This window comes from Elusimicrobiota bacterium (genome assembly GCA_016182905.1).
Taxonomy (GTDB): domain Bacteria; phylum Elusimicrobiota; class Elusimicrobia; order UBA1565; family UBA9628; genus GWA2-66-18.
Map to the genome: position 1 here is coordinate 1 of JACPFR010000059.1, position 56,090 is coordinate 56,090.

The 56,090-nt window shown below is 69.6% G+C and carries 52 protein-coding genes (1 of these 52 running past the window's edge); 23 read left to right on the forward strand and 29 right to left on the reverse strand.

The window, feature by feature from the left end; all coding sequences use genetic code 11:
* Positions 1-1,140, reverse strand: a 1,140-nt coding sequence (locus HYV14_17480) for a HAMP domain-containing protein (protein ID MBI2387780.1), incomplete at its 3' end; no start/stop codon positions are given.
* 279 nt (positions 1,141-1,419) lie between these two features.
* Between HYV14_17480 and HYV14_17485 the strand changes: the two genes are divergently transcribed.
* Positions 1,420-1,953, forward strand: a complete 534-nt coding sequence (locus HYV14_17485; protein ID MBI2387781.1) for a hypothetical protein — start codon at positions 1,420-1,422, stop codon at positions 1,951-1,953.
* A gap of 17 nt (positions 1,954-1,970) precedes the next feature.
* Positions 1,971-3,038 (forward strand): DUF2891 domain-containing protein, encoded by a 1,068-nt coding sequence (locus HYV14_17490; GenBank protein MBI2387782.1) that lies wholly within the window; start codon positions 1,971-1,973, stop codon positions 3,036-3,038.
* Here HYV14_17490 and HYV14_17495 read toward each other — a convergent pair.
* The 4 genes from HYV14_17495 to HYV14_17510 all read right to left on the reverse strand — a co-directional run bounded on the left by HYV14_17495 (position 3,035) and on the right by HYV14_17510 (position 7,493).
* Positions 3,035-4,171, reverse strand: coding sequence for a hypothetical protein (locus HYV14_17495; protein MBI2387783.1), 1,137 nt, complete (start codon positions 4,169-4,171; stop codon positions 3,035-3,037). The two genes, HYV14_17490 and HYV14_17495, sit on opposite strands and share 4 nt — an antisense overlap.
* A 201-nt stretch (positions 4,172-4,372) precedes the next feature.
* Positions 4,373-6,244, reverse strand: coding sequence for a hypothetical protein (locus tag HYV14_17500; GenBank protein ID MBI2387784.1), 1,872 nt, complete (start codon positions 6,242-6,244; stop codon positions 4,373-4,375).
* Positions 6,241-7,125, reverse strand: coding sequence for an ABC transporter ATP-binding protein (locus HYV14_17505; protein MBI2387785.1), 885 nt, complete (start codon positions 7,123-7,125; stop codon positions 6,241-6,243). The genes HYV14_17500 and HYV14_17505 overlap by 4 nt, the downstream gene beginning before the upstream one ends.
* Positions 7,122-7,493, reverse strand: a complete 372-nt coding sequence (locus HYV14_17510) for a GntR family transcriptional regulator (protein ID MBI2387786.1) — start codon at positions 7,491-7,493, stop codon at positions 7,122-7,124. Before HYV14_17510 ends, HYV14_17505 begins: the two co-directional genes overlap by 4 nt.
* Before the next feature lie 140 nt (positions 7,494-7,633).
* Between HYV14_17510 and HYV14_17515 the strand changes: the two genes are divergently transcribed.
* Positions 7,634-7,873, forward strand: coding sequence for a hypothetical protein (locus tag HYV14_17515; GenBank protein ID MBI2387787.1), 240 nt, complete (start codon positions 7,634-7,636; stop codon positions 7,871-7,873).
* 57 nt (positions 7,874-7,930) lie between these two features.
* Entirely contained in the window at positions 7,931-8,068 is a 138-nt protein-coding gene (locus HYV14_17520; protein MBI2387788.1) for a hypothetical protein, read from the forward strand.
* 17 nt (positions 8,069-8,085) lie between these two features.
* Here HYV14_17520 and mutM read toward each other — a convergent pair whose 3' ends face one another.
* The 9 genes from mutM to HYV14_17565 form a co-directional block, all read right to left on the reverse strand.
* Positions 8,086-8,868 carry a bifunctional DNA-formamidopyrimidine glycosylase/DNA-(apurinic or apyrimidinic site) lyase gene (gene mutM / locus HYV14_17525; GenBank protein MBI2387789.1) on the reverse strand — a complete coding sequence of 261 codons (783 nt, stop codon included), beginning with the start codon at positions 8,866-8,868 and terminating at the stop codon, positions 8,086-8,088.
* Complete coding sequence (locus HYV14_17530) at positions 8,868-9,428, reverse strand: rhodanese-like domain-containing protein (protein ID MBI2387790.1); 561 nt, start codon at positions 9,426-9,428, stop codon at positions 8,868-8,870. The genes mutM and HYV14_17530 overlap by 1 nt, the downstream gene beginning before the upstream one ends.
* A 1-nt stretch (position 9,429) precedes the next feature.
* Positions 9,430-10,848 (reverse strand): molybdopterin-synthase adenylyltransferase MoeB, encoded by a 1,419-nt coding sequence (moeB, locus tag HYV14_17535; GenBank protein MBI2387791.1) that lies wholly within the window; start codon positions 10,846-10,848, stop codon positions 9,430-9,432.
* A 2-nt stretch (positions 10,849-10,850) separates the two neighbouring features.
* Complete coding sequence (locus HYV14_17540) at positions 10,851-11,297, reverse strand: M67 family metallopeptidase (protein ID MBI2387792.1); 447 nt, start codon at positions 11,295-11,297, stop codon at positions 10,851-10,853.
* Positions 11,294-12,223, reverse strand: a complete 930-nt coding sequence (locus HYV14_17545) for a cysteine synthase family protein (protein ID MBI2387793.1) — start codon at positions 12,221-12,223, stop codon at positions 11,294-11,296. The genes HYV14_17540 and HYV14_17545 overlap by 4 nt, the downstream gene beginning before the upstream one ends.
* 45 nt (positions 12,224-12,268) lie before the next feature.
* Positions 12,269-13,399, reverse strand: a complete 1,131-nt coding sequence (locus tag HYV14_17550; protein ID MBI2387794.1) for a hypothetical protein — start codon at positions 13,397-13,399, stop codon at positions 12,269-12,271.
* Entirely contained in the window at positions 13,399-15,486 is a 2,088-nt protein-coding gene (locus HYV14_17555) for a hypothetical protein (protein MBI2387795.1), read from the reverse strand. The genes HYV14_17550 and HYV14_17555 overlap by 1 nt, the downstream gene beginning before the upstream one ends.
* A gap of 245 nt (positions 15,487-15,731) precedes the next feature.
* A complete protein-coding gene (locus HYV14_17560) occupies positions 15,732-16,730 on the reverse strand; it encodes a ribonucleotide-diphosphate reductase subunit beta (GenBank protein MBI2387796.1) in 999 nt (332 codons plus the stop codon).
* An 85-nt stretch (positions 16,731-16,815) separates the two neighbouring features.
* A complete protein-coding gene (locus tag HYV14_17565) occupies positions 16,816-19,155 on the reverse strand; it encodes a ribonucleoside-diphosphate reductase subunit alpha (protein ID MBI2387797.1) in 2,340 nt (779 codons plus the stop codon).
* Between the two features lie 221 nt (positions 19,156-19,376).
* On the opposite strand from HYV14_17565, the gene HYV14_17570 reads away from it, so the two are divergent.
* Positions 19,377-19,934 carry an SCO family protein gene (locus HYV14_17570; GenBank protein MBI2387798.1) on the forward strand — a complete coding sequence of 186 codons (558 nt, stop codon included), beginning with the start codon at positions 19,377-19,379 and terminating at the stop codon, positions 19,932-19,934.
* 132 nt (positions 19,935-20,066) lie between these two features.
* Here HYV14_17570 and HYV14_17575 read toward each other — a convergent pair whose 3' ends face one another.
* A complete protein-coding gene (locus tag HYV14_17575; protein MBI2387799.1) occupies positions 20,067-20,522 on the reverse strand; it encodes a bacterioferritin in 456 nt (151 codons plus the stop codon).
* A gap of 172 nt (positions 20,523-20,694) precedes the next feature.
* On the opposite strand from HYV14_17575, the gene HYV14_17580 reads away from it, so the two are divergent.
* Genes HYV14_17580 through HYV14_17600 form a run of 5 tightly spaced genes read left to right on the forward strand, consistent with a single transcriptional unit; the run spans position 20,695 to position 29,194 of the window.
* Positions 20,695-20,919 (forward strand): hypothetical protein, encoded by a 225-nt coding sequence (locus HYV14_17580; protein MBI2387800.1) that lies wholly within the window; start codon positions 20,695-20,697, stop codon positions 20,917-20,919.
* Complete coding sequence (locus tag HYV14_17585) at positions 20,907-22,676, forward strand: hypothetical protein (protein MBI2387801.1); 1,770 nt, start codon at positions 20,907-20,909, stop codon at positions 22,674-22,676. Before HYV14_17580 ends, HYV14_17585 begins: the two co-directional genes overlap by 13 nt.
* Complete coding sequence (locus HYV14_17590) at positions 22,666-23,814, forward strand: MFS transporter (GenBank protein MBI2387802.1); 1,149 nt, start codon at positions 22,666-22,668, stop codon at positions 23,812-23,814. Before HYV14_17585 ends, HYV14_17590 begins: the two co-directional genes overlap by 11 nt.
* Positions 23,784-28,217 (forward strand): PepSY domain-containing protein, encoded by a 4,434-nt coding sequence (locus tag HYV14_17595; protein MBI2387803.1) that lies wholly within the window; start codon positions 23,784-23,786, stop codon positions 28,215-28,217. The genes HYV14_17590 and HYV14_17595 overlap by 31 nt, the downstream gene beginning before the upstream one ends.
* Positions 28,214-29,194, forward strand: a complete 981-nt coding sequence (locus HYV14_17600; protein ID MBI2387804.1) for a hypothetical protein — start codon at positions 28,214-28,216, stop codon at positions 29,192-29,194. The genes HYV14_17595 and HYV14_17600 overlap by 4 nt, the downstream gene beginning before the upstream one ends.
* Here the strand turns inward: HYV14_17600 and HYV14_17605 are convergent.
* The gene (locus HYV14_17605; protein ID MBI2387805.1) at positions 29,191-29,646 is read right to left on the reverse strand and encodes a bacterioferritin; all 456 of its coding nucleotides are present in this window, start codon (positions 29,644-29,646) and stop codon (positions 29,191-29,193) included. The two genes, HYV14_17600 and HYV14_17605, sit on opposite strands and share 4 nt — an antisense overlap.
* Positions 29,647-29,823: 177 nt before the next feature.
* Here HYV14_17605 and HYV14_17610 point away from each other — a divergent pair, with 177 nt between their 5' ends.
* The 7 genes from HYV14_17610 to HYV14_17640 are packed head-to-tail and all read left to right on the forward strand — an operon-like array spanning position 29,824 to position 37,437.
* The gene (locus HYV14_17610; protein ID MBI2387806.1) at positions 29,824-31,488 is read left to right on the forward strand and encodes an alginate export family protein; all 1,665 of its coding nucleotides are present in this window, start codon (positions 29,824-29,826) and stop codon (positions 31,486-31,488) included.
* Positions 31,485-32,384, forward strand: coding sequence for a hypothetical protein (locus tag HYV14_17615; GenBank protein ID MBI2387807.1), 900 nt, complete (start codon positions 31,485-31,487; stop codon positions 32,382-32,384). Before HYV14_17610 ends, HYV14_17615 begins: the two co-directional genes overlap by 4 nt.
* Positions 32,381-32,911, forward strand: coding sequence for an iron transporter (locus HYV14_17620; GenBank protein MBI2387808.1), 531 nt, complete (start codon positions 32,381-32,383; stop codon positions 32,909-32,911). The genes HYV14_17615 and HYV14_17620 overlap by 4 nt, the downstream gene beginning before the upstream one ends.
* A gap of 9 nt (positions 32,912-32,920) precedes the next feature.
* The gene (locus HYV14_17625) at positions 32,921-34,333 is read left to right on the forward strand and encodes a DUF2318 domain-containing protein (protein MBI2387809.1); all 1,413 of its coding nucleotides are present in this window, start codon (positions 32,921-32,923) and stop codon (positions 34,331-34,333) included.
* A 2-nt stretch (positions 34,334-34,335) separates the two neighbouring features.
* Positions 34,336-35,622 carry an ABC transporter permease gene (locus HYV14_17630; protein ID MBI2387810.1) on the forward strand — a complete coding sequence of 429 codons (1,287 nt, stop codon included), beginning with the start codon at positions 34,336-34,338 and terminating at the stop codon, positions 35,620-35,622.
* Positions 35,609-36,775, forward strand: a complete 1,167-nt coding sequence (locus tag HYV14_17635) for an ABC transporter permease (GenBank protein ID MBI2387811.1) — start codon at positions 35,609-35,611, stop codon at positions 36,773-36,775. Before HYV14_17630 ends, HYV14_17635 begins: the two co-directional genes overlap by 14 nt.
* Before the next feature lie 8 nt (positions 36,776-36,783).
* A complete protein-coding gene (locus tag HYV14_17640; protein MBI2387812.1) occupies positions 36,784-37,437 on the forward strand; it encodes an ABC transporter ATP-binding protein in 654 nt (217 codons plus the stop codon).
* Between the two features lie 96 nt (positions 37,438-37,533).
* Here HYV14_17640 and HYV14_17645 read toward each other — a convergent pair whose 3' ends face one another.
* From HYV14_17645 to HYV14_17675, 7 genes are all read right to left on the reverse strand, one after another.
* The gene (locus HYV14_17645) at positions 37,534-38,031 is read right to left on the reverse strand and encodes a hypothetical protein (GenBank protein MBI2387813.1); all 498 of its coding nucleotides are present in this window, start codon (positions 38,029-38,031) and stop codon (positions 37,534-37,536) included.
* Between the two features lie 13 nt (positions 38,032-38,044).
* Complete coding sequence (locus HYV14_17650; GenBank protein ID MBI2387814.1) at positions 38,045-38,497, reverse strand: FMN-binding protein; 453 nt, start codon at positions 38,495-38,497, stop codon at positions 38,045-38,047.
* Between the two features lie 65 nt (positions 38,498-38,562).
* Positions 38,563-39,864 (reverse strand): hypothetical protein, encoded by a 1,302-nt coding sequence (locus tag HYV14_17655; GenBank protein ID MBI2387815.1) that lies wholly within the window; start codon positions 39,862-39,864, stop codon positions 38,563-38,565.
* Positions 39,861-40,676, reverse strand: coding sequence for an FAD:protein FMN transferase (locus HYV14_17660; GenBank protein MBI2387816.1), 816 nt, complete (start codon positions 40,674-40,676; stop codon positions 39,861-39,863). The genes HYV14_17655 and HYV14_17660 overlap by 4 nt, the downstream gene beginning before the upstream one ends.
* Before the next feature lie 121 nt (positions 40,677-40,797).
* On the reverse strand, positions 40,798-41,577 hold the full coding sequence (locus HYV14_17665; protein ID MBI2387817.1) for a thioredoxin domain-containing protein: 780 nt from the start codon (positions 41,575-41,577) through the stop codon (positions 40,798-40,800).
* Between the two features lie 10 nt (positions 41,578-41,587).
* On the reverse strand, positions 41,588-42,061 hold the full coding sequence (locus tag HYV14_17670; GenBank protein MBI2387818.1) for a TlpA family protein disulfide reductase: 474 nt from the start codon (positions 42,059-42,061) through the stop codon (positions 41,588-41,590).
* A 122-nt stretch (positions 42,062-42,183) separates the two neighbouring features.
* Entirely contained in the window at positions 42,184-42,780 is a 597-nt protein-coding gene (locus HYV14_17675) for a TetR/AcrR family transcriptional regulator (GenBank protein ID MBI2387819.1), read from the reverse strand.
* A gap of 170 nt (positions 42,781-42,950) precedes the next feature.
* Here HYV14_17675 and HYV14_17680 point away from each other — a divergent pair, with 170 nt between their 5' ends.
* Complete coding sequence (locus tag HYV14_17680) at positions 42,951-43,181, forward strand: YtxH domain-containing protein (protein MBI2387820.1); 231 nt, start codon at positions 42,951-42,953, stop codon at positions 43,179-43,181.
* A gap of 24 nt (positions 43,182-43,205) precedes the next feature.
* Here HYV14_17680 and HYV14_17685 read toward each other — a convergent pair whose 3' ends face one another.
* Genes HYV14_17685 through HYV14_17695 form a run of 3 tightly spaced genes read right to left on the reverse strand, consistent with a single transcriptional unit; the run spans position 43,206 to position 46,215 of the window.
* Positions 43,206-44,312, reverse strand: coding sequence for a dipeptide epimerase (locus HYV14_17685; GenBank protein MBI2387821.1), 1,107 nt, complete (start codon positions 44,310-44,312; stop codon positions 43,206-43,208).
* Positions 44,309-45,361, reverse strand: a complete 1,053-nt coding sequence (locus HYV14_17690; protein MBI2387822.1) for a redoxin family protein — start codon at positions 45,359-45,361, stop codon at positions 44,309-44,311. The genes HYV14_17685 and HYV14_17690 overlap by 4 nt, the downstream gene beginning before the upstream one ends.
* The gene (locus HYV14_17695) at positions 45,358-46,215 is read right to left on the reverse strand and encodes a hypothetical protein (protein MBI2387823.1); all 858 of its coding nucleotides are present in this window, start codon (positions 46,213-46,215) and stop codon (positions 45,358-45,360) included. Before HYV14_17695 ends, HYV14_17690 begins: the two co-directional genes overlap by 4 nt.
* 90 nt (positions 46,216-46,305) lie before the next feature.
* Between HYV14_17695 and HYV14_17700 the strand changes: the two genes are divergently transcribed.
* Positions 46,306-48,027 carry an NTP transferase domain-containing protein gene (locus tag HYV14_17700; GenBank protein MBI2387824.1) on the forward strand — a complete coding sequence of 574 codons (1,722 nt, stop codon included), beginning with the start codon at positions 46,306-46,308 and terminating at the stop codon, positions 48,025-48,027.
* Between the two features lie 107 nt (positions 48,028-48,134).
* Here HYV14_17700 and HYV14_17705 read toward each other — a convergent pair whose 3' ends face one another.
* Together HYV14_17705 and hisS are read right to left on the reverse strand one after the other, a co-directional pair.
* Positions 48,135-48,635, reverse strand: a complete 501-nt coding sequence (locus HYV14_17705) for a GreA/GreB family elongation factor (GenBank protein MBI2387825.1) — start codon at positions 48,633-48,635, stop codon at positions 48,135-48,137.
* Between the two features lie 61 nt (positions 48,636-48,696).
* Positions 48,697-49,974 (reverse strand): histidine--tRNA ligase, encoded by a 1,278-nt coding sequence (hisS, locus tag HYV14_17710; GenBank protein ID MBI2387826.1) that lies wholly within the window; start codon positions 49,972-49,974, stop codon positions 48,697-48,699.
* A gap of 35 nt (positions 49,975-50,009) precedes the next feature.
* Here hisS and HYV14_17715 point away from each other — a divergent pair, with 35 nt between their 5' ends.
* Both HYV14_17715 and HYV14_17720 read left to right on the forward strand, forming a co-directional pair.
* Positions 50,010-53,120: a PD-(D/E)XK nuclease family protein gene (locus HYV14_17715; GenBank protein ID MBI2387827.1), complete on the forward strand. Its 3,111-nt coding sequence runs from the start codon at positions 50,010-50,012 to the stop codon at positions 53,118-53,120.
* Positions 53,121-53,152: 32 nt separating this feature from the next.
* On the forward strand, positions 53,153-53,488 hold the full coding sequence (locus tag HYV14_17720) for a zf-TFIIB domain-containing protein (protein ID MBI2387828.1): 336 nt from the start codon (positions 53,153-53,155) through the stop codon (positions 53,486-53,488).
* On the opposite strand, the gene HYV14_17725 is transcribed toward HYV14_17720, so the two are convergent.
* Positions 53,466-54,968, reverse strand: a complete 1,503-nt coding sequence (locus tag HYV14_17725) for a HAMP domain-containing histidine kinase (GenBank protein MBI2387829.1) — start codon at positions 54,966-54,968, stop codon at positions 53,466-53,468. The two genes, HYV14_17720 and HYV14_17725, sit on opposite strands and share 23 nt — an antisense overlap.
* A gap of 123 nt (positions 54,969-55,091) precedes the next feature.
* On the opposite strand from HYV14_17725, the gene HYV14_17730 reads away from it, so the two are divergent.
* Complete coding sequence (locus tag HYV14_17730; GenBank protein MBI2387830.1) at positions 55,092-56,012, forward strand: hypothetical protein; 921 nt, start codon at positions 55,092-55,094, stop codon at positions 56,010-56,012.
* An 18-nt stretch (positions 56,013-56,030) separates the two neighbouring features.
* Positions 56,031-56,090 carry part of the coding region annotated (locus HYV14_17735; GenBank protein MBI2387831.1) for a UvrD-helicase domain-containing protein on the forward strand (this coding region is incomplete at its 3' end). 2,609 nt of the annotated region lie beyond the right edge of the window, so 60 of the 2,669 annotated nt are shown.

Below are 56,090 nucleotides of genomic sequence, written 5' to 3' on the forward strand. Positions count from 1 at the left end.
GCCGCGCACCTCGGCCTGCCCGCCGAGGCGCCCCTCGGTTCCTACCTCCCGCGCTACCCGAGTCACCTCGGAAGCGAAGGAGGAAAGCTGGTCCACCATCGTGTTGATGGTGTTCTTCAGCTCCAGGATCTCGCCCTTCACGTCCACCGTGATCTTCTTCGAGAGGTCGCCCGCCGCCACCGCCTTCGTCACGTCGGCGATGTTCCTCACCTGCGCGGTAAGGTTGCCGGCCATCGAGTTCACCGAGTCGGTGAGGTCGCGCCAGGTGCCCGCCACGCCCTGCACGTCGGCCTGGCCGCCGAGCTTGCCTTCGGTGCCGACCTCGCGGGCGACGCGGGTCACCTCGGAGGCGAAGGAGCCGAGCTGGTCGACCATGGTGTTGATCGTGTTCTTGAGCTCGAGGATCTCGCCCTTCACGTCGACGGTGATCTTCTTCGACAGGTCACCCTTGGCGACGGCGGTCGTGACGTCGGCGATGTTGCGGACCTGGCTCGTGAGGTTGGCGGCCATCGAGTTGACGTTGTCCGTCAGATTCTTCCAGGTGCCGGCGACGCCTTTGACGTGCGCCTGTCCGCCGAGCTTGCCTTCGGTGCCGACCTCGCGGGCGACGCGGGTGACCTCGGAGGCGAAGGAGCCGAGCTGGTCGACCATCGTGTTGACGACCTTCGCGATGCGCAGGAACTCGCCCTTGACGGGGCGGCCGTCGACCTCGAGGGCCATAGTCTGCGACAGGTCGCCGCGCGCGACGGCGCCGATGACGCGCGCGACCTCGTTCGTGGGCTGCACGAGGTCGCCGATCAGGGAGTTGATCGACGCCACCTTGGTCTTCCAGGACCCGCTGACCTCGCCGATGGAGGCGCGCTGGGTGATCTTCCCTTCTTTTCCGACGACGATGGAGATGCGGCGGAACTCTCCGGCCATGCGCTCGTTGAGGTCGGCGATCTCGTTGAGGTCGGCGGCGACCCTGCGGGCGGAGCCCGAGCGGTCGGCGGGCATGCGGGCCGAGAAGTCGCCCTTCTTGATCGCGGTCAGGACCTCGCCCAGCCGCCGCATGTCCTCGTCGAGCTGCGCGTGGGAGTCGAGGAGCTCGTTGAACGCGTCCGCGACCCGGCCCGCGACGCCGAATTTATTGAGCGTCATCCGCGCGTCTCGCTTGCCTTTCTTGAAGCCTTGGAGAAGGGTGAGTATCTCGATGAGCGCGGCGTCGCCGGAGGCGATCGAGTCTTGGCCGTTGAGGGGGATCGTGGAATGGTTCATGGTCGGTGTCTCCCGGGTGAGCGAGGCCACGTATTATATTTGACGCCCCCGTGACGGCCGATGGCCGAACTGTTGCACCTTTGTGAACTTTTCTTGACGCGTGGGCCTTGACGCTCGACGGGGGCGGGGCTACACTGGAAAACGACGTCCTCGCCCATACCGATGATCAAGACGAGCCGTTCCCGCTTCGAGATCCGGCAGGACCCAGACACGACCGCGGCCGTGGCCGGACTGGCGCTGGCCTGCTTCGGCGCGGTGGAGATGATCGTCACGCTCGGCTCGACGCTCGCCGCGTACGCTTTCCGCAATCCCGTCCCGCTCCTCGTGCCCTGCGTGCGCTTCACGTTGGGCGCCGCCTTCATGGCGTCCGGCTGGCTGTTCCTGCGCGGGCGCTCGCGGGTCGTCATCGACCGGGAGCACCGGATGGTCGCGCGCTACCTCGGCGTCGGCGGGCACTCCTCCGGCGGCAACGCGACGTGGGATCTCGAGGAGTTCCGCGCCGTCATCCTGATCAGCCGCGAGCGCCGGCGCCTGCTGCTGGGCGCGGTCACCCGCTCCTACGTGGTGTGCCTGCGCCGTCACGACGGGGGGGACCTGGACCTGTACTGGGCCCGCGACGTGGAGGACGGAGCGCGCGCGGGCGCCAACGCCGCGGAATTCGCCGGGCTTCCTTACTACGGGCGCGAGCCGGCCTGAACGAACGATGTGATAAGATGGGCGCCATGACCGCGCTCTGTCTTCTCGCCCTGCTCGCCGCCGTTCCCGCCCCGGCCTCGCCTTCGCCCCGGACCGCCGGCCTGGCCGGCCTCGCCCTGAAATGCGCCGGCGCCGAGTTCCCGAACAAGGCGGATCACGTCGCGGCCGGAATGCACGACCTCGCCCGTCCGCGCGACGCCCACCCGTCCTTCTACGGGTGCTTCGACTGGCACTCGAGCGTCCACGGCCACTGGCTCATGGTCCGCGCCCTGAGGACCGAGGCCGCGCTTCCCGACGCGGCGAGGCTCCGCGCCGCGCTCGACGCGCATCTCTCCTCGGCCGCGGTCCGGGGGGAGCTCGCCTATCTCGCCCAGCCCGGCCGCAAGACGTTCGAGCGCACCTACGGCTGGGCCTGGCTGCTCAAGCTGGCGGAGGAGTTGCGCTCGTGGGACGACCCGGACGCGAAGCGCTGGTCCTCGAACCTCGAGCCTCTCGCCGCCGCCTTCGTCGCGCGGTACGAGGATTTCCTGCCCAAGCTCACCTACCCGATCCGCGTCGGGACGCATCCGAACACGGCGTTCGGGCTGGCCTTCGCGCTCGACTACGCCCGCGCCGCGGGCGACAAGGAGCTCGAGGCCCTGCTCGTCGGGCGCGCGAAGGCCTACTTCGCCGCCGACAAGGACTATCCCGCGGCGTGGGAGCCGGGCGGCGAGGACTTCTTCTCGCCGGCGCTGCTCGAGGCGGACCTCATGCGCCGGGTCCTTTCCCGGGAGGAGTTCTCCCGCTGGCTGACCGCCTTCCTTCCCGAGCTCGGCCGCGGCGGCCCCCGGTCGCTGATGACGCCGGCGATCGTGACGGACCGCGCCGACCCCAAGATCGTCCATCTCGACGGCCTGAACCTGAGCCGCGCCTGGTGCCTCAAGGGCGTCGCGGCCGCCCTGCCGCCCGCGGATCCGCGCCGGACCGTCATCCTCGCGGCGGCGGGGCGGCACCTGGACGCCTCCCTGCCGCACGTCGCCAGCGGCGACTACGCGGGCGAGCATTGGCTGGCGAGCTTCGCGCTGTACGCCTTGTCCGTGGACTAGCGCGGGCGCAGAGGGGACGGCTTGCCGTCCTTCATCGCGAAGTGGCCGCGCAGCGCGCGCGCGGTCGGCGGGGCGGCGGGCTTATTGACCGCCACCTTGAGCTCCGCGCCGATGCGGCACACGCCGTCGAAGCGCGCGTCGTGCATGATGCGGAACAGCTCGCAGCCCGCGTCGAGCGCCTTGTTGCCCAGCTCGCTGACCAGGTCGAGGACCATGTCGGTCGCGCAGAAGCACCACGGGCAGGAGCGGTTGGCGACGGACAGGTGCCCGCACTTGGGGCAGGCCCGGCCGATCTTCGCGTAGCCGTCGCGCACGAGCACCCGCGCCGCGGCGCCCTCCTGGATCGCCGTCGTCACGGCCTCGAGGCCGATCACGGCGCCTCCGACGCGCGCGGCGTCGAGCAGGCGGTGCACCAGCACGCTCTCGCGCACCGATCGGGCTTGGCGCTCGTTGTGGAGGACGCGCTCGAGCACGGCCTCGACGGGCCGCTCCGGCCCCAGCACCGGCTCGAGGATGACGTCCTTCTGCAGGGAGGCGTCGAGAAGGGGGAGGAACGACGACGCGAGCGCGTCCGGGGCGCCCAGGATGAGCCGGTCGAACCGGCGCTCGCGGGCGAGGGTGGCGGCGTGCTGCGACACGGCCCCGAGACCGTCCAGCGTCTCGAAATCGCCGCTCATCGCCTCGAGCTCGAACGCCAGGCCCATGTGCAGCTCGACGAAGCGCGCCTTGGCCGGACCGAGGAGCAAAGTCATGAAGCGGTTGTACTGGCCCGCGAGCGCGTTGAGCGGGCGGAGATCGAGGGTCTCCGCGGCGCTCAAGGTGCTCTTGAACGGCTGAGGCAGGGCGAAGGTCTCGAACAATCCCCGCTTGGCGCAGGAGTACACCGCGGCCAGGCGGTGCGGCCCCGGGACGAACTCCGATTTGACGAACGTCTCGATGCGGTCGATGTCGCGGCCGAGCAGCTTCATGCGCGGGTCGCGGCGGGCGTCGGCGGCGAGCTGGTGGAAGGTCGACGGATACAGGCCGCCGCCGTCCACGGCGAGGTGCAGGGTGACGGCGTCGGGCTCCAGGGAACGGAAAGCCGCGAGGGCTTCGATCCTCGCGGCGCTCAGGAAAAGGGGCGTGGGTGACATGGTCGATCCGTTGCCCTAAGGATAACCCGCGGACCGCGATCCGTCAAGGAAACACGGGGTTAAGACGGCGGGTCATGCGCGCTTCATAAACTCTTTGCCCTCCCTCCATTGGAGTCCGCGGGCGGGCGTGTTATCCTGAGTTCGTCGGACGGCGAGCGGCTCTCTGAGGGGGGAACCGCTCGCCTCGTTTCAGGGGACGGTTCAGCGCGGATTCTCCACGCGGCGCAGGTTCCCCTCCCAATCCGAGAAGTAAGCGGAGCGCCCGGTCGCGATCAGGAAGCCGTCCTTGAGAGGGACCGCCTCCTCGATGTCTTCGCGCAAGGGACGCGACAGGACCGTGCGCCCGGCGGCGTCGAGGACCGTGAGCTTCCCGCCCCAGACGAGCCAGGCCTTGCCCTCCGCGCGGCGCATCAGCGCGGGGCGGGAGGAGCGGGGCATGGAGAGCTCCCGCGCGAGGCGCGCGTAGGCGAGCGGCCGCGCGGGCTCGCCTCCGGAGTCGACGGCCCACAGCGTGGAGCCCGGTCCGAAGGAGAACAGAGTCCCGTCGGGCAGGCCTTGGTAGGTCGAGCCGTGCAGGGGCCAGGCGATCGCGGCCGTTCCGTCCGCGCGGCACAGCGCGACCTGCTCGCCCTCGGCGGTCCGCACCGGGACCAGGTACGCCCGGCGGCCGGCGGCCTCGTCGGGATACACGGGGTCCGGGTCCAGCGCGACGCCCGGCAAAGTCCACCGTTTCCCGCCCGCCTCGAGGCATTTGCCCGCGCAAGCGACGCGTCCGACCGAGGCTTCGCCCCGGCGATGGGACAGGAAGCCCGTGTAGCCTTCGAACCAGGCCGCCTTGTCGCCGCGGACGAAATAGTCGGCGGCCGGGGCCAAGAGCACGCGCTTGGCGTCGGGGTAGCGGTGCTTCAGCGGAACGCCGCCGATCATCGAGAGCGAGCCGTGGTCCGTCATCCGACGGCTCTCGGCCTTGCCGCCTTCGACGCGCCACAGCTCGGTGTTGGGGCTGACGTAGCGCTCGATCCACAGGACGCCTTTCTCGTCGCGCCAGGCGCCGTGGAGCCAGACCTTGTACGGCTCGAGGAGCAGCTCGGACAGGCCGGAGTTCTGCTCGGGGACGAGGGCGCGGACGCCCGAGGCGTCCGCGATCAACAGCCCGCCGCGCACGGTCTTGAGCACGGCGCCCTCTCCGGCCGCGGCGAGTGCCCGGCTCCCGCGAGGATAGCGGCCGTCGAACGACTGGTAGCGATAGACCGCGGCGGCTTCGAGGGGGAGGACGCGGGCGTCGAGCATCCTGAGCTCCATGCCCGCCCGTCCCCAGATCGCGAGCCCGGGCAGGAGCAGCAGGACCAGGGCGGAGGCCAGGACGCGCGGGCCGGCGCGGCGTTCGGCCCAGCTCGCCGCGAGGGCGCCGGCCCCGAGCTTGGCGAGCGCCCCCCCGGCGGCGAGCGCCAGAGCCGTCCTCAGGCAGGAGGCGCCCCAGGCGTGATGCTCGATCTGGAGCCCGAAGCAGACGGCGACGGCCGCGCCCGTCAACGTCGTCGCGGCGAGGGCGAGCAGGCCGCCGGCCGTCCCGTGGCCGAGCAGGCGCGACAGCGTCCAGGCTCCCGCGAGGACGTCGAGCGCGGCGATCGCCAGCAGCGGCGCGATCTCGAGCCCGTACCAGAAGGCCGCGCCCCAGGCCTTCCGCCCGGGGGACAGGACGCGGCCCGGCGGCATGCCCAGGACGGCGCCCGTCGCCAGGACGAAGCCGGCGAAGGCCGCGGCGAGCAGGACGGAGGCGGCGAGGGAGGAGAACGCGCGCCGGCCGGGTGACAGGGGCAGGATCGCCTCGCAATCATTCGCCTCGCGCGAGGCCGCCGAAGCGCCGGAGGCCGCGCCGATGAGGGCGGCGGCCAGTGGCACGCCGAGGAGGACCCAGGCGGTCAGCGCCGCGTCGAGGCTGAGCTTCAGCTCCAGGCCCGTCGTCGCCGAGACGAGGCGGCACACCGGCAAGGTGACGAGGAAGGCCGCCGCGGCGCTCGCGGCGGCGAGGCGGTTCTTGCGCAGCTCGAGCCGGATCATGGGGAAGCTCATCGGGGTCCGCCTCCTTTCAAGGCCAACAGATGCGAGAACGCCCGGTCGAGCGGCATGGGCTCGACCGTGGGCGAAAGCAAGGCGCCGCAGCCGAGGAGGCGCTCGCGCGAGGCGCGGTCGAGGACGGCCCAGGAGCGCACCAGGCCCTCGCCGCCGAGCGGGATCGCCCCGGGCACGGCGGGGGGCGCGTCCGCGGAGCGAAGCCTTCCCCCGATCACGCAGGCGTCGGCGCGCAGGGCGTCGAGCGCGTGGACCGCGACGATCCTCCCGCCGGCCATCACCCAGACCTCGTCGAGCAGTCCGGCGAGCTCGTCCATGCGGTGGCTGGTCACGAGCACGGTCTTGCCCGCCTCGCCCAGCTCGGCGACGAGTCCGGACAGCACCTCCTCGCGCACGAGCGCGTCGAGGCCCGAGGTCGGCTCGTCGAGCAGGAACAGGCTCGGGTCGTGCGCGGCGGCGCACACCCAGGCGAGCTTGCCGAGCGTTCCCTTGCTGGCGCCCTCGAGCCGGGTCGCGGCGTCGAGGCCGAGCCGCTTGCACAGGCTCACGGCTCGCGCCGGGTCCCATCGATGGAACAGGCTCGCGCGCAGGTCGAGGACCTCGGCGACGCTCATGAAGGGATGGAACGAAGGCCGCCCCGGGATGTAGCCCGCCGCCTGGCGTATCCTCCCCGAGCCGTCGGGGCGAAGCCCCAGCACCTCGACCTCGCCCGAGTCCGCGGCGAGCAGGTCGAGCAGGACCTTGAACAGCGTCGTCTTGCCCTCGCCGTTGCGCCCGAGCAGGCCGATCACCTTGCCCTGCTCCGCGGCGCCGGACGCGCCGTCGAGGACGCGGCGGCCGCCGAGGGTCCGCGTGACGTCATGGAAGCTCAGGGCGTTCATATGTCCTCCTTCTCCGCGCGCCGCACCAGCAAAGTGATGTCGTCCCAGTCGAGCCCGCCGCGCCGGGCCTGGCGCAGGGCCTCGCGCAGGCCGTCGCGGATCCCGGAGAGGCCGTCCGACGCCTTGCGGGGGGCGCCGGCGGCGACCACGGTGCCCTCGCCGCGCTTGGTCTCGAGCACGCCCTCGAGCACGAGTTCACGGATGGCGCGGGCGACCGTGTTCGGGTTGACCTTCAGCGACTCGGCGAGCGGGCGGATGGTGGGCGCGGGCTCGCCCGGCTTGAGCGCCCCGCGCGCGATGAGGCCGCGCAGGCCGGATTTGATCTGCTCGTTGAGAGGCGTCGGCGACAGGGGGTCGATGCGGATCATATTTAAGTGTACTAGTGAACTAGTACAGTAGTATTCTAGCCCCGCGCCGCGTTCTTGTCAAGGGGCGCGCCCAATACTGTTTCCGGAAACAGACGTTGAGGGCCCTTGACGGAGGGGGCTCCCGGTTTTACGCTGAAAGCATGGAAGGCTTCATCGTCCCTCTCGCGGCGGCCGTTTTTCTCTTCCCGATCCTGTTCATGATCGTGCCGCCCGCGGTGTCCGCGTGGCGCCGGCGCAAAGAGGTCCGCCGCGGCTTCAAGCCCAGCTGGCGCCCGGCCGAGCCTCTCCGCATCCCGGAGGCCGGAGAGACCGCGGCGACCGTCGAGCGCTTCCACGAGGCGCTGCGCCGCTCCGACCTGGCCGACTATCTCGGGTCTTGACGGAACCGGCTCCCGGGGCTATCCTCCGTCGACGCTTCGCTCTCCCGGAGAATCCCGATGACCTTCACCCTTCTGGCCGCCGTGCCCGCCGCGATCCTGACCGCGATGTACCTTTACGAGAAGCGGCGCCCGGCTCCGCTCCGTGCGGTCGCGGCGCGCTCGACCTTGAACAACGCGCTGCGCGGCCGCCGCTAGATTCTCGGCCTGACCGCCTAGCGTTGGCAGGACGGGCAGTAAGCGCTGGCGCGCCCGCCGATGCTCTTGCGCGTGCCGACGACGGCCCCGCCGCAGGTCCCGCAGGTCTTGCGCCCGTAGACCATCACGCCCATCTGCATGCGTCCCGGGCGGCCGAGCGGGTCGAGGAACGCCTCGTCGTCGAGCGTCGCGCCGCCCGCCGACACTCCCTGAACGAGGATGTCGCGGCACGCGGCGGCGAGCTTGTCCGACTCCGCCCGGCTCAACGACTTGCCCGCGCGGCCGGGGCGGATCCTCGCCGCGTGCAGGGCTTCGGTCGCGTAGATGTTTCCGAGCCCGGCGATCAGCTTCTGGTCCATGATCAGCGCCTTGACCGGCGCCGTGCGCTTGCGCAGGATCTTCCAGAGATAATCCGGGGTGAACTCCACATCAAGCGGCTCGGGTCCAAGGGCCGGAAGAAGACAGCCGACGCGGCCGAAGCGGCGCGAGTCGTGGAAGCGCACGGCCTCCGTGCCGATCCACATCTGGAAGCGCACGTGCGGGCTCTCTCCGCCGACGGTGATGCGCCCGGACATGCCGAGGTGGAAGATCACCTCGCCGCGATCCTTGATGACGGCGATCAAGTATTTCCCGCGGCGCTTGAACGACGAGATCGAACCGCCGGTGAGGATCTTGATCGCCGCCAACGGCGGCGCGCGATAGAACGTCGGCTTTCCGAGCGCGACGGCCGTGATGATCTTTCCGGCGTATCTCTCCTGCAGGACGCGGCGGACGGTCTCGACCTCGGGAAGCTCGGGCATCAGCGTCCGCAGGAGTCGCCGGAGTCGCCGGAGCCCTTGTTCCACGGCATCTTGGCGAGTATGAGCGCCATCGTGCAGATGTCGGTCACGCCGGCGAACATCAGGCCCAGGCCGACGAAGCCCGAGAGATAGAACCAGCGGGGGCCGGCCGTGAAGCCCAGGACCGCGCCGCCGAACGCCAGGAGGCCGGCGACGAAGCGCATCTGCCGCTCCAGGCTCCAGACTTTGCGTTCGCCGCGCACGACCGGCTTGCCCGAGGACATCCAGGCGTTGAGGCCGCCGGCGACGACGAAGACGTCGCGGCGGCCGAGCGACTTGAGCTGGGACGCGGCCGAGGCGGCACGCGAGCCGGAGCGGCACAGGAGGTAGACGGGGACCTTCGGGTCGAGGCGGCCGGCCAGCTCCTTGAGGCGGGAGAGCGGGAGGTTCAGCGCGCCCTCGACGCGGAGCGTGTCGACCTCGCCGGGCTCGCGCACGTCCACGAGGGCGCCGGGGGCCCCGGACTCGAGTATGCGGTGCGCGGACTCGGGGTCGATGGTGGAGAAGAGCTCTCCGCTCATCTCAATACTGCGGGACGGAGGGGTCGATGGACTCCGACCAGGCGTTGATGCCGCCCGCGACGTTGGTCGCGTCGTAGCCCTTCTCGCGCAGGAACCGCACGGCGTTCGCCGAGCGGCCGCCCATCTTGCAGTGCACGATCAGCTTCGCGCCCTTGTCGAGCTCGCCGAAGCGCTCGGGCAGCTTGCCCAGCGGGATGAGGGTGGAGCCGGGGATCTTGGCGATCTCGTACTCATGGGGCTCGCGCACGTCGAGGAGCACGAACTTGTCCTTTTTATCGAGCATCGCCTTGAGGTCCTGGACAGAGATCTCGGGAATGGTCACGGTCGGTTTCTCCTTGAGGCCGCAGAAGGCCTCGTAATCGATCGGCGCCTTGATGGTCGGATTTTCCGAGCACATGGGGCAAGCGGGATTTTTCTTCACCTTGAGCGTGCGCCAGCTCTGCTCGAGGGCGTCGTAGAGCATCAGGCGGCCGGAGAGCGGGCGCCCGATGCCGAGTATGAGCTTCAGGGCCTCCACGGCCTGCATGGTGCCGATGACGCCCGGGAGCACGCCGAGCACGCCCGCGTCCGCGCAGCTGGGCACGAGGCCGGGGGGCGGGGGCTCGGGGTACAGGCAGCGGTAGCAGGGGCCGTCCTTCAGGCCGAACACGGACAGCTGGCCCTCGAAGCGGAAGATGGAGCCGTAGGCGTTGGGACGACCGGTCAAAACACAGGCGTCATTGACCAGATAGCGCGTCGCGAAGTTGTCGGTGCCGTCGGCGATCACGTCGTAGCGCTTGAAAAGCTCCACGGCGTTCGCCGAGCTCAGCTTGGTCTCGTGCAGCTCGACGTTGACGAAGGGGTTCAGTCCCTTAAGACGTTTCTCGGCGGATTCAAGCTTCGAGGTCCCCACCGAGGACGTGTCATGGAGGATCTGCCGCTGCAGGTTCGACTCGTCCACCGTGTCGAAATCGACGATGCCGATGCGGCCCACGCCGGCCGCGGCCAGGTACAGCGCCAGCGGCGAGCCCAGACCGCCCGCGCCGACGCACAGCACCGACGAGTTCTTCAGCTTCTTCTGGCCCTCGGCGCCGACCTCGGGCATGATCAGGTGGCGGTGGTACCGGGCGAGCTCGGCCTTCGTCAGCTCGAGCTCCGCGACCGTCGAGCCGCCGGCGATGGCGGGCACGATCAGGATCGTGTCCCCGTCCTTGACGGCGGTGGCGAGGCCCTGCTTGTCGCGGGCGTCGTCGTCGTTCACATAGACATTGACGAAAGAACGCAGTTTTCCGTCCGGCGACATCAGCTGCTGGCGCAGTCGTTCGTGCCTCGTAAAGAGCTTTTCCAAAGCGTCCCCGACGCTGTCGGCGTCGACGCTTATCTTTTCCTGCTTGTCCGCGAACGCCCGCAGGGCCGTGGGAAGTCTTATCTCAATGCTCATGATCATCCTTCGATTACGATCTCTTCTTCTATGAACGAGCGCCCGTCCTCCGTCCTTTGCCAAGACCGCGAGTCCACGGCCTTGCCGTCGCGTACCTGCAATATCCAATAGCTGCAGCACGGCATCGCCATGGTCAGGTCGAACGGCGACGGCCAGGCCGGCACGGACGGATGCGAGTGGAAGAATCCCACGACGCCTCGTCCGGTCCCCGACAGCTCGGCCTCGACGCGGGCCATGACCTTCGGGTCGATCAGATAGCGGTTGGTTTTCGCCGAGGCGTCCCAGCCGTTGGGCAGGGGCCGGGCCTCGTCGACGACGAGCGTCCGGCCGGGCTTGTCGAAGTCACCGGGGACCGGCCCGATGAGCAGGCCGCAGCCCTCCTCGGGGAAGGCCTTCTCGCAGGTCGCCGCGACGATGGCCTCGACGGCGCGGTTGAGCTTCAGGCTCATGGCTGCCAGAACCTCTCTCCCAGGTAGCGCTCGCCGGAGTCGGCGAAGACGGTGGCGATGACCGCCTCGCGTCCTTGGGCCGCGAGGTCCTTCCCGAGCCGCAGCGCGGCCGCGAGGTTCGCGCCGCCGGAAGGGCCCAGCAGGATGCCGCCCTTGCGCCCGAGCGCGCGCGCCGCTTCCTGCGCTTCCTCGGTGGCGATCTGGATGCGGCTGTCGGCGACGGAATCGTCGTAGATCTTCGGGATGATCGAGGTCTCCATGTGCTTGAGGCCCTCGAGGCCGTGCATCGGACCGTCCGGCTCCATCGACACGAGCCGCACGGAGGGCTTGAGCTCGCGCAGGCGCCGTCCCGCGCCGACGAAGGTCCCGCTCGTGCCGAGCCCGGCGACGAAATGGGTGACATGGCCCTGCGTCTGCTCGAAGATCTCGGCGGCGGTCGTCTCGTAGTGCGCGCGCCAGGTCATCGGGTTCGAGTACTGGTCGGCGTACCAATAGCGGCCGGGCTCGGCCTTGAGCATGAGCCGGACCTCGCGGATGGCGCCGTCGGAGCCCTCGAGCGGGTCGGTGAAGAACAATTCGACGCCGTAGGCCTCCAGGATCGCGCGCCGCTGCCGGGCGATCGAGCCGGGCACCGCCAGGGCCACCTTGACCCCCAGGCGCGCGCCCAGCCACGCGTAGGCGATGCCAGTGTTGCCCGACGAGGAGTCGAGCAGGACCTTGCCGCCGTCGAGCTTGCCCGTTTCCAGCGCGTCCCTGACGATGAAGAACGCGGCGCGATCCTTGACGGATCCCCCGGGGTTGGCCCATTCCGCCTTGGCGACGACGCGGACCTTGTCGCCGAGCTCGGGAAAGGCGAACGACACGTCGAGCAAGGGGGTGTTCCCGACGCGGATCCCGTCGATGGAGCGCGCGGCAGTCGCAGGCATAATGATAGTGTAATAAACCTGACTAAATCAGTCAAGTATCGGGACTCAGGGAATGATGTTCGGAGAGAAGACGACCACGTTCTCCGAGGCGCCGTCGATGACGACGACCAGCTCGTCGCGGCCGTCTCCGTCGAGGTCGGCCGCGGACAGGGAGCCCACGGGCGACAGGAACTTGCGCGAGGCGACGGCCTTGCCAGAGGAATCCAGCAGGAACACCCAGCCGTTGCTCGTCCCCACGACCAGGCGCCGCTCGGCGCCCGGGACGAACCGGGCGAGCGTGTAGCCGGTGATCGTGATGGGTCCCAGGTCGGCGGACGCCACGCTTTCCCAGCGGCGTCCTTCCTTGCCCTTGCGTCCGAGCTGGATGAGGAGCGTCTCGCGGCTCGAGCCCGCCTTGGAATCCAGCGTGTACAGGCGCGGCTCCCGGACGTCGTCGAGCAGCATGCGGTCGGCGTTGCCGCCGAGGGAGAGGCGTTCCCGGACCTTCCCGGAGGCGTCCAGGAAGGTCAGGCGGGAGGTGGAGTGCCAGGCGGCGAGGACCGGGCGGCCGTCGAGCCGCGCGGTCGAGAGCTCGCGCACGTCGGCGGGGTCCGCCGTGCTCCAGGCGCGCTTGCCGTTCGGCCGGAAGGCCTCCAGGCCGTTCTCGCCGTAGGCGTGGCCGACGACGATCAGGGGGCCTCCGTCCTTGGAGCCGATCAGCGCGGCGCCGCTGACGCCGTCCTTGACGGGGATGTCCACGACGCCGCCCTTCTCGTTCCAGACGCGCAGCCGCGAGTAGTCCCACGTCACGGGCAGCGGCGCGGCCCGGCCGCGCTCGAGCCACCCGACCTCCTTGTGCACCGCGTCGAGCGGTCCGGCGTCCGGGAAGCGCTCCTGGGAGACCGTCTTCGCGTCGGCGTCGAGCACCTGCGTGAAGAAGAACTTCTTCCCCGTGTTGTCGTCGTAGTCGGAGCAGACGAGGCGGATCTCGCCGCGCGAGGGCAGGACGGCGGCGTCGACGAAGGCCCCGTTCTCGCACCAGCCCATGCCGCGATCCTTGAACGACGACGCGGGCTCCCAGGCGTAGCCGCCCAGCGGGCGGATCTTCATGCCGCGCGCGAACCTCGGCGCGACGACCTGCGCCGCCGCGGAAGCGGACAGGACCGTCGCGGCGGCCAGCAGGGCGAGCCGGGTCATCACGCCTTCTTCGGCGGCGTGCCGGAGTCCTGCGGCACGAGCTTCATGCCCGAGCCCATCAGGCTCGCCATGAACGCCGCCAGCATGTTGGACGAGGCGCCGTCGTTCCCGCCGCCTCCGGCCACCATGATGTCGGGCGTGATCTTGATCTTGCCGTCGGAGACGCGCTTCATGACCTCGATCATCGCCAACGGCCCCTGGCCGACCGCGGCCGCCTGGCGCACGTACGCCTCGGCGGTGGCGTTGCCGACCGCCAGGATCTTCTCGCCTTCGGCCTTGCCGACGGCCGCGATGCCGGCCGCGATGCCTTCCTGCTCGAGCCGCGTCGCCTGGCTGCGTCCCTCGGCGCTCGTGATCATGGACTGCTTCGCCTGGGTCGCGATCTGCACGTCGATCTCGGCCTTCACCAGGCTCGGCTGGAGGTCGGCCTGCGCCTTGGTCTTCTCCATCTCGCGGCGGCGGGCCTCGGCCTCCTGCTGGGAGTCGAACATCGACATCTGCTGGGCGGCGACGACCTTGTTGGTGAGCGTCTGCATCAGGCGCTCGGGGAGCACGATCTGGCAGATCAGCACGGACACGCACTCCACGTGGTAGCGCCGCAGCTCGGCGACGATGTGCTCGCCGGCCTTGCGCTGCTCCTCGTGGCGGTCCTGCATGAACTTCATGGCCTCCGACGACGAGGACTGGTTGCGGAAGGACGAGTCGATGAGCGGATGCACGACGTGCTCGATGAGGTTGTCGATCGTGCCGATGCGCGCGACCATGTGCGGCGCCTGCTCGGGCAGGACGCGCAGGATGACCTTCACCTCGACGGTCATCTGGAAGCCGTCCTTGGAGACGATCGACAGCGGGTTGAACGCCCGCTCGCCGCGCGTCGGGGACTTCTCCTCGGCCCAGTCGATGGTGATGTTGGTCGTGGGGATGATGTGCGGCGTGAAGGCGAGCTTGTTGAGGTAGTAGGTGCCGGGGCCGAGGACCTCGCGCTGGATGCCGCGGTAGCCGGAGTCCACGACGTAGCGTTCTATCCCGTCCTTGAGCCTATCCTCCGGTTTGGCGTGGGCCTGCCCGGCGGCCGCGCCGATCCCGGCCGGGTCCTTGCCGATGTTGGAGACGATGACGGAGACCTCGCCGCGCGCGACCTGGAGGACCTCGTCGAACGACGCGTCGAACATCAGCGGGTTGACGTAGTAGGTCCCGGGCTTCAGGAAATCGAGCTGCGGGCCGCGCTGGCCGCCGGCCTGCAGGAAAGCCGCGCCGTCCTGAAAATCCTTGTGGCCCTGCACGGACTTGGCCACGTACTCGGAGGGGGGCAGCGGATCGCCGTCCTTGGCCGTGACCATCCCGACCTTCTGCGCCGGGATCACGATGGCCTCGCGCAGCTCGACGGAGAACATCGCCGTGTTGATGCGGTAGGAGCCGGGCAGGAGGATGTCGATCTGCGGTCCTTTCTGCCCTCCCTGCTCGAGGAAGGCCTGGCCGTTCTGGAAGTTCTCGTGGCCCTTCACGCTGCGTCCGAGCAGGCGTCCCGGCGTCATCGGCTGGCCGTCGGTGGCGACGACGACGCCGATCTTGTTGTTCGTGATGCGCAGGGCCGGACGCTTGACGATCTTGAACAGGTAGGGGTTGACGCGGTAGGTCCCGGGGGGCAGGATCTGCACCTGAGGTCCCTTCTCGCCGCCGCCGCTGAGGAACGCCTCTCCGTCCTGGAACAGGTTGTGGTTGCCCAGCGCCTTGCCGAAGATCCGTCCGGGAGGCACCGGCGCGCCGTCGATGGATTCGACCAGCCCGACCTCGTTTTCCGCCACCACCATCATCGGCGCCTTCTCCGTTCTATACAGGAAGGGGATCAGGAAGTGCAGGCCGGGGCCGAGGATGCGGGCCTGGATGCCGACCTCGTTGGCCATCGCGACGACGCGGCCCTCGGGCATCGAGGTCCCGAGCCAGCGGCGCTCGAGGACGGCGATCTGCACGCCGCCGACGATCACGATCGAGTTGTAGACGAAGATGAACAGCGCGAAGAGCGCGAGAGTGAAGATCGCGAAGCCGAGATCGCCGGTGAGGCCGAGCGTCGAGAGAATCAGGTCCATGGGGAACGCCTCCGAAGAACGCCTAGGTCACAGGGATTCTAAGGAATCGTCACGGAGGTGACAAGGCCCAGGGGGACCTGACGTTCGCGCCGGCGCGAGCCCTTCGACTGTTTCCGGAAGCAGTTACTACTGATAATCACTATTCCCGGGAAGAGTCGAAGACCATCCGTTCGTGATTATCAGCAGTAAAAGCGAAAGGCCCGCCGGGAGCGTCCCCCAGCGGGCCTTTTTACGCCCGTTCTTCGTTAAAATTCTTCGCTGAACGCGACGGCGCCCGTCACGCCCGTCTGGTACGCGGACACGCGGCGCTCGAAGAAGTTGGCGAGCTCCTGCACGTCCTGGAGTTCCATGAAATTAAACGGATTCTTCGACCCATAGACCGGCTTGATCCCCAAATTCGCAAGCCGTTGATCGGCCACGCACTGGAGATATTGCCGCATGCCGTTGACCGAGAAGCCGGCGATGCCGCCGCCCAGGAGATCCTCGGCGAAGGCCATCTCGCAGTCGATGGCTTCCTGCATCATGACGATGACATCCTGTTCCATTTTAGGAGTAAACAGAGTGGGGTCTTCCGCACGGGCCGTTTTGATGATCTCCATGGCGGCGGCGATGTGCATGCTTTCGTCCCTGAAGACCCAGTTGGTACCGCCCGCCAATCCGTTCAACAGGCCCTTTGATCTCAAGAAGTAAACATAGGCGAAGGCGGCGAAGAAGAACAGGCCTTCGACGCACGAAGCGAAGCAGATCAGGTTCATCATGAACTGGCGCTTCTGTTCCTGCGTCTCCGTCCGGTCGAGCTTGTTGATCGAGGAGATCCACTTGAGCATGAAGTCGCCCTTCCGCTTGATCGAGGGGATGTTGTCGATGGCGGCGAAGGCCTTCTCGCGCTCGGCGGGATCGGGGATGTAGGTGTCGAGCAAGGTCAGGTAGAACTCGACGTGCACGGCCTCCTCGAAGAGCTGGCGGGACAGGTACACGCGCGCCTCGGGGGAGTTCACGTGCTTGTAGAGGTTGAGCACGAGGTTGTTGCTGACGATCGAGTCGCCGGTCGCGAAGAACGCGACGAGGCGGTGGATCAGGTGGCGCTCGGCGGGGGAAAGCTTGCTCTTGAGGTCGGTGACGTCGTGGGAAAAGTCCACCTCCTCGACGGTCCAGGTGTTCTTGATGGCCGCCTTGTACATCTCGAAGAACACGGGGTACTTCATCGGGCGGAGGGTGAGCGTGAAGCCGGGGTCGAGGATCATGGGCGGGTCTCCTGAAATTAGGGCTGAAATCGGCGGGGCGGGGAGGATCCTTTCGGATGGCCTCCCCGCCCCTCCACGGGTTATCTTACTGGCAGGCCTCGCAGCTCTCCGGGTTCTCCAGGGAGCAGGCGACGGCCGCCGCGTCCGAGGCGGGCGCGGCGACGGGCGCGACCGCGGCCGCCGACACGGCGACCGTCGTCTTGGCGATCTTGGTCGCCGGGCGCGAGCGCAGGTAATACGAGGTCTTGAGCCCCTTCTTCCACGCGTACATGTACATGGAGGAGAGCTTCCCGATGTTCGGGCTCTCCATGAAGAGGTTCAGCGACTGGCTCTGGTCGATGTACGCGCCGCGGTCGGCGGCCATGTCGATCAGGGAGCGCATCGGGATCTCCCAGACGGTTCGGTAGGTCGCCCGGACGGCCTCGGGGATCTCCGCGATGTCCTGGATCGAGCCCTCGGCCATCATGATGCGCGCGCGCATCTCCTCGTTCCACAGGCCGAGCTTCTTGAGCTCCAGGCAGAGGTACTTGTTGACCTGAAGGAATTCCCCGGACAGCGTCTCCCGTTTGAACAGGTTCGAGATCTGCGGCTCGGTGGCCTCGTACGCGCCGACGATCGAGGCGATCGTCGCGGTCGGCGCGATCGCCAGCAACAGCGAGTTGCGCAGGCCCTTCTTGGTCATCTCCGCGCGCAGCTTTTCCCAGCGGGTCATGTCGGACGGGGTCACGCCCCACAGCTCGAACTGGAACACGCCTTTCGCGGCCTTCGTCTCGGGGAAGGCCTGGTGGGGGCCCTTCGCCGCCGCGAGCTCGACGGACGCCGAGAGCGCGTGGAAGTAGATCTCCTCGGAGACCTTCTTGGAGAGCTCCCGGGCCTCGGCGGAGTCGAACGGATAGCCGAGCTGGAAGAACGCGTCCTGCACGCCCATGACGCCGAGTCCGACCGGGCGCCACTTGGCGTTGCTGGCCTTGGCCGCCGCCGTCGGGTAATAGTTGATGTCGATGACGCGGTCGAGGTACTTGACCGCGGTGCGCACGTTCGCCGCGAGCTTGACGAAGTCGAAGCGGCCGTCCTCGACGTACTTGCTCAGGTTGATCGAGCCGAGGTTGCAGACCGCGGTCTCGCCCTGGCTCGTGACCTCGATGATCTCGGTGCAGAGGTTCGAGGAGTGGACCACGTTGGCGGGCGAGCCGGTCTGGTTCGCCTTGAGGTTGCTGGCGTCCTTCCAGTTCATCCAGCCGTTGCCGGTCTCGGCGAGGGCCTTCATCATGCGGGCGTAGAGCTCGCGGGCCTTCACCTGACGAACGAAAAGTTTTTTCTCTTCTCCTTCGAGATAAGCCTCCTCGAACGCCTTGCCGTAGAGGTCCGTCAACTGGGGCATGGTCTTGGGATCGAAAAGAGACCAAACTCCGTCCTCCTCCGCGCGCTTCATGAACAGGTCGGGGATCCAGTGCGCGAGGTGCAGGTTGTGCGCGCGCCGGGCCGGGTCGCCGGTGTTGTCGCGCAGCTCCAGGAACTCCTCGATGTCGGCGTGCCAGGTCTCCAGGTACACGGCGCAGGCGCCCTTGCGCTTGCCGCCCTGGTTGACGGCGACGACGGAGCTGTCGAGCGTCTTGAGCCACGGGATGATGCCGTTGGACTGCCCGTTCGTCGAGCGGATCAAGGAGCCCCGCGCGCGGACGCGCGAGTACGACACGCCGATGCCGCCCGAGAACTTGGAGAGCAGCGCGATGTCGGTGTAGCGGTTGTAGATCGCCTCGAGGTCGTCGACCGGCGAGTCGAGCAGGTAGCACGAGCTCATCTGCGGGTGCTTCGTGCCCGAGTTGAACAAAGTCGGCGAGCTCGGCATGTGCTCGAAGCGCGAGATCAGGTTGTAGAACTCGACGGCCTCCTGCACGGTCTCGGCGAGGCCGCAGGCGACGCGCATGAAGAAGTACTGCGGGGCCTCGAGGACCTCGCGGGTCTCGGGGTTCTTAAGGAGGTAGCGGTCGTAGACCGTGCGCAGGCCGAAGTACTCGAACAGCTCGTTGCGCTGCATCTCGATGGCGTCGTTGAGCTTGCGGGAGTTGGCCGAGACGAACTGGCCGACCTTCTCGGCGATCAGGCCGTGGCGCACGCCGGCGGAGATGGACTGGGAGAACGAGTGGATGTCCTGGTTCTCGACTTCTTTCATGATGTAAGTCGAGAGCAGGCGAGCGGCCAAACGGGAATACTCGGGCTCTTCGGCGATCAACAGCGCCGAGGTCTGGATGGAAAGATTGTCCAGCTCCTTCGTCGTGGCGCCGTCGTACAGGCCGCCGATGGTCTTGGTGGCGATCTTCAGCACGTCGATGTTCTCGAGGCCCTGGCCCGAGCGGGCCACGGCGCGGACGATCTTGTTGACGTCGACCGGCTCGAGGGAGCCGTCGCGCTTGCGGACCTGCATCGTGGTCGCATTCGCGTCCTCGTTCGTGTCGGTTCCGGCGGGGGTGACAGGCGTCTTGGCGGCCGTGTTCATCCTTTTCTCCGTGGGGATTTTGTAGCGTTCTTTTGCTCGGATCCGCCGCGCGGCTCGCGGGCGTTTTCGAGGAGGCAGTAGAATAACCGATGGATATATTTTTGTAAAGACCCAGATGGACACCCTCAATCGTTAAGGAGTTTCTAGTGTTGATACGTAGCGTCTTCTACATCGTCATTTTGCTCATCTCCGCCTGCTCTCCCGCGCCGAAGCCGGTGAAAGAGCTTCCGGACTTCGCGCTGACCGCCGTCACCGTGGACGGCACCTCGCCTTTCGACCTGCGCGCGATGCGCGGCCGCGCGTGGATCGCCGATTTCATCTTCACGCGCTGCGGCGGCCCGTGCCCGATGCTCACCGCGAACATGGCCGGTCTGCAGCAGAAGCTGCCCAAGGAGATCGGCCTTCTCTCCTTCACCGTCGACCCCGATCACGACTCGCCCGAGGTCCTCACGCTGTACGCGCGCAAGTTCGCCGCGGACCCGCAGCGCTGGTTCTTCCTGACCGGCGAGAAGACGGAGCTGATCCGCCTCGTGCGCGACGGGTTCCTGCTGCCGATCGTGGAGAACGCCGCCGCCTCGCCGGGCGAGCGCGTCACGCACTCGACGAAGATGGTCCTCATCGACGCGCAGGGCCGCCTGCTGGGCTGGTACGACGGAGACGAGCAAGCCTCGCTGGACAAGCTCGCCGAGGACGCGAAGAAGCTCTAGGTCGTCCTCGCCGGCCTCGCACCGGTGCGAGGCCTCGGCTCCGCGACTGTTTCCGGAAACAGTCGTCCCCGACTATCCTTGAGGATAGCCGGGGACGAAACGCGGGATCGCATCGAAGGACCGATCGCGAGTCTACGCGTTGAAGCGGCCGATCTCGCCGGGCTTGCGCAGCATCTTGTTGACCTCGTCGAGGTGCAGCTCCTCGTTGACGATCAGCTCGCGCGCGTACTCCTCGAGCAGGACGGACTTGCCCTCGGACACCTTCAGCAGGTCGTTGTAGGCCTTCAGCGCGGCGCTCTCGTGATCGAGGCTCTCGCGCAGTATGTCGCCGATGTCGTGCTTCTCGGTCTCGAGCAGGGGGCCGATCTTGAGCGACGGATGGCCGCCGAACAAGGTCACGAGCTCTCCGGCCTTGTGCGCGTGGGCGAGGCTCTCGTCGGCGTTGCCCTTGAGCCAGGAGACGATGGGCAGGCGGTTGTAGCCGTACACCATCAGCGAGTAGTGCGTGTAGCGCACGACGCCGGCCAGCTCGAGCTCCATGATCCGGTTGAGGATGACGACGGCCTTCTTCTTGTCCTGATCGTTCATTGGGAATCTCCTTGTTTCCGCCCTGTCCGGCCGCATCGACTGTAGAACTTCTCGAGCCGCGGCGTCGAGTCATGATTATGCGAACGGGCTCCCGATTCTGCGCCCTTGACCTCGTCCGGCTTATTGAGATACAATCTCAATTGAGACTTAGTCTCAATAAGAAGGGGGAGCGATGAGCCGAATGCTGGCGGAGCGACGCGACGGCGGGCCGGGCATGGTGTCTCTCTGCGACGGCTGCGAGGACGTCCATATCCGGTGGGGCGAGCTGACCTTGTCCCTGGGCCGGAGCCGGTTCCTCGAGCTGGTCCGGATGCTGAACGAGGCGGCGCGCCTTATAGGCGTCGAGCCGCGCCGGGCGGACGCGGGCGCGGAGCGGGGGGCGGCATGGACGCACTGAGCCCCGCCGACCGGGAGGTCGTCGACCGGCTCTTCAACGCGGCCTGGCGCGAGGGCTACGCTCAGGACCGCGGCCTGCGCCCGAACATGAGCGGCGAGGGGAGCTGGGCGACGGTGCGGCTGGCCGACGGCCGGGCGCTCGTGGCCGGCGTGGCGTCGATCGGCGCTTTGGACTGGGTCCGGACGCAGCCTCCTTATTATGTGCGCCCGGACGCGGGAGCGGCGCCCGAGCCCGTGACGTCGGTGTCGCAGGTGGTCGACCTGTGGGACGACGGCTCCTCCGGCTTCGGACGCTTTCGCGACGAGGTCATGCAGAGCGCGGCCAATCTCGGGATGATCCTCGAGGCGTCGGACGCGCGCGCCCTCTCCTTCGCCGGCGGCGCCGAGGGCCTCATCGCTCTGGCCCACGATGGCCGGGCCGCGCTCGAGGGCGTCCCTCCGGAGGCGTGGCTCGAGGGCTGGATCCTCCGGGGACATCCGTTCCACCCCGGCTGCAAGACGCGCTCGGGCTTCGACGCGGCCGACATGGCCCGCTACTCGCCCGAGCTGGGCCTGGAGCTCGACGCCCGCTTCGTCGCGGTGCGCCGCTCGCATCTGGTCGAGCGCCGGGCGCCCGGAGCCAAGGAGGATTGGCCCGCGAGCTGGCGCGAGGGGGTCGCTCGGGAGCTCGGCTCCCGCGGGCTGGCCGCGGGCGGCTTCGGCGTGCTTCCGGCTCATCCCTGGCAGTTCGAGAACTCCTTGCCGCGGATCTTCGCGCGGGAGATCGAGGCCGGCGTCGTCGTGCCGCTCGAGTTCCGCGCTCCGGTCCGGCCTCTCGTCTCCTTGAGGACCTTGGTCCCGGTGGGGGAGCCCGGCGCCTGTCACCTCAAGGTGCCCCTCGCCATCCAGGCGACGAGCGCCCAGCGCACGGTCTCGGCGCCGTCGGCGGAGAACGGCCCGGCTTTCTCCACCTGGATCGAGGCCGCGCGCGCGGACCTTCTTTGGTCCGGCCTATGGGAGCTGCAGTCGGAGGAGCGCGGCCTTCATTACTGGGATCCGGGAGCGGACCCGCGCGACGCCGCGGCCCTGGAGAAAGCGCGGCACCTGTCGTTCCTGTGCCGCCGCCCGCCGTCTCCGGCCGGCGGCCGGCTCGTTCCCGCGGCCCTGCTGCCCGAGCGTTCGCCCGTCGACGGCAAGCCCGTGGTCCGGGAGCTGCTCGAGCTCTACGGGGCGGGCATCGGCTGGTTCTTCTACGACTACGCCGCGCTGACCTTGCGCGCGATCCTGCCGCTGGCGCTGCGCGAGGGGATCGCCCTCGAGGCGCACGCCCAGAACTGCCTCGTGCGTTTTCAAGCGGGCGCGCCGGTCTCGCTGGTGCTCCGGGACCTGGGCGGCCTCCGCGTCCTGCCCGAGTGGGCGGGCGCGGCCGGGCGCGGCCTCGCCCTGCATCCCGGGACCTTGATCAAGGCGGAGTCGCCGCGCGACCTCGTCTCCAAGATCCACCATACCTGGCTCCACAATCATCTCGCCCCGCTCGCCCGCGCGCTCGCCGACTGCGGGAACGTCCCGGAACAGGTGCTTTGGGCGGGGGCCCGCGCCGCGGCGCGCTGCGTGTTCGACGAGGCGGCCCGGTCCGCGCCCCCGGGCCGCGCCGAGGCCCTGCGCGAGGCGTTCTTCGCCCCGCTCGCGCGCGTGAAGGCCCTGACGCGCATGCGCCTCGCCGGAAAATACTTCCAGTACGACTTCGCCGAGGTGTCCAATCCCCTCCATGAGGCGTAGGGACTTCGCGCTGGTCTGCGCCGGACAGATGCTGGGGCTCGCGGCCCTGGAGGCGGGCCTGTGCGCCACGCCGGCGGTGCTGGCGTCCCTCGGCGCGGAGTCGGACGCGAGCCTGGTGTTTTGGACGGGCCTCTCGCAGTGCGCGGCCGCCGGGTTCGCCATCGTCGCGATCCCCGTCTGGGGCCGCGTCGGCGACCGCGTCGGGCGGGGGCGGATGCTGGTTCGCGCCCAGGCGGGCCTGGCCGCCGCGCTGGCGCTGATGGCCTTGGCGCGGTCGCCTTGGCAGGTGGTCTTGTCGCGCGCGCTGCAGGGCGCCTTCGCGGGGACCACGCCCGCGGCGCTCGCTTTGGTCGCGGGCGGCGCCGACGGCGCCCGGCTCATGGGCTGGGTCCGGTCGTACGGCCTGGCCGGGGCGGTGGCCGGGCCCTTGCTCGGAGGACTGCTCCTGCCTTTCACCGGCGCGACCGCGCTGTTCGTCGGCGGCGCCGTCGTCTGCGCGGTCTTGGCGGCCGCGTCCTGGGGCGTGCGCGAGGAGCCCGCCGCGTCCGCGCCCCGCGTCGCCGCCGCCGGCCCCGGCCGTCTTTACGCGGCGTCCGCCGGGCTGGCCTTCTTCCGCGGCTTGGAGGATCCGCTGCTGCCCGTGGTCGCGAGGACTCTCGCGCCCGGGTCGTGGGTCGCGCTGTCCGGCGCGGGCTTGTCCGTCAGCCGCGGGGTCCAGGCGCTGGTCTCGCCTTGGTGGGGCCGCGAGTGCGAGCGGCGGGGCCTTCGATCCGTCCTCGCCTTCTGCGCGCTCGGGGCGGGAACGTTCACCGCCGCGCAAGCGCTGGCGGGAACGCCCGGAACGCTTCTCGCCGCGCGCGCGGCGCTCGGCTTCTTCGCGGCGGGCGCCGTCGCGGCGCTGTACGCCGCCGCGGGCGAAGCCGGCGAGCGGCGGGGCGAGGCCGTGGCCTGGACCGCGAGCGGCCTGCGTCTGGGCGGCGCGGTCGCCGCGGGCGCGGCCGGCCCTCTCGCGGCTTTGGTCGGCATCCCCGCGACCTTGATCGCGGCCGGCGCCGGCGTCGCCGCCGTTCCGCGCCTCGTTTTCCGCCGTGAAGATAAGGAGGAAGCATGCGCCGTTTCTTGTTCGACTGGCACCTGACGCTCGGTAAATCCGCCGGCGCCCTCATCCTGATCTGGAGCGCGAGCGGCGCGCTGATGATCCTCGATCCCATCGCGCGGCGCGCGTTCGACGCGGAGATCCCGAAGATCGAGGCCGTTCCCGTCGACGGCGCTCGCTTCACCTTTCCCGTCTCCCGTCTTCCGGTCGACGGGGCCTCGGCCGTCGCGCTGCGCTCGTTCGACGGCCGCTCCTGGTACGAGGCGCGCTGGCCCGACGGCCGCGTCGCGGGCTTCGACGCCGCGACCGGCGCTCCGGTCCCGGCCGAGATCGGGCCGGACGAGGCGCGCGTCCGCATCGCGAAGGCGCTGTCTCCGGGATGGACCGCGCTCGGGGTCGACCGGCTGACGGCCAACGACGATCACTACCGCCCGACGGACTTCCCGGCGTACCGTCTTACGCTCGCCGGTCCCGGCGCGCCGGTGCTGTACCTGTCGTCGCGCGACGGCTCGGTGCTCAAGACCACGACGCGCCTGTCCCGCGCCGCGCGCTGGCTCGGCATGGGCGTGCACGCCTGGAATCCCGAGGCGCTCAAGCGCTCGTTCGACACGCCGCGCCGCTGGGCGCTGGCCTTGCTCGTGGCCCTGCCTTTGTTCCTGCTGGCCGCGGTCTCGTACGCCTTGCTCTGCCTCCGGAACGAGGGCTCGCCCGTCCAAGCCGATAAGCCGAAGCGCGTCGTCGCCGCGCTCGTCGCCGCGGCGCTGATCGCGGGCATGCCGGGTGCGGCCTCGGCTCAGGCCCTGGCCCGGGTCGCGCTGCCGCGAGCCGGCGCGCCCCTGACGCCGTCGCTGGCCGTTCCGGGGCCCGGCGCGCCGATGCTCCCGGCGTCCTTGCCCGGAGTCCCGGCCCTCTCCGTTCCGCCGCCCGCGCTCGCGGCTCCGGCGCTCGTCGCGCCCGTGCCCGTCGCGCTCGCCGCCGCGGCCGTCGTTCCGGCGGCGGCCCGCCCCGCGGCGCCGCGCGCGAAGCTTGCCGCCGCGCTCGCGCCCGCTTTCGCCGTCGACGCGCGCGTCCCGCTGGAATACCAGGTCTCCGGCGGCCGCGCCGCGTTCGACGGCGTCGTCTCGAGAGAGGAAGGCTCGCCCGTCCCGGCGGAGGCCTTCGTCTCCCGGGCGAGCGGCTTGTCCGCGGCGTCCGTCCCCGAGCGTCCCCTTCCGCCCGCGGCGGCGAAGCCCGCCGCGCCGCGCGGCCCCGACCGCAAGGCGCTGTGGGGCATCTACGTCACCCACGCCGCGCACCTGTTCACGATGTCGGCCGCGTGGCGCGTGGCCTGGCCGCTGCTCGTCATCGACCTCGCCGGCAAGGCGAGCCTCGCCGCCATCGGCTCGGGCGTCGCCCTCGTCGAGATGGGCACCGGCCTCGTCGCCGGCATGATCGTCGACCGTCTCCTGCCCCGCAAGTCCATGGCCGGCGCGGCGGTCGCGCGCGCGGCCATCGCGGTCGGGCTGTACGCCGCCGCCTCCGCGGGCGGCATAGGCTTCCCGCTGCTGTTCGGCGCGTTCCTGGCGCACAGCTTCGCCCTGACCACGATCCACATCGGACAGTCCTCGGCGGCGCCGGCCGCCGCCGGCGACGCGCCCGGGGCGCTGCGCCGCGTCAACTCGACGCTGAAGATCGTGACGGCGGCCGTCTCGATCCCGGGCTCGTTGCTCGGCGGCTGGGCGGTCGCGTCGCTGGGCGTGCCCGGCGCCTTGCTCGCCTACGCCGCGGCGAACCTCCTCGTGCTGGCGCCGCTCTACTCCTGGCTCATGCCCGGGACGACGGCGGCCGCTCCCGCGCCCTCGGCCGTCGTCGAGCCGCCGGCCGGGCCGAAGCGCGCGCCGGGCCTCTGGGAGGCGGCGAAGCTGATCTTCACGAACAAGATCCTGGCCGCCGCGCTGATCGCGATGGCCGCCGGCGTCGTCTTGGTCGAGCCTCTGCGCAGCACGACCTTGCCGATACTCGCCAGCGACCTGTCTCCCGCCTCGGCGGCGATGCTCCTCGGGAGCTTCCAAGCCGCGTTCTACGCCGGACAGTTCGCGGGCAACTTCGGCCTGCTCAAGTGGGGCGAGAGGCTGTCGAACCGCTCCTGGATACTGCTGGGAGGGGCGGGCCTGCTGTCCTTCGGCTTATTCGCGCTCGCGCCGGTCCACGTCGCGTTCGCCTTCGCCGCCGCGGCGCTCATCGGCCTGCTGACCCAGCCCCTGTCGGTCGTGGCCAAGACCGTTTTTCAAGAGGAAGTCCGCCGCCTGCGGCCGGATCTGCTCGGCCGCGCGATGGGCGTCAACAATCTCTTCTATCGTCTCGCCGTGAGCGCGGGCACGGCGCTCGTGGGCTGGACGGCGGTGGCGGGAGCGGCCTTGGCCCTCGGCGCGACCGGGACCTTGGCGGCCGTGTACGGCGGCGTCGCCGTCGCGCTCGCCGCGGCCGTGTTCCGGCTCATGCGCCGTCCGGCGCCGGCGGCGTTGGCGGCGGGCGTTCTTCCGGCCCCGGCCGCGCCCGACTTCCGCGGCTCGCGCGAGATCGCGCGGGACGAGGCCGCCGAGAAGCTCGAGGCCGCCGGCCTGCCCGCGATGCTGGCCGGACAAGGATTGACGATGTGGCACGTCCTGCGTCATCGCGGACGCGGCGGCGAGCAGGTGCACCTGACCTTCGGCCTTCCTCCGGACGGCCGTCCGTTCGAGCGCGGCGGCGGCGACCCCGCCCGGCGCGAGGAGCTCGAGCGCCGCCTCGAGTCGTCCGCGGCGCGCATCACGGCTCTCGTCGCCGAGACGCTCGGCGTCGATCCGGCGAGCGTCGTCCTGCACGAGCGCCTCGTCGAGGGCTGCTGCGGCGCCGGCTGCCAGTCGTGCCTCCTCGGCGACGGCGAGTCGAAGCACGCGAAGACCTGGACCGGGCTCGATCGCGGTCCGGCCGCCGCGGCCGCCGTCGCGTTCCTTCCGCTCGCCGCGGCGCTGCCCGCGGGCGCGTTCGAGTGGCACATGTTCGCCGGGACGGCTTTCGGCGTCGTCGCGCTGATCTACGCGGTCACGGGCACGATCAGCCTGCTGACGCAGCCCATCAAGTCCCTGTTCGACCCCGGCCTGCCAGCCGCGCCCGAGGTCGTCGTGGATCCCCGCCGGTTCCCGCTGTCCCCGGCGCAGGCGGCCGAGGCGCTCACCGCCGAGGAACGCGTCGCGCTCAAGCCCGGGATGCCGCTGCTGCGCGCGGCGGCCGGCTCGCCGCAGCGGCGTTGGTACGAGTTCCAGACGGCCGACGGCCGGACGATCGAGGTGCACGCGCGCACGGGGCGCCGGCTGGTCTCCCCGCGCGGCGCGGCCTTCGCGCGCGGACAGGTGAACCGCTGGCTCGCCGGCACCCCTTGGAAGGCGGCGGGACCGGCGAAGCTCGTCACGGTCCAGGGCGAGTACTACCGCAAGGGGGAACTGCCCCATTATCAGGCGGACCTGGAGGGACCGGGAGGCTGGCAGGTCTTCGTGTCCGCCAAGGACGGCCGGATCCTCGAGGTCCACTCGCGCCTCTCGCGGACGCTCAAGTGGGTCGGCAAGGGCCCGCACGCCTGGGGCATCAAGGCGCTCGACAAAGTGGACACGCTCAAGCGCCTGCTCGCGCCCCTGCTGCTGGGCGTGCCGGTCCTGGCGCTCGCGGTCACGGCCTTCTGGCTCAAGGCCAGCCGCGGCTTCCCGCTCGAGTTGCCCGCCCTATCGGACGGCGCCTGGGCGTGGCATAAGTTCTTCGGCTCGTGGTCCTTGCTCGTCCTTCTCTACATGGGCGTGACCGGGCCCTTGACCCTGTTCATGCCGATCGCGACGAAGAAGCTGACGCCGAAGCTGCCGAAGGGCGGGAGCCTCGCGCCCGAGGCCTTCGTCCTCTCGCCGTCGGAGGCCGCGTCGCGCCTGCCGGCGGGAGCGGCGCCCGCGCGGGTCCAGGCGCGCTCCTCCCGCCGCCGCGCCTGGTACGAGTTCGAGCTGGCGGACGGCTCGCGCCGCGCGGTCTCGGCCGCCGACGGAAGCGAAGTCCCGGTGTTCATGACCGCGGCCGAGGTCGAGGCTGAAGCGCGCGAGTGGCTCGCCGGCTCGCCGTGGACGCCGAAGCCGGGCGCCGTCTTCCTCGAGTCCCACGACTCCCATTACAAGGATTTCCGCGAAGCGGAGATCCCCGTCTACAAGCTCGAGCTCGAGGGGCCCGGCGGCCTGCGCGTGTACCTGTCGGCGCGCGACGGCCGCCTCACGAACTCCGGGATGTCCGTGCGTTCGCGCCTGTCCCGCTTCCTGGGGACCTTCGTGAAGTCCGTCCACGCGCTGGAGTGGGGGCCGTTCGCGCGGCATCCGAACCTGCGCCGCGTGGTCATGATCCTCTTCCTGACCTTGCCGGTCGCGCTCACGGTCGTTCTGGGGCTGCTGGCGTGAACTTCACGCTGGAGGCGATCAAGCGCGCGGCGGAGGGGCGCGGCGTCTCGTGGTCCTATCCCGCCGGCCGGGAGAACGACGAGTTCCTGACCTTGCATTTCGGGGGCCGGGCCGTGACCGTTCAAAAGACGCGGACGCCGTTCATGTCCGCTCTCGCGCTCAAGCTCAGCACCGATAAATTCCTGAGCGGCGCGCTGCTGGCCGAGGCCGGCCTGCCCGTCCTGCCCAAGCGGCTCTGCGTCTCCGCCGGGCGCGAGGAGCTCCGCTTCCTGGAGGAGCACCGCGCTCTTGTCGTCAAGCCCAACGCCTGCGACCGCGGCGTCGGCGTCACCGTCGGCGTGCGCGACCCCGAAAGGCTGGCGAGCGCGGTCGCCGGCGCACTCATCAGGGGGCCCGCGCTGCTCGAGCCCCAGTTCGACGGCCGGGAGCTGCGCGTGCTGGTCATCGGCGGGCGCTTCGCGGCCTGCTATGAACGCGTCGCCGCGGGCGTGACCGGCGACGGGGAAAAGTCGGTCGGCCGTCTCCTCGACGATGCGAACTCCGACCCGCGGCGAGGTTCGCTCGTCAAGGGAAGCGCCCTCGCTTCGATCGGGATCGACGCGGAACTCGACGAGGCCCTCGCCGGGCAGGGCCTTAGGCTCGATTCCGTCCCGGCGGCCGGGCGGAGGGTCCGCCTTCGCGGTCCCGCGAACATCTCCCTCGGCGGCGAGGCGCTGGACCGCACCGACGACCTGCATCCCGACTACGCCGCGGCCGCCGAATGCGCGGCCATGGCCCTGGGAGTCGACGTCGCGGGAGTCGACTTCATCTGCGGCGATCCGGCCGCGCCCCTTCGCGGGCCCGGGGACGGCGTCATCCTCGAGGTGAACAGCATGCCGGGAGTGCGGGGGTTCCTCTTTCCCAGCCGCGGACGGCCACGTCCGGTCATCGAGGCGTACCTCGACTACCTCCAGGCCCGGCTCGACTCCGCCGTTTAGGGGCGGTAGGGCCCGATGTCGCCGGGCAGCCGCAGCATCTTGTTGACCTCGTCGAGGTGAAGCTCCTCGCTGACGACCATGTCGCGCGCGTACTCCTCGAGCAGGACGGACTTGCCCTCGGCGAGGCTCAGCAGCTCGTTGTAGGCCGCGAGCGCGGCCCTCTCGTGGTCGAGGCTCTCGCGCAGGATGTCGCCGATGTCATGCTTCTCGGTCTCGAGGAGAGGGCCGATCTTGAGCGAAGGATGGCCGCCGAGCAAGGTCACGAGCTCTCCGGCCTTGTGCGCGTGCGCGAGGCCCTCGTTCGCGGCGCCCTTGAGCCAGGAGACGATGGGCAGGCGGTTGTAGCCGTAGACCATCAGCGAGTAGTGCGTGTAGCGCACGACGCCGGCCAGTTCGAGCTCCATGATGCGGTTGAGGGTGATCACCGCCTTCTTCTTGTCCTGCGTGTTCATTGGGAATCTCCTTGCTCCCGTCGAGGATTCCCCGGGCCGGGCCGCGTTGTTGAAATCGCATCTCAATAATAGCACAGGTCTTATTGAAATGCAATCTCAATAACGGTTGGACTGTTGCAGGAGTGCGTGCGTGGCCGGAAGATATCCGGCGCTTGACGGACATGCAAGGAGCCGAACATGCTTAGACTCGCCGTCTCGATTCTTCTGTCGACGTTGATCCCCGCCAAGGGCGCCTTCGCGGCGGCGACGAGCCCCGGAGGGGCTCGGGTCGTGCCGCAGGACGCCGCCGAGCGCAAGAACCCGAACTCGCCGGCGGCCGGCGAGGGCGAGGTCCCGGAGCGGATCACGAAGGAGCACTGGGCCTACGCGGGGGTCGCCGAACTCCAGGAACGATACGGGGCGGGCAAGCCTCTGCCGCCGGAGGGATGCTCCAAGATCGAACTGCTCGATTCCTTCATCGACGCGCTGGCCAAGGTCGCCGAGGAGTTCAAGCGGCGCGGCGCCGCGAACATCCGACGCGACGACATGGACGGCATCCGGTCCCTGATCGTCGCCCTGGAGGACGAGCTGTTCGGGCGCGAGGCGTACCTGACGCTCCGCGTGAGCATCGAACGCCTCCTGGCGCTCGTCGAGCCACCGGTCCCGATCTTCAAGTACAAGATCGGCGTGGACGGCTACGCGCGCGCCGAGGGCGCCCACGGCTTCCGGATGCGGGACCTCAGCTACGTCCCGAACCGCGACGAGGGGGGAGGCACCTACCGGGTCAAGCCTTACGCCTATTGGCACCCGAACGACCGGTGGGACATCCACGCCGAGGGCCAGGCCTACGGCTTCGCGCGAGGCGGCGATGATCACGCGAACAAGGCTTCCCTCTATCAGGGGTTCGCCGAGGTGCGCATCCCCAATGAAGGCCTGCCCGGCGTCAATTGGGCCGCCCTGAAGGTCGGCCGCCAGGAATTCGTCTACGGGAGCGGCTTCATGCTCGGCTCGGACACGTTCTTCGACGGCTTGTCGTTCGACGCGGCGAGGCTTCGGGTGCAGCCGCGCTCCAACATCACGCTCGATGCGTTCGCCGGCAATTACGCGACGCCTTTCTCCGGGGGGGTGAAGGGAGGCCTGTCGGGCGCTTATCTGACCTACCACCCCTCCGATGACAGCTCCCTCGAGGGCTACGCCATCCGCGACCTCGGCGCCGAGCAGCGGCGCCCGGAGGAGCGCCTGGACAGCCTCGGGCTGCGCAGCGTCGGCGGGGTCGGCATCTTCGAGGTCGAGTCCGAGGCGGTGCTGCAGAGCGGCAACGCGTTCGACGAGGAGACGGGGCGCATCGAGCGGATCAAGGCGGCCGGAGGCCACGTCGACCTGACCGGCCAGTTCCGTCTGTTCGGACGAGACAATGCGGTCTTCATCGGCGCCGCGGCCGGCACCGGAGACGTCAACGACTCCAAGAAGGAATTCAGGAACCCGAACAACGACTCCGCGCTCATGGGCGACATGCACGTGGTCGGAGACCTGTCGGGCGCCGACCTCGGAGACCATCACGCGAGCGGCATGCAGATCTACACGGTCGGCTGGGGCATCGACCTCACCCGGAAGCTCAACCTGACGGCCACCGGCCGCAAGTTCGCCGCGACGAGCGTGGAGGACGGCTTCAGCCGCGACATCGGCCTCGAGACCGACGTCAACCTGACCTACTCGCCGAACAAGGACTGCACGCTCATCGTCGGCTACGACCATTTCTTCCCGGGGCGGTTCTACCGCGACGCGTCGGGCAGCGGCAAGGGAGCCGATTACGCGTTCGCGATGCTCGTCTTCAATTACGACTGGACCCGGAGGAAGAGATGACGCGGGGAAGAGCCGGGCTCGCCGCGGCGGCGGCGGTCCTCCTCGCGTCGGCGGCCGGACTCGGCGCGCGCGCCGAGGCGCCCTCGAAGTACGCGGCCATGACGGAGGAGATCGGCGTCCTGCTCGACGAGGCGCTCGGCCGGTACAAGAAGGGAGACGTGGAAGGCGCGAAGCGGAAGACCGAGACGGCGTATTTCGAGGTGTTCGAGAACCTCGAGGGGCCGATCCGGATCAACGTCTCGGCGCAGGCCAACTACGAGCTCGAGGAGGAGTTCACGGTGATCCGGGCGATGTTCGCGCGCAAGGAGCCCGTCCCGGCGGTCGCGGCGAGGATCGCGGCCTTCATGCCGCGCCTCAGGCGCGTCGTTCCGCGGCTGGAGGGCGGCGTCGAGCTGACGGCCGCCGGCGTCGACGACGAGGCGCCCTCCCCGGCGGCGGGGGCGGACGGCATCGCGCCGGCGTGGCTCGAGGTCCGCAAGAACATCGAGGCCGGGCTCGCCGGCGCCCTCGAGGCGTATGAGCGGGGGGACAAGGCGAAGGCCGCGGACCTCGTGAGCCGGACGCTCCACGAGCATTACAACAACGGCGTCCTCGAGGTCGCGATCCGCAGCCACGTCTCACAGGCCCGGAACTTCGACCACGCGTCCAGGTTCTCCGACGTCGAGGGGCTGATCAGGTCCGGCGCGGACGCGGCGAGCGTGTCGGCGAGCATGAGCGCTCTCCTCGACGAGCTGCGCAAGGACCTCCGCGGCCTGCCCCTCGTCGCGGGAGCCGTCCCGGCGAAGACGGCGGCCGCGGCGGCGGAGCGGGATTGGAGGAGGACCGCGGCCGGCCTCTTCCGGAAAGCGAAAGAGGCGGCGCGGCGCGCGATCGGCATGGGAGGCGGCAACAGATGAAGAAGAGTGTCTCGGTCTTATTGCTGCTCGGGGCGTTCGCCTCGGGCTCGGCGTTCGCGTACGAGGAACGGATCAAGGAGTACCCGATCGGGACGGCCAAGGAGATCAACCGCATGCGGGTCGCCGCCGTCTACCTGCTGCCGATCGACATGGAGCCCAGGGGGATGGATCTGCCTCAGTCGCAGGCGGACGTCCATCTCGAGGCGGACATCCACGCATCGAGGGGGAACCTGAACGGCTTCGGCGCCGGCGAGTGGATCCCTTTCCTCAAGGTCTCGTACACGCTGGTGAACGTCGATACCGGAGAGACGAAGTCCGGCACGTTCATGCCGATGGTCGCCAAGGACGGGCCGCACTACGGCAGCAACGTGAAGATGATGGGCGCCGGGAACTACACGCTCACCTTCGTGATCGATCCCCCGTCCAAGCAGGGATTCGGGCGGCATACCGACGTCGCCACGGGCGTCGGAAAATGGTTCCAGCAGTTCGCGGTGAACTATTCCTTCAAGTGGGTCCCGATCAAATAGGACGATGAGATGATCTCATCGCTCGCGGACGTCGTCGGCGCGTTCACTCCTCTCGCGTTCATCGCCGGGTTGATCCTGGCTTCGCGGCCGCTGCGCGACGGGCGCAGGACCTCGCGCTCCGCGCTGGCCGCCGTCGGCGCCGGTTTGACGGCGGCCGTGCCGGTCTGCGCGTTGGCGGCCCGCGGCGGGAACCTCCTCGCGGCGCGCGTGCTCCTCGATGCGGCGGCCATCGTCGCGGCGTTCGCTCACGCGGCCGCGTTCCTTCTGCCGGAGAACCGCCGCATCCGCGCGGGAGCCGAGGTCTTCTTCCTGGCCGCGCTGGCGGCGGCGTCCATGGTCTCCTTCCTCAGTTTGATGGACGAACGCGGCATCTCCTCGTTCGCGGTCATCAATACCGAGCTGCTGTTGAACGCGGGCGCCGTCTTCTTCGGAGCGTGCCTGATCGCCTGTTTGACTCCAGTGACGGCGAACGCCGCTCCGAAAAGCGGGAACCGGGTCATCGTCCGCTGCCTGCTCGCCGCGTCGGCGCTCGTCGTCGTCCCCCGGCTCGCGGACGTCCTGCTGGGCCTCATGCGCCTCAAGGCGATCGAGGTGACGGGGGGGCTCCTGTCCTTCGCGGCCAAGACGAACATGTTCGCCGCCGCCGTCCCGTACCTGCAGCTCGCCATGGCGGCCGGGTTGGCGGCGGCCTACGCGCGGCGGCGGAGCGTCTTCCCGGCGGGGGAGCTGTCGATGTCGAGCGCGCAAAGACGGCAGGCGCTCGCCGTCGAGCGGAGCGAGGCGCGATGGGTCCGCGGCTCGGCGGCGCTCGTGTGCGCGGCGCTGGCGGCGCTGCTCGCGCACGACCTTTACGCCGGCAGGCCCGAGAAGATCACCCGCCCCGTGAGGCTCGAGGCGGACGCACGGGGCTTCATCCGGGTCAAGACCGCCTCCGTCGCCGACGGCGACCTCCATCGCTTCTCCTACGTGACCGACGACGGCCATGTCGTCCGCTTTCTCCTCATCAAGCTGGAAGGCCTCGTGAAGAAGAGCCGCATCGGGGTGGTGTACGACGCGTGCGTGATGTGCGGGGACAAGGGCTATATCCAGCGCAAGCGGGAGGTGATCTGCCTCGCCTGCAACGTCCGGATCTTCAACCCGTCGATCGGCAAGGAGGGCGGGTGCAACCCCATCCCGCTGAAGCACGCGGTCGAGGGGGAGCACGTCGTGATCGCCGCGGAGGAGCTGACGCGGGGCGCCAAACACTTCTCGCAGGTCGTGTCGATAACGGTCAAGGACCCGGTGACGGGCAAGGAGCTGGACTCGCTGAAGGCGCCCGCCCGCCACGAATACCGGGGGGCGAATTATTTCTTCGAATCCGAGGCGTCGCAGGCCCGCTTCATGGCTTCGCCGGAGAAATACGCCCGGAAGCCGCTCCCCTAGATATGTTCCTCGCCATGGTCAGGCAGTCGTTCCTGAGGGGCCGCCGGCGGAAGGCCCTGGCCGTCGCGACGATCATACTCGCCGCGAGCCTCATCACCGCGCTCATGAACCTGTCCATCGGCGTCGGCGACAAGATGGCCAAGGAGATGAAGTCCTACGGCGCGAACATCACGGTCGCGCCGAACAGCGAGAGCATCTCGCTCGACATCGACGGCGTCGATTTCAATCCGTTGAAGGGCCAGGTGTTCCTCGAGGAGCGCGACCTGCCGAAGATCAAGGATATCTTCTGGCACAACAACATCATCGGGTTCGCTCCCTTCCTGAAGGTCGCAGCCGAGGTCGCCGGAGCGGACGGTCCGGTGCCCCTCCTCGGGACGCGGTTCGATGTGCCGCTGCTCCTCTCCGAGGACGAGGAATTCCGGGTCGGGGTGAGGGCCATCAACCCCTATTGGCAGGTCCGCGGCCGCTGGCCCGAGGACGAGGACCGCGCCGGCGTGCTCGCCGGCGCGGAGCTCGCGCGCCGGCTCCGCCTCGACGTCGGCTCCCGGATCGCCGTCAGGATGCCCGGGGCGGAAAGGCTCGTGACCGTGAACGGCATCCTCCATACGGGCGGGCCGGAGGAGTCCTTCCTCGTCGCGCCGCTGCCGCTGGTGCAGGAGCTCGCCTCGCTGCCCGGCAAAATCCAGAACGTCAGCGTGAGCGCCTTGACCGTGCCGGAGGACCGCCTGTCCCGCAGGACCCGCAACGGCTCCGACGCCCTGGACGCGCTGGAGTACGACCTCTGGTACTGCACCGCCTACGTGAGCTCGATCGCCCATCAGATCGAGGAGGCCATCCCGAACTCGACCGTGCGTCCGATCTGGCAGGTCGCGGCCAGCGAGGGGACGGTCATCAAGAAGCTGCAGCTCCTGATGCTCGTCGTGACGGTCGCGGTGTTCATCGCCAGCGGGCTCGGCATCTCGTCGCTGATGATCACGACCATCATGGAGCGGTCGCGCGAGATCGGGCTCATGAAGGCGCTCGGCGCCTCCGAGGCGGAGGTGCATCTCCTGTTCCTCGCCGAGTCCGTGGTCGTCGGCGGCGTCGGCGGCCTGCTGGGATGCGCGGGAGGGGCGGCCCTCTCGCAGGTCATCGGGCTGTCGATCTTCGGCTCGACCGTCGCCTTCAACCCCGTCGCCGTCCCGGTCGGCGTCGCGGTCTCGGTGCTGATCGCGCTCGCCGGGTCGCTCATGCCGGCGAGGCTGATCTCCCGGCTCCATCCAGCGGAGGTGCTCCATGGGCGGAGATAAGACCGGCGTCATGACGAACCGGCGGATGTTCGTCCGGATCCTCGCCGCGTCGCTCAAGGAGCGCCGCAGCCGCGTCTCGATCGCGTTCTTCTCGATCATGATCGGCGCCTCGGTCATCACCGCGCTTTCCTGCGTCCATTTCGACGTATCGGCGAAGATGAGCCGCGAATTGAGGGCGTACGGGGCGAACGTCTTCATCGGCCCGAAGGACCCCTCCGTCGCGCGCGTCCTGGACGCGCGCGTCGTCGCCGAGGCGCTCTCCCTGCTGCCGGCGAAGAACATGGTCGGCGCGTCGCCCTACCTTTACGGCGTCGTCAGGCTGGACCTGGGAAGCGCCGTCCTCGCCGGGGTCGATTTCTCCGGCCTGCGGCGCCTGTCGCCTTACTGGCAGGTCGACGGCCGGTGGATCGTCGTCGATTTCGACGACCGCTCGTGCATGATCGGCAGAGCCCTCGCCAAGAGGATGGAATTGAAGGCCGGAGACAGCGTCACGGTGACGAAGAACGAGACCGGATTCCACCGCAAGCTGAGGATCAAGGGCGTCGTGGAGACGGGGCAGGCCGAGGACGAGCGGATCTTCGTGAACCTCGCCCTCGCCGGCCGGATCCTGGGCCAGCCCGGAAAGGTCAACCACGCCATGGCGAGCGTCGTGTCGGAAGGCGCCGACATCGGCGCGGCGGCGGCGGGGATCGGCGCCCGTTTCCCCGGCCTCGAGGCGAGGCCGATACGGAGGATATCGTACTCCGAAGGGAAGATCCTCGATAAGATCAAGGGGCTGATGGTGCTGATCGCGCTCATCGTGCTCATGGTCACGACGCTCTGCGTCATGACGACCTTGATCGCGATCGTCGCGGAGCGCACGCGGGAGATCGGGCTCATGAAGGCGATCGGCGCGGATGACCGCGGCGTCGCGGTCCAGTTCCTGTCCGAGGCGCTGGTGATCGCCCTCGCGGGGATCGCCGCGGGCCTGGCCGCGGGATTCGGCCTCGCGCAGGTCCTAGGGCAGGCCGTCTTCGGCTCGCGGATAGCGTTCCGGGCGGAGGTGCTGCCCGTGACCATCGTCCTGTCGCTGTTCGCCGCCCTGATCGCCGTCGCCTTGCCGCTGAAGATGGCCGTCCGCGTCGTGCCCGCGCAGGTCCTCAAAGAGGAGTAGGAGAGAATATGCCGCAGCTGATGCTCGAAACGAAGGATCTCACGAAGCGGTTCGGGAAGGTGACGCCTCTCGACCGGGTGAACATGCAGGTCGAAAGCGGGGAGTGGGCGTCCATCATGGGCCCGTCGGGCTCCGGGAAGACGACGATGCTCAACATCCTGTCCTGCCTCGATTCCTCGACGGAGGGACGCTACATCCTCGACGGGACCGACACCTCCCGCCTGACCGAAAGGCAGCGCGTGGCCGTCCGGCGGGAGAAGATCGGCCTCATCTTCCAGCAGTTCCATCTGATCCCGTACCTGTCCGCGCTCGAGAACGTCATGCTGGCCCAGTATTACCACAGCACCATCGACAAGCGCGAGGCGAAGGAGGGGCTCGCGCGCGTCGGCCTGGGCCACCGGATCCATCACCTTCCTTCCCAGCTGTCGGGAGGCGAGCAGCAGCGGGTCTGCATCGCGCGGGCGCTGATCAACGAGCCCTCGATCGTCCTCGCCGACGAGCCCACGGGCAACCTGGACGAGGCGAACGAAAGGATCGTGCTCGATCTGTTCAAGGACCTTCGCGCCCAGGGAAGGACGATCGTGCTCGTCACGCATAATCCCGAGATCGCGCGGTTCTCCGACAAGGTCGTCCGGCTCCATCACGGGAAGATCGAAGCGTAGGGCGGGGGTCGTCGTTCGTTTATCTTGAGATAAAACTGACTCCCGTCCTACGGCCAAAACCCCGTGAACTTGGAGCTCTTCGTCTCTTGGCGCCGTCTAGTCGCGGCGGGCGCGGGCGCGTCCGGCCTTGTACAGGAACGCCGCCAGGACCGCGATGAGCGCGGCGAGGACGGCCTGCAAGGTCAGGAAGCAGGCGACCTTGAGGACGGCGAAGGCGGGGGAGACGAAGCGCACCAGCCAGCCCGAGGCTTCCCCGAGCAGCGCGGAGCCGAAGCCGAGGCCGATGATCCAGCGCTTCGTGCGGTCCTCCCACGGGGCGAAGATCGCCAGATGGGTGAGCAGCAGGATCATGATCCCCATCGTGGCGAGATGGGCGTGGCTGACCTCGAGCATCGAGGCGGCGCTGCGCGGCTGGGAGAACTCCGCGGCGTCGCCCAGGTAGTAGGCCTGCACGGAGGCCGGCGTCAGGTCCATGCGCTTGAGATACATCGCGGCGTTGGTGACCCAGAGGCCGGCCGCGAAGAGCAAGGTCCAGGCCAAGGTCATCCGCATCAGCGGATGGTTCTGGAAGCCGCCGTTCTGCATGTATTTCACGGGCGAGAGTCTATCACTTCGCGCGTTCGGCGTTAAGGACCTGATGGACGGCGAGCGCGCGCCTGACGGCGCGCGTCACGGCGTCCGCCGTCAGCGACGCCCCGGCGATGTTGCGCAGGCCGCGCCGCACGGCAAGGTCGTCGTCGAGCCGGCGTCCGGGGAGCTGGCCGAGCCAGCGCTTCGAGGCCAGGTAGTCGTCGGGCTCGGCGAAGGAAAGGATCTCGACGAAGCGCACCTCTCCGCCGGCGCCGACGACGACCATCACGGTCTCGTTCATCGTGCGCACGAGGTGGGACTCGAAGTAGGCGGTCGTGGAGCCGGCGACGTAGTAGGTCCAGACCTTCGACGGCAGCCGGGAGCGGGCCGCCGTCTCGACCGCCTTGGCCTGCGCGTCGGTCAGGAAGGCCGTGCGGCGCTCGGGCGCCGCGCCGGGGAAGGCGATCGCCAGCGCGTCCTTCTGGGACATCAGGACGCGCGCCCGGGCCGGGGCCGCCCCGAGAGTGAGGGCGGCCCCGGCGAGAAAGGCTGCGGCTAGAAGATGTACGCGAGACCCATGTTCCACTGGTTGACCCCGGTGCGCGCCTGGTTGCGCATCCACTGGAAGTCGGCCTTCACCGCCACCTGCGGGATCGGCTTGTAGGTGAGGCCGGCGGTGTACTCGACGCGGCTGCTCGCCGGGTTCTTCGCGAACGCCGACGGGGTGTCCGCCTGCGTGTCGTAGCGCTCGTAGCGGAAGAACGGGGCGAGGTACTGGCCCTTGTTGTTCTTGACGAGCGAGAGCACGTCGTAGGCGCCCTCCACGTAGCCGCCGAACAGCTTGCTGCCGACGGAGGTCTTCGCCGCGTTCGTGTAGCCGTTGGCGATGTTGACCAGGTCCGCGTTGCCGACGCGGCCCTCGGCGTACAGCGCGCGCAGCTCGGCGCCGCGGTACTCGGCCTTCAGATGGCCCTCCCACATCGACACCGGCACCGAGTTGACGACGAGGCTCTGGTCGGCCTGGCCGACGTAGAACGAGCCGCCGACCATCACGCCCGCGACGGGCTTGTAGTCGACGCGCGTGACGGAGGCGAAGTCCTCCGCGTAGCTCTTCGCGCCCGACGAGCGCCCGCTGCGCAGGCCGGTCGAGGAGGTGAAGCCGGAGACGCCCGTGTTCGTCGTCGACTGCAGGCCGGTGACGAGGTAGGAGCGGTAGGTCACGGACCCGACGTCGCCGAATATTCCGGCGCCGTTCTCGCGCCAGGTGGACGGGATCACGTTCTGCTCGACGCTGGTGCGCTTGACGCCGTGGAACGTCGTCGGCTCGTGGATCTCGTTCTGCAGGCCCATGGGGACGAGGACCGTGCCGGCGCGGACGCCGATCTCGTCGCGGAAGCGGAAGTCGACGTAGGCCTGCTCGACCGACACCTCGCCGCGGGTGTTGCCCGTCGTGCCGTGCTCGAACTCGAGCTCGGAGTTGAAGGTGATCCAATCGTTGAACTTGTAGCCGACGTACAGGATGGCCCGGAGGAAGTCGACGGTGTCGCGCGTGCCGGCCGCGGCGCCGTCCTGCTTCTGCTTGGAGACGTTCGTGTACACCATCTCGCCGTAGCCGCCGAGGGAGACCTTGTTTGGGCGGGCGCGGTAGACCTTGGACGCGGCGGGCGCGACGTCCGGGGACGCCGACTCGGCGACGGGATCGGCGGCCTCCCCGAGCTTGATGCTCTCGATCTCCTTCGTCAGGAGGTCGACCTTGCGCTCGAGCTCGCCGAGCTTGGCGGCGTCCTGAGCGAAGGCTGGCACGGCGGACGACAGGGCGAGGACGACGGCGAGCGACGAGCGGATGAGGGGCTTCATGAACGACCTCCTTTAGTGATCACGACGGGTGTTCCGGTATCGAAAAAAGACAGTCCTCGGAAGGACGGGGGGGTCTTTCCGAGGACGAATAAAGCGGTGGACCAGGCGTCGGCCTCGGCCGCGCTGGGCAGGACGGCGGCGGCGGAGCCGGGGCGCCGTACGGCCTTGCCGTCGAAGGGGTCCTTGATGTGGCCGGGGCGCTCGCTGTCGCCGGACACCGACACGGACGCGTCCTTCACTATCAAGGACTCGGCCCGGCCGGGGAGGGCCACCGGCCATTCGCCGAGGGCGAGAACCTGGCCGCCGAAGTTGAACAGCGCGCGCGAAACGCCGGCTTCCTTCAGGACCGCCGCGGCTTTGTCGAGCGCCCGGCCCTTGCCGATGCCGCCGAAGTCGAGGCTCATGCCCGCGGGCAGCTCGACCGTGAGGGCCTTCGGGTCGAGGCGCACCTTGCTCCAGCCGTCTCGGGCGATCGTCGGGTCGAAGGCTCCGCCGGTCTCCCGGGCCAGCCGCAGGGCTTCCTCCGCCGCGGCGTACAGGTCGGCGGAGACCCTCGCCGGACCCGTTCCGGCCGTGCGGTTGAGCGCCGAGGCCTCGCTTTCCTTTTTATAGAGGCTCAGGACGCGGTCCCAGCGCTCGATCTCGGCGAAGGCGGCGCCGACGGCGGCGTCGGACGCGCCGGGGGCGTCGATCTCGCACAAGGTCCCCATGACCCAGCGCACGCGCCGCGCGCGTCCGATATCCGCGCCGAACGCGTGCGCCGCGAGCGAGAGGAGGAGGGCGGAGGACAGCGCCTTTTTATTGAGAATCATTTTCAACAAGGATAATGTAGCACAGGTCCTTATTGAAACGCAACATCAATAAGAAAAGAGGCCGAAAAAAAGGAGGCCCGCCGAAAGGCGGGCCTCCCGTCTTCGCGCCGGGGGGAAAGCTCTACTTCGAGGCCAGGATCCGGGAGATGACCTTGTCGAACTCCGAGACCGGGTAGGCGCCGCGCAGCGGGACGCCGTTGATCAGGTAGGCCGGCGTGCCCTCGATGCCGAACCCCTTGGCCTCCTTGATGTCGGCCTCGATCTTGTTCTTGACCGCGTCGCTCTTGGCGTCCTTGGCCGCCTTCGCGACGTCGAGGCCGAGGTCCTTGGCGAGGGCCTTGAAGTACTCCTCGCCGAGCTTGCTCTGGTTCTCGAACAGCGTGTCGTGGAACGTCCAGGCCTTCTCCGGGGACTGCAGGTACAGGGCCTCGAACCACTGGGCGGCGGGCATGGCCATCGGGTGGAAGTTCAGGGGGAAGTTCTTGAACACCACGCGCAGCTTGTCGCCATGGGTCTTGCGCAGCTGCTCGAGGTTCTTGAAGCCCTGGGTGCAGTAGGGGCACTGGAAGTCGGAGTACTCGACGATGGTGATGGGGGCGTCCGCCTTGCCGCGCGCGCGCGCGGCCGGGCCGAGGTCCGGCTTCAGCGGGTTCTTGAACGCCTTGTCGCGCTCCTCGGCCTCGAGACGGGCCTCCTCGCGGGCCTTGCTGCGCTGGTAGTCCTGCTGGGACTCGACGACGAACTCGAAGAACTTCATCTTGTCGGCCTTCTTCAGCGCCGAGAGGACGAGGTCGGGGTTGGCCTCGAGGGCCTTCTTGAGGTCCTCGCGGGAGATCTCCGCGGCGGCGGGCACGGCGAGCAGCACGGAGAACAGCAAGGTCGCGATGCAGGCGAGGTTCATGAAGGGTCTCCTATTTTTTGAGCAGGGCCAGAATATCATTTTCGACCGCGCGGGCGTCCACCGCTCCGATCCAGCGGCGGGCGATGCGCCCCTCGGGGTCGACGAGGTAGGCGGCGGGCAGGCCGCGCACGGCGTAAGCGGCGGAGACCTTCCGGTCGGAGTACAGGATCGGGAAGGTGATCCCGTTCTCCTTGACGAACGGGGGCACGGCCGCGAGGTTCTCGTCCATGGACACGCCGAGGATGACCGGACCCTTGCCGTCGAGGCGCTCGTGAAGGGATTGCAGGTCCGGCATCTCCACGCGGCAGGTGTCGCACCAGGTGGCCCAGAAGTTGATGAGGACCGGCTTGCCCCGGTAGGAGGCGAGGCTCACGGTTTTGCCGGCGACGTCCTGCAGGACGAGGTCGGGCGCCTGGCGCGAGCCCGAGGGTTCGCCGCAGGCGGCCAGTCCGAGAACGAGGGCGGCGATGATGGTCTTGGTCATGGGAGGGGATGTTCGCGGGATAAGCCGTCCATCGCCCCCGGAGGGGGCGATGGACGGTTGTTCCGTTTTCGGCTTAGCAGCCGCAGGGAGTCTTCGGACCCATGTGATTTCCCTCCTATTTGCTACGACTTATACTGCACTAAAATCTGTTTCGCGACTTTGCCGACCCGGCCGAACACCGTCGCGTCCCGGCGCGAGCGGGCGAGCATCATCGCGCCCTCGTACAGCGCCACGACCGCCTCGGCCGTCGCGCGCGAGTCGAGCTCCGGCCGGAAGTAGCCCTTCTCCTTGCAGCGGTCGAGACAGGCGGTCAGCCCCGCGGCCCATTCGTCGAAGAACCCCGCCACCTTCAGCCGGAACGTCTCGTCCAGATCGCTCATCTCCAAAGCGATGTTGCCCACGAAGCAGCCGGCTTTACAGCCGTTCCCATCAAAAACCCGGCCCGCCGCGGCGAACATCTCGGCGACGGCGTCCTCGGGGACGGCCTGCGCGCACACCGGCTCGACCTTGCGCGACTGGAACTCCTTGATCTTGTAATCGAGCACCGCCAGAGCCAGCTCCGACTTCGAGCCGTAATGGTGGATCAGGTTACCCTTGGTCATCCCGCACGCCTCGGCGATCTCATCCAGGCAGGCCTGATTGTAGCCCTTGAGGTGGATGACGTGCTCCGCCTCCTGGAGGATGCGCTCTCGGACGGCTGGGTCTGCTTTTCGGGCCATAATTGATTGACTGACCGTTCAGTTAATTAACTATACCAGGCGCGGCCGGTCCTGTCAAGCGGTTCGCGCGTAACAAAAATCGGACGGCGCCCGTCACCAGAATGTGACGCCGTCCTCCCCGTGGCCCGCGCTATACTCGGCCTGAGGATTCGATCCGAGGAGAAGAATCGATGAGCCACGAAGAGAAGAAGGGGTCGTCCGCGTTCGCGTACATGGTCGGAGGCTTCGCGCTGGGCGCCGTCTGCGGCCTGCTGCTCGCGCCGAAGAAGGGCACCGAGCTGATCTCAGACATCGGCGATTGGAGCCGGGACACGAGGAAGAAGAGCCAGGACCTGCTCGCGCGGGCCAAGGAGTACCTGCCGCACCGCGAGAAGAGAGAGGCCGTCGAGTCCGAGTCCTGAGGCCTCGGGGCGGGGCGGCCCGCGTCAGCGGGCCGCCCCGCTCGAGCCGGCGAGCGGGACGACGCCGACGCCGGCCTCGACGCCGGAGAGGTCGTAAAGCCCGCCGGGGCCGAAGCCGATCCCGCGCGTGGGGCTCTTGGAAAGCCAGAGCGGCGTATCCAGATCGACGAACTTCACCCCGCCCAGCCCGGCGGCCAGATGCGCGGCCGCGCCCATCGCGAGCGGCGTCTCCACCATCCCGCCGACCATGACGCCGAGCCCCGAGGCGCGCGCGATCAGCCCGCAGTCCCAGGCCTCGAGCACGCCCATCTTCATGAGCTTGAGGTTGAGCACCTGCGCCGCGCCCGTTCGCGCGAGCTTCAGCGCGTCGGCCCGGCCGCGCAGCGATTCGTCGGCCGCGACCGGGATGCCGCTCCTTTTATGGAACGAGACGAGCCCCTTGAGATCGTCGGCCTCGGCGGGCTGCTCGAACAGCACCGGGCGGATGCCGCGCGCGCGCAGCAGGCCCACGAGCGCGAGCGAGTGCGAAGGGCCGTAGCCCTGGTTGGCGTCGAGCGTGAGCGCGGCGCGGGGATGGGCCTTCGCGACGGCCGCGACGCGGGCGGCGTCCTCCTTGGCGGCGTAGCCGACCTTGATCTTGACCACGCGCACGCCGAGGGCGCGGATGCGCTTGGCGGCGGCGAAGGCCTCGTCCGCGCTTCCCAGAGTGACGGTCACGTCGGAGACGACGCGGTCCGCGGCGCCCCCGAACAAGGTCCGCAGCGGCAGGCCCGCGCGCCGCGTCCACGCGTCAAGCAGCGCCACGCCGAGCGCGGCGCGGGCGGCGCCCCCGTGTCTCGGCAGGGACTCCTCGAGCTCCTCGAGGCGCGTCCGCCAGGAGGACGCGTCCCGGCCGAGCCAGCGCTTCCCCGCGCTCCGGATCTGACCCTCCGACTTCGCGGCGGTCTCGCCGTTGAAGGCCGGGAACGGGGACGCCTCGCCGTAGCCGGTCGTCCCGTCGGCCAGGCGCAGGCGGGTGAACACGGTCTCGAGCTCGGACGAGGAGCCGCCGGCGATGGCGAAGGGCGCGCTCATCGCGACGCGCACGCGGCGGGAGTCGATCGCGACGATCTCGGAGCCGCCGCGCCTCATGGAAGGGTCGTCACGACGCAGGCGTCGGAGAAGGACAGTCCGTGGACCGTCGCGCCCTGGCGGTCCGGGATCAGGAAGAGCTCGTGCGGGGTGAAGATCGAATCGCGGGTCAGGTCGTACAGCCTTGGCGAGTCGAGGGCGACGTAGCTGCGCCCGTCGTCGTCGAACTGGATGTCGCGGCCCTTGTTGCCCTCGTGCAGCCACAGGTCGTCCTGCTTGACGAAGACGCGGGTGCGCCCGGTCTCGGCGGGAGACAGGACGGCCAGCGCCTGCGCGGCGTGGTAGACGATCCGGACGAAGGCGGACTGCGTCTTGTTGGCCTGCGCCAGGCGCAGGCCGTCGGGCTCGACGTCCCAGCGCCCGTGGTGCGCGGTCTCGCCGTCGCGCGCCTCGACGATCAGCGAGCGGCGCATCGAGATGTCCTTGTCCAGGGTCAGCGACGGCTTGACGCCCGGGCGCGCCCCGAGGCTGATCTCGGCGGTGACGGCTCCGCATTCTCGGCGGGCGGGATCGGCGACGCCGCTCGGCGGGGGAAGGGCCGAGGCGCCGATGAGGTCCGCCAGCGCCAGGCGCAGCTCCTTCTCGAACTCCTGATAGCCGCCCTCGCCGAGGCGGTCGAAGACGATGCGCCCCCGCCGGTCGACGAGGTACAGCGCGGGCCAGCCCTCGTTGCCGTACGACTTCCAGATCCTCCGGTCGCTGTCGAGGACGACCGGGTAATCGACGCCGTAGCGCTTGAGGAGGTTCTTGGCCCAGACCGGCTCCCGGTGGAAGTTCAGGTCCGGCGTCAGCACGCCGACCACCATGACCTGGGACAGCGCGTAGGCGTCGAACCAGGCCTTCAGCGCGGGGAGCACGCGCACCGAGTTGATCGAGGTGGGATTGACGAACGCGACCACGACGACCTTGCGTTCGCGCATGCGCGACAGCGAGAGCTGGGTCGCGTTGAGCCAGGCGCTGACGGGCGGGAACTCGGGGGCGGGGGGATTGATCGGCCGCTCGGCGCGGGCCGCGGAGGCCGCGAGCAGCAGCAGGAGGAAAAGCCTCACCCCGGCTCCGTGTCGCGCCCGGTCAGCACGATCTCGACCAAGGTCGAGAGCCGCTCCGCGCGGTCCTGAGTTCCGTTTTTTTGGTAAATCGATATGAGGTTGCGGAGCATTCTCGCCAGGATCTCGCGCGAGCCGACGGGCTTGCCGAGCTCCGGACGCCAATCATACCCGTTGCGGACGAGCATGCGCTTGACCTCGGGCAAGGTCATCAGCTGGCCGCCGCGGAAGCAGTCCACGAACAGCGCCGAGCCGCCTTCCTTGAACCCGGCGAGGAAATGCCCGGGCGTCCCCACGCCGTACAGCGGCAGGCGCAGCCGCCGGGCGAGCAGGAGCATGAGCACGGTCAAGGTGACCGGGATGCCGCGGCGCGTGTCGATGACGCGCGAGAGATAGCTGTTGTCGGCGTCGTAGTAGCGGGTCTCGTTGCCCGCGAAGCCGAGGCCCTGGAACAGGTGGTTCGAGAGCCGGCGCACCGACTCCCCGATCCCCGCGTCGGCGGGCATGTCGGCCGCGACCGCGGCGGCCACCCGGTCGAGCCAGGCCCGGTAGACGGCGGCGTCGACGTCGGCGAAGCCGAAGCGCGAGATCAGCATGGCCCCGTCCTCGAGGTCGGGCAGCTTCGCCAGGGAGAGCCGCACGAAGTCCCGGCGCAGGTCCTGGAAGCGGAGCTCTCCCGCCACCGACTCGAGGCGGAGCGCCATCTCGGGCGTCGCGGCCGGGCGCAGCTCGTCGAGGTAAGGCATGATGGCCGCGCCGACGCCCAGGATCCGGCTGCGCACCAAGGCGAGGCTGGCGGGGTCCTCTTCCTCTAATAAAGTGACCAGGCTGCGCAAAGCCTTCTCATCGAGCGGCATTGACGCATTGTAGCGGGGGAATCAGCACTTTTCAAGGCTTCCCCTGTTACGGAATATGGTTGAATTCCTCGACGGTACTACGACGAGAGAATGAACGCGCCCCGCCCCCACGAAGTCCTGGCCGCCCTGCGAGCCCTCGAGGACCTGGCCTCCGGCGACCCCATGAGCGTCCGCGGAGTGCTGGCGACCCTCGTGTCCATCGACGGCACGCTTGGGGACCGGCCGGGTGCCTCCTGCGTCATCGCCGACGACACCGCCGCCGGCGGCGAAGGCGTCGTGGCCGCCTCCTCGGTCCCCGAGGCCCTGCGCGGCTCCGTCGCGGGGGTCATCGAGACCCAGACGCCCGCCCTGGTCGAGATCGGCCTGACCGAGGACGACGCGATCTTCGGCCCCGGCGGCCTGTCCGGACGCGCCGACGTCTGGCTCGAGCCCATCACGGGAGACCTGCGCGAGCGCCTGCGCGAGGTCCGCGAGACCTTGCTGCGCGGCGAGGGCCTCGTCATCGAGCTCGCCCTGACCGGGGAGGGCGCCGGCCGCCGCCGCCATTTCCCGCCCGACGACCCGAGCGTGAAGGCCTGCTATCAGGAAGGCGTGCCCGAGCTCGAGGAGGAGGCCGAGCGCGGAGGCGTGCGCCGCCTGCTGCGTTTCCCGCTGATCCCGATGGGCAAAGCCCTGATCCTCGGCTCCGGAGAGGACTGCCGCCGCCTCGCCGAGCTGCTGGACCGCCTGGGGTTCGTCGTGACCGTCGCCGACCACCGGCCCGGGCGCCTTCACGGCGACGGCTGGGACCGCGCGCGCTGGCAGTTGGTCGAGGGCGGCTGGGACGCCGCCCGGACGGCCTGCCGTCCCGACCTCGACACCTACGTCGTCGTCGCCACCCGCAGCTACTCCGCCGACCTGCGCGCGCTGAAGGGCGCCGTGCCGAGCCCCGCGCGCTACGTCGGCCTCGTCGGCGCCGCCGGCCGCGCGGCCAAGCTGCTCGGCGAGCTGCGGGAGAACGGCGTCGAGCCGCGCGCGGGCGCCTTCTCCGCCCCGGCCGGCCTCGACGTCGGGGCCGAGACCGCGGAGGAGATCGCGCTCGCCGTCACCGCGGAGATCCTCGCGGTGCGCGCCGAGCGCAAGGGCGGACGCCCCGCGCGGGCCCGCGCCGCCGGGTCGTCGCCGCTGCAGCGCAAAGGCGGCATCAAGATCCCCGGGCTCGTGCTCGCCGCCGGGCGCGGCAAGCGCTTCGGCCAGGCCTCGAAGCTGCTCGCCGTCGTCGACGGCCGCCCCGTCCTGCGCCACGTCGTGGAGACCGCGCTCGCCGCGCGCCTCGACCCGGTCGTCGTCGTGCTCGGCGCCGGCGCCGAGCATGGCCTCAAGGCCATCGAGGGCCTCGACGACTCGCGACTGCGCGTGGTGTTCAACCCGGCGTGGTCCACGGGCAAGGCCTCGTCGTTCGAGGTGGGCCTGCGCGAGGTCCCGCCCGATGCCCCCGGCGTGGTGACCTTGCTCGGCGACATGCCGCGCGTGCCCGCCTGGCTCGTCGAGCGCGTCATCGCGGAGTTCGAGCTGAAGGGCGCGCTCACCTTCCCGGTGTATCCCGGCGCCGAGGGCCCGGTCAAAGGCCATCCGACCGCCTATCCGCGTGAGCTGTTCGGCGAGATCGGCCGCCTCGTCGGCGACGACACGGCGATGTCCGCCGTGCGCGCGCATTGGAGCGAGGCGGTGAAGGTCCCGCTCGACGACGGCGGCACGCAGGCCGATATCGACACGACGCAGGACCTCGAGCTGCTCAACGTCAAGCCGGAAGTCCAGGGCCGGCTTCTTTAGGCTCGAACTGTTTCCGGAAACAGTATCCCGCCCTGAAAAAACTACTGATAATCACTATTCCCGGGAATAGTGATTATCAATAGTGGAGCCGTGGCGCCCGTTCAAAATCAAAGGGCGTAATCGATCGAGACGACGGTCCACGTCTCCGCGCCGGCGTCTGTGCCCCAGTCGAGCGTCTGGCCGGCCTTGAGGCCGTACAGGACCTGCGCGAAGGGCGCGGCCCAGCTGAGCGTCTCGCCGCCTTCCGCGGATTCGTCCTCGCCGACGACGCGCACGCGTTTCTCGGAGCCGTCAGCGCGCCGCAGGACGACGGACGCGCCGAAGCGTATCTGGTCCTTGGGCTGGTTGGCGGGGTCGACGGGGATCGCGCCTTCCAGGCGCGCGCGGACGTAGCGCAGGTCGCGTTCGAGCTCCCGCTTTTTCTTCTTGCGCGTCTCGTCCGCCTGCGCGCCTTCGAAGCCCTTCAGATCGGCGAGGAGCTTCTCCTCCGCGTCCTGGAGCGTCTTGAGGCCGCGCGGCGTCACGTAATTGGGCTGGTCGGAGACCGGCTTCTCGGGCGGATCCTCGTCGGGGCCCTGGGCGTCCTCCTTGACGAACGCCCGGCTCATGCCCTTAGGCCGGGCCGCGAGCGGCCCGGCACAGATGCGGCGGAGGAAACGTCCATAGCATCTAGTGCTTGCCGGCGATCAGGGCGCAGGCTTCGTCGAGGGTCAGGGCCTGCTCCTCGCCCGTGGCGAGCGCCTTGACCTGCATCGCGCCGCGGCCGGCCTCGTCGGGGCCGATGACGATGGCGTAGCCCGCCTTCTTCTGGTCGGCGTACTTGAACTGGGCCTTGAGCTTGCCGGTGCCGGGATACACGTCGATCGCCAGGCCGCGGGCGCGCAGCGCCGCGCCGACCTCGAGCGAGCGGCCGCGCAGCTCGTCGGAGAACACGGTCACGACCGCGTCGGGCGCGGCGTGGTCGCCGGCCTTGCCCTTCTCCTCGAGGATCAGCATCAGGCGCTCGAAGCCGATCGAGCCGCCGCAGGCGGGCGTGGTCGGGCCGCCGAACTTGGCCGTGAGCTTGTCGTAGCGGCCGCCGCCGCCGAGCGAGCCGGACAGGGACGGGTGGCGGAACTCGAACACGGGCCCGGTGTAGTAGCCCATGCCGCGCATCAGGCTCGGGTCCACGAGGAGGGAGGAGTCGGGGACGAGGGCCGAGACGGCGGCCATGATCTTGTCGAGCGGGTCCGCCGCCGCGCCGTTCTCGGCCAGCAAGGTCTTCACCAGGGCGTCCGCCGTGGGTCGTCCGACGGAGGCGACGAGTTCCGCGATCACGGCGTCTCGCCCGATCTTGTCGAGCTTGTCCACCGCGACGCAGACTCCGCCGCGCTTGTCCTCGGGCACGCCGGCGGCGATCAGGGCCTGGTCGACGAGGCGGCGGTCGTTGAGGTGGACCTTCACGCCGTCGAGGCCGAACTCCTTGAAGACGGCGAGGATGGCGGTGATGACCTCGACCTCGGCGCCCCACGAGTCGGACCCGATGATGTCCACGTCGCACTGCGTGAACTCGCGGTAGCGGCCCTTCTGGGCGCGCTCGGCGCGCCACACCGGGCCTATCGTGAAGGCCTTGAACGGGTGGGAGAGCTGGGAGCCGTGCTTGGAGTACCAGCGCGCGAGCGGCAAGGTGAGGTCGAAGCGCAGGCCGAGGTCGGCGAGGTCGGCCTTCTCGGCGGCGGCGCGCTCGAGGGCCTCGCCGCGCTTCATGATCTTGAAGATGAGCTTCTCGTTCTCGCCGCCGCCCTGGCCGGTCAGGATGGAAAGGTCCTCGACGGCGGGGGTCGCCACCGGCTGGAAGCCGTAGGAGCGGTACACGCGGGCGATCGTCTCGACGGCCCGGGTGCGCGCCGCCACCTGGTCGGGCAGGAAATCGCGGAAGCCCGACGGCGGCGTGGTGGGGATGGTCATGGCGGATAGGTTAGCAAAATCGCTAAACTCGCTTCATGAGCGCCGAGCGAGGCGGTTTGACCGTCGTCCACGGCCCGTTCGAGGCGCTCGAGGACGCGTTCGCCGGGCGCGTGCGCTCCCTGCTCCCGAAGGCCGGGGGCAAGCCCCTGCTCGTCGTCGCGCCCTCGCGCGTGATGACCGACCGCCTCGAGCGTCTGCTCGCCGTCGAGAAAGGCCTGCCCCTGCTCGGCGTCCACTTCCACACCTTCCACTCCTTGGCCGCGGCGGTCGTCGAGGAGGGCGGCTTCCCGGACGCGGCGCTGGTGTCGGACCCCGTGTTCCACGACGCGGTCGTCGACCGCGTCCTCGACAAGGCGCCCTCCCTGGGCATCGCCAAGGAGCTGAGGCCCAAGGCGCTCGCCTCCGCCGTGCGCTCGAGCCTGCGCGATTTGATCGATTCCGGGGTCGATCCCAAGCAGATCGCCGAACATTTCGGCTCGACGCTTCTTAAAGATGAGGAGGAAGCGGGAAGGTTGAATGCCTTGCTCGCGCTTCTCGCTCTGTACGAAAAGGAGCTCGCCCGTCTAGGCGTGCAGCCGCCCTCCGCGCTCGTCAAGCAGGCGGCGGCGTATGCTCCAGATTCTGAATGGTTGTCGGGATTCTCCGAGATCCTTTATTACGGGTTCTACGACCTCACCGGACTCCAGCTCGACTTCTTCGAGTCCGTCACCAACACGAGACCCTCTCAATTGTATTTTCCGTTCCGGCAAGGTCACCCCGCCTTTCGTTTTTCCGAAGAACTGTTCGAGCAAAAATTCGCCGGTCATGCTAACCTCGCGGTGAATGACGCCGGCAACGAGACGGCTCTCGGTCGAGCACTTGATTCGTTGTTTAATCCGTCCAAGCCGCCCGTTGCCGTTGATCATGGCCGAATCGTCGTAGTCTCCGCCTCCGGCGCCCGCGACGAGTCCTGGGCCGCCGCCAAAGAGGTCCTCCGCCTTCTCGGCGAGGGAATCCCTCCCCACGAGATCGCCGTCATCGCCCGTTCCCTCGAGCCCTACCGCCCCGCCCTCGCCGAGGTGTTCGCCGCCGAGGGCCTTCCCCTCGACCTCTCCTGCGGCGAGCCCGTCCTGCGTCACCCGGCCGCGAAAGCCGCCCTCGACCTCCTGACTTTGCGCGCGCGCGACTTCCCGGCGCGCACCGTCTCGGACCTCGCGGGCTCGCCGTACTTCATCGCGGCCGACCCCGCGCGGGCCTCGCGCTGGCGGCGGCTCGTCGAGGCCCTCGGCATCCGCTCCGGCTGGCTGCAGTGGCGGGGCAAGCTCGAGCCCCGCGTCGGCGCCCCCGTGGAGCTGCGCCCTCATCGCGTGCGCGAGGGCCTTCCCGGCGAGCAGATCCCCGCCGCCGACGCGAAGGCCCTGTGGGACTTCGTCGCCGGCCTACGCGAGACGCTCGGCACGCCTCCGGCGTCCTGGTCCGCCCGCGCCGCCGAGGCCCGCGCCCTCCTCTCGGCCCATCTGCGCCTGCCCTCCGACGCGACTCCCGCGGAGCGCGACGCCTGGGACGCCGTGCAGGGCGCCCTCGAGGAACTGTCCGGCTTCGACCGCCTGCGTGAGGAATGCTCGTGGGAGGGCTTCCTCGACGCGTTAGAGCGGAAGCTGTCCCGGGCGACGCGCGACGCCGGCGACGGCCGCCTGGGCACGCGCGCGCTCGACGCGATGGACGCGCGCGGACAGCGCTTCCGCGCCGTGGTCCTCATCGGGCTGAAGGAGAAGCTGTTCCCGCGCCAGGTGCTCGAGGACCCGCTCCTGCGCGACGGGGCGCGCGCGGCCCTGCGCCATCCCGCCGGCTACTGGATCGGGCGCAAGGCCGCGGGCCACGAGGAGGAGCGCCTGCTGTTCTACCTCGCGGCGGCGTCGGCCAAGGAGCGCCTCGTGCTCGTCTACCCGCGCTCCGACGAGGCCGGCAAGGCCTCGGTGCCTTCGACCTACCTGCGCGAGCTGTGCCGCGCCGCGGGGCTGCCCGCGCCCGGCGAGGGCGACGCGCGCCGCGTGCCGCGCCAGCCCGCCGAGCGCCTGCGCTCCGCGCCCGCGGACCTGCTCACGCCCCGCGAGGCGGCGCTGCTCGCCGTGCTCGAGGGGGGCGCGCCCGACCCGGCGCTCGGCGCCGCCGCCCTGACCGAGAGCCTCGGGCGCGTCGCCGCGCTCAACGACCGCGGCGCCCCCGGGACGCACGACGGCCTGACGCGCCCGATCGCGGCCGAGCCCGCGAAGCTCAAGGCCTCCGGGCTCTCGCCGACGGCGCTCGACCTGTACGCGACGTGCCCGTTCCGCTTCTTCGCGGCGCGCGTGCTGGGGCTCGGCGACCGCGAGGAAGGGTCCGACCGGGGAGAACTGACCCCGCAGGCGCGCGGCCTCGTCTATCACGCGGTGCTCGAGCGCTTCTACTCGTCTCTGACCGAGGAGGTCTGGGCCGGTAAAAAGGACTGGGGCCCGGCGTTCGACGCGGCGGCCGCGGCGGTGTTCGGCGAGAACGACTGGCGGGCGCTGGGCATCTACCCTTTGCTCTGGGAGTCCGCGCGGCTGGACATGAGCGCGCGCCTGCGGAGCTTCATCGCGTGGGACCTCGAGCGCCTGCGCGCGACGAAGATCCGGCCGCGTCTGTTCGAGACGAGCCTCAAGGGCGGCCCGCCGGAGGGCGCGCCGGGCGGCGTGCCGTGGAAGGGCGTGGCCGACCGCATCGACGCCGGCGAGGACGGGACCTTCCGCGTCGTGGACTACAAGACGCGCTCGAGCGCGCGCTGGAGGAACCTGGCCAAGCAGGCCGCCGCGGGCGACCTGCATCAGCTCCCTTTTTACGCCGAGCTCGCGGGCGCCGCCGCCGGCGAGGGCCTTTCCTTCGGCGGCGCCGAGCTTCTGTTCCTCGAGGTCGAGGAGGGGGAGGAGCGCTCCGCCGCGCTCACCGCGGAGGACTGGGGCCTCGCGCGCGGGCCTTTCCTGAAGATCCTCGCCGAGCGCGTGGAGGCGATCGCCTCGGGCCGCTTCCCGATCCGCCCCGAGGACGGGGAGCGGGGCCATTGCTCGTGGTGCGAGTTCCCGACCGTCTGCCGCAAGGCGCACGCCCCTTCCCGCGCGCGCGGCCTGCGCGCCCCCGTCCCCGGGGCTTGACGGGCGGGCGCAATGCGCCCTACACTCCCCTCATGGCCGAGCGCGATTGCCCGAAGTGCCCGTTCTCCCCGATGGAAGAGGTCGTCGCCGGTGAGATGATCATCGACGAGTGCCCGCGGTGCAAGGGCCGCTGGTACGATTTCGACGAGCTGGCGAAGGTGGTGGCCGACCCGGCCGCCTTCACCGCGGCCGTCGCCAAGGGCCCGCTGCGGCCCCGCAAGGGCGAGGCGAAATGCCCGGTCTGCCTCGAGGACATGATGAACGGCGGCCTGGGCAACGAGCTGCTGCGCGTGGATCAGTGCGCCGGGCACGGCTTCTGGCTCGACGCCAGCGAGCTGCGCCTGCTCAATAAGCTGATGGCGTCCTGAGGTCCGCCGCGCCGCCGAGCGCGTAGGCCGGCAGGCGGAAGGAGAAGCGGGAGCCTTTGCCCTGCTCCGTCTCGAGCTCGAGGTCCGTGCCGTGCGCCTCGAGGATCATGCGCGACAGCGCGAGCCCGACGCCGAAGCCCTTCGCCTCGCGCTTGCCCTCCTCCGAGCGGAAGTAGCCCGCGAAGATCTTCTCGCGGTCCTCCGGGGCCACGCCGATGCCGGTGTCCGACACGGAGAGCTCCACGCGCCCGCCGGGAAGCCCGCGCGCGCCGAGCGTCACCGTCCCGCCCTCGTGCGTGTACTTGACCGCGTTCGTGAACAGGTTCGCGACGACGAGGGAGAGCGCGTCGGGGTCGCCGGCGCAGGGAAGCTCCGTCTCCGGCGCGTCGAGCCTCACCGAGAGCTTCTTGCGCGTCGCGAGGATCTCCAGGCGGGCGAGCGCCCCGCGCAGCAGCGCGGCGGCGTCCACGCGCTGGATCTCGAGGTCGAACTTGCCGGCCTCGAGCCGCCCGAGGTTGAGCAGGTTCGTCGCCATCGTCGAGAGCGCGCGGATGTTCGCGGCGAGCATGTCGTGCCAGGGGGCCGCCGCCGCGGTGGCCGGTTCGTTCTCCTTGAGCAGGGCGTGCGCGGTGTGGATGACGGCCAGCGCGTTGTTGAACTCGTGGCTGACGCCAGAGACGAGCTGGGATTTCAGCCGCCCCATCCGGCGCTCCTTCTCGAACTGGGCGTTGAGCTGGTCGGCCATGGACCGCATCGCGGCGAGCAGGTCGCGGACCTCGGGCGGGCCGTCCTTCATCTCGAGGATCCAGGGCTTGCCCAGCGTCCAGGAGCCGGCCTGCGCCCGCAGGCGGGAGACGGGCTGGAGGATGATCCGCGCGACCGCGGCCGCGACGGCGATGGAGCCGAACAGTCCGAAGCCGAGGACGGCGGCGAAGGTGAGTAGGGCCGCCTCGCGAGCGGCGCGGCGCTGGATGTCGAGGCGGACGAAGGAGACGCGCCCAAAGTGCGCCATCCGCTCATGCAGGCCGTCGACGGTCTCGTTGTCGATGGCCTGGCGGACCGCCTCGGAGCGCGTGAGACCGCCCGCGCGGACGCGGCGGAACAGCTCGGCCTGGGCGGCGTCGTAGACGAGGAATTCGCGCCCGATCTTCTCCCATTCGAGGCGCTCGTACGGCTCGTGCAGAAGAAGGCCGATGCGCGAGTGCGCGGCGGCGAAGCCACGGGCGATCTCGGAGCGGCGGGCGAGCCAGACGGGGTCGCGAGTGGTCAGGTAGTTGTCGGCGAAGGCGTCGATGCGGCGCAGGTCGGCTCGGTGGGTGGGCAGCTCGGAGAGGACCATGATCTGGTCCGCGAACCCGCTGCCGAGGCGGTCCTCGGTCCGGCTGTGCGTCAGGTACGCCACGGTGGAGACCGCGGCGAACACGCCCAAGGTGGTCGCCAGGACCGCGGTCAGGCGCGCGCGCAGGGACCAGTTCCTCACCCCTTCATGATGCGAATTCCGGAGGGAGGGCGCAATCCGGTCGGATGCCGTCGGCCGTAGGGCCCAGCCCCGAGGGGACCTTCGCCTCAGGCGGCGGACGACGGAGAAGCTTATACTGATATCGTGAGGTTCATACGGCCTTCCCGGCTGCTCCTGGCCCTGGCTCTCGCGGCCGCGTCGGCCCGCGCGGCGGCCCCGGTCTCCTTGGCCGTGCCGCGCCTCTCCTTCGCGCCCTTGGCCGGGCCGGTCGTCCTCCCGTCGGCCGCCGCCGGCTTCGTGCCCGTTCCGCTCTCGGCCCCCGCGAGTCTGGCTCCCTCCCTCCTTCCCGCTCCGGCTCAGGTCTCCCCGCTGCGGGTCCAGCCGGCCGCGCAGGCTCTCGCCTCTGTGCCCGCCGCTCCGGACGCGGCCGAGCCGGACGCGCTGAACCGCTACGCGGACTTCTTCGACGGCGCCGCGCCGGCGTCGGACGGCGAAGCCGTCTCGCCGCGGCTCGCCGTCGAGCCGGGGCCGACCCTCCGCCAGCCGCTCCAGCTCGACATCGTGCGCGGCGCCGTCGCGCGCGCCCTTCCCGCCCTGCGCGAGAGCGTTGCTCTCGGGGGCTGGAACGGTCCGCACACGACGCTCGACGAGTCGTGCTGCGGCGACGCGGCGCCGAAGCTCGCCCTGCTCCTGCGCGCGCAGGGAGTCCCCGCCCGTCTCGTCGAGGCGGAGTTCCACTACTACGTCCTCCTCGACCTTCCGGACGGCCAGATCATCGTGGATCCGACCGTCCGCCAGTTCTTCGGCAAGAAGCAGGCGCCGAAGACGATCCCTCACGTCTTCGCCGGGACCATCGGGGACCTGAACGCGTTCTTCCAGCGCCACGCCGCCTCGAAGACGACGAAGTACGACCCGCGTAGGATCTACTTCCGGGACGCCGCGGTCCGCGAGGACGCCCTCCTCGCGTTCGAGGCGAAGTTGCGCGCCGGCGGCGAGGCCGACCACGGGCCCCTGCGCCGCTTCCTCGGCCTGCCGCCCGTCGCGCCCCGTCCGATCACGCGCTAATTCCTATAATCGGGGAGCATGACCGAGGCTCCCGACAAGACCGACCGCGACCGCGCGCGCCTGAGCCTCGACGCCAGC

Coding starts and splice junctions, on each gene's coding strand:
- HYV14_17485 (MBI2387781.1), top strand. CDS start 1,420: ATGATCAAGACGAGCCGTTCCCGCTTCGAGATCCGGCAGGACCCAGAC.
- HYV14_17490 (MBI2387782.1), top strand. CDS start 1,971: ATGGGCGCCATGACCGCGCTCTGTCTTCTCGCCCTGCTCGCCGCCGTT.
- HYV14_17495 (MBI2387783.1), bottom strand. CDS start 4,171: ATGTCACCCACGCCCCTTTTCCTGAGCGCCGCGAGGATCGAAGCCCTC.
- HYV14_17500 (MBI2387784.1), bottom strand. CDS start 6,244: ATGAGCTTCCCCATGATCCGGCTCGAGCTGCGCAAGAACCGCCTCGCC.
- HYV14_17505 (MBI2387785.1), bottom strand. CDS start 7,125: ATGAACGCCCTGAGCTTCCATGACGTCACGCGGACCCTCGGCGGCCGC.
- HYV14_17510 (MBI2387786.1), bottom strand. CDS start 7,493: ATGATCCGCATCGACCCCCTGTCGCCGACGCCTCTCAACGAGCAGATC.
- HYV14_17515 (MBI2387787.1), top strand. CDS start 7,634: ATGGAAGGCTTCATCGTCCCTCTCGCGGCGGCCGTTTTTCTCTTCCCG.
- HYV14_17520 (MBI2387788.1), top strand. CDS start 7,931: ATGACCTTCACCCTTCTGGCCGCCGTGCCCGCCGCGATCCTGACCGCG.
- mutM (MBI2387789.1), bottom strand. CDS start 8,868: ATGCCCGAGCTTCCCGAGGTCGAGACCGTCCGCCGCGTCCTGCAGGAG.
- HYV14_17530 (MBI2387790.1), bottom strand. CDS start 9,428: ATGAGCGGAGAGCTCTTCTCCACCATCGACCCCGAGTCCGCGCACCGC.
- moeB (MBI2387791.1), bottom strand. CDS start 10,848: ATGAGCATTGAGATAAGACTTCCCACGGCCCTGCGGGCGTTCGCGGAC.
- HYV14_17540 (MBI2387792.1), bottom strand. CDS start 11,297: ATGAGCCTGAAGCTCAACCGCGCCGTCGAGGCCATCGTCGCGGCGACC.
- HYV14_17545 (MBI2387793.1), bottom strand. CDS start 12,223: ATGCCTGCGACTGCCGCGCGCTCCATCGACGGGATCCGCGTCGGGAAC.
- HYV14_17550 (MBI2387794.1), bottom strand. CDS start 13,399: ATGACCCGGCTCGCCCTGCTGGCCGCCGCGACGGTCCTGTCCGCTTCC.
- HYV14_17555 (MBI2387795.1), bottom strand. CDS start 15,486: ATGGACCTGATTCTCTCGACGCTCGGCCTCACCGGCGATCTCGGCTTC.
- HYV14_17560 (MBI2387796.1), bottom strand. CDS start 16,730: ATGATCCTCGACCCCGGCTTCACGCTCACCCTCCGCCCGATGAAGTAC.
- HYV14_17565 (MBI2387797.1), bottom strand. CDS start 19,155: ATGCAGGTCCGCAAGCGCGACGGCTCCCTCGAGCCGGTCGACGTCAAC.
- HYV14_17575 (MBI2387799.1), bottom strand. CDS start 20,522: ATGAACGATCAGGACAAGAAGAAGGCCGTCGTCATCCTCAACCGGATC.
- HYV14_17580 (MBI2387800.1), top strand. CDS start 20,695: ATGAGCCGAATGCTGGCGGAGCGACGCGACGGCGGGCCGGGCATGGTG.
- HYV14_17585 (MBI2387801.1), top strand. CDS start 20,907: ATGGACGCACTGAGCCCCGCCGACCGGGAGGTCGTCGACCGGCTCTTC.
- HYV14_17590 (MBI2387802.1), top strand. CDS start 22,666: ATGAGGCGTAGGGACTTCGCGCTGGTCTGCGCCGGACAGATGCTGGGG.
- HYV14_17595 (MBI2387803.1), top strand. CDS start 23,784: ATGCGCCGTTTCTTGTTCGACTGGCACCTGACGCTCGGTAAATCCGCC.
- HYV14_17605 (MBI2387805.1), bottom strand. CDS start 29,646: ATGAACACGCAGGACAAGAAGAAGGCGGTGATCACCCTCAACCGCATC.
- HYV14_17610 (MBI2387806.1), top strand. CDS start 29,824: ATGCTTAGACTCGCCGTCTCGATTCTTCTGTCGACGTTGATCCCCGCC.
- HYV14_17615 (MBI2387807.1), top strand. CDS start 31,485: ATGACGCGGGGAAGAGCCGGGCTCGCCGCGGCGGCGGCGGTCCTCCTC.
- HYV14_17620 (MBI2387808.1), top strand. CDS start 32,381: ATGAAGAAGAGTGTCTCGGTCTTATTGCTGCTCGGGGCGTTCGCCTCG.
- HYV14_17625 (MBI2387809.1), top strand. CDS start 32,921: ATGATCTCATCGCTCGCGGACGTCGTCGGCGCGTTCACTCCTCTCGCG.
- HYV14_17630 (MBI2387810.1), top strand. CDS start 34,336: ATGTTCCTCGCCATGGTCAGGCAGTCGTTCCTGAGGGGCCGCCGGCGG.
- HYV14_17635 (MBI2387811.1), top strand. CDS start 35,609: ATGGGCGGAGATAAGACCGGCGTCATGACGAACCGGCGGATGTTCGTC.
- HYV14_17640 (MBI2387812.1), top strand. CDS start 36,784: ATGCCGCAGCTGATGCTCGAAACGAAGGATCTCACGAAGCGGTTCGGG.
- HYV14_17650 (MBI2387814.1), bottom strand. CDS start 38,497: ATGTCCCAGAAGGACGCGCTGGCGATCGCCTTCCCCGGCGCGGCGCCC.
- HYV14_17655 (MBI2387815.1), bottom strand. CDS start 39,864: ATGAAGCCCCTCATCCGCTCGTCGCTCGCCGTCGTCCTCGCCCTGTCG.
- HYV14_17660 (MBI2387816.1), bottom strand. CDS start 40,676: ATGATTCTCAATAAAAAGGCGCTGTCCTCCGCCCTCCTCCTCTCGCTC.
- HYV14_17665 (MBI2387817.1), bottom strand. CDS start 41,577: ATGAACCTCGCCTGCATCGCGACCTTGCTGTTCTCCGTGCTGCTCGCC.
- HYV14_17670 (MBI2387818.1), bottom strand. CDS start 42,061: ATGACCAAGACCATCATCGCCGCCCTCGTTCTCGGACTGGCCGCCTGC.
- HYV14_17675 (MBI2387819.1), bottom strand. CDS start 42,780: ATGGCCCGAAAAGCAGACCCAGCCGTCCGAGAGCGCATCCTCCAGGAG.
- HYV14_17680 (MBI2387820.1), top strand. CDS start 42,951: ATGAGCCACGAAGAGAAGAAGGGGTCGTCCGCGTTCGCGTACATGGTC.
- HYV14_17685 (MBI2387821.1), bottom strand. CDS start 44,312: ATGAGGCGCGGCGGCTCCGAGATCGTCGCGATCGACTCCCGCCGCGTG.
- HYV14_17695 (MBI2387823.1), bottom strand. CDS start 46,215: ATGCCGCTCGATGAGAAGGCTTTGCGCAGCCTGGTCACTTTATTAGAG.
- HYV14_17700 (MBI2387824.1), top strand. CDS start 46,306: ATGAACGCGCCCCGCCCCCACGAAGTCCTGGCCGCCCTGCGAGCCCTC.
- HYV14_17705 (MBI2387825.1), bottom strand. CDS start 48,635: ATGAGCCGGGCGTTCGTCAAGGAGGACGCCCAGGGCCCCGACGAGGAT.
- hisS (MBI2387826.1), bottom strand. CDS start 49,974: ATGACCATCCCCACCACGCCGCCGTCGGGCTTCCGCGATTTCCTGCCC.
- HYV14_17715 (MBI2387827.1), top strand. CDS start 50,010: ATGAGCGCCGAGCGAGGCGGTTTGACCGTCGTCCACGGCCCGTTCGAG.
- HYV14_17720 (MBI2387828.1), top strand. CDS start 53,153: ATGGCCGAGCGCGATTGCCCGAAGTGCCCGTTCTCCCCGATGGAAGAG.